Below are 57,671 nucleotides of genomic sequence, written 5' to 3'. Positions count from 1 at the left end.
CTGCGGCATGTAGTGGGTTTATCTTTGCTTTAGCAACCGCAGAAAAATTGATAAAGTCAGGCGCATACAAAAAAGGTTTAGTCATTGGTTCTGAAGTTCTTTCAAAAACTTTAGACTGGTCTGACCGTACAACAGCTGTCCTCTTTGGAGATGGTGCTGGCGGAGTCCTCTTGGAAGAAACTGAAGAAGAACATTTCTTCGGAGAATCTTTAAATACCGATGGTAGCAAGGGTGGTCTTGAGTCAGGAGCTTCTGCAGTTACCTCGCCTTATTCAGATGAGTCTGATCAGCCTAATCCCTATATGCAAATGGATGGGAAAGCAATCTTTGATTTTGCCGTTAAGACGGTTTCAAAGAGTATTAAGGCCTTGGTTGAAGAAAAAGGTGAGCCTGATTACTTCCTTCTTCATCAAGCTAATATTCGTATTTTGGATATTATGGCTAAGAAAATCGATGTCAGTCGTGATAAATTCTTGGCAAACATGATGTCTTATGGTAATACCAGTGCGGCAAGTATCCCAATTCTGCTTTCTGAAAACGTGGCGAATGGGACCTTAAAATTAGACAGCGGTCAAACAATTCTCTTATCAGGTTTTGGTGGGGGTTTGACATGGGGCAGTCTTATTGTTAAAATCTAGTTATATAAATTATGCACCAGCATAGATTATAAGAAATATATTTATCTTAAAGGAGAAATTAAAATGGCAGTATTTGAAAAAGTACAAGAAATCATCGTTGAAGAACTTGGGAAAGATGCAGAAGAAGTAAAAGTAGAAACTACTTTTGACGAACTTGACGCTGACTCACTTGACGTGTTCCAAGTTATCTCAGAAATCGAAGATGAGTTCGATATCCAAATCGAAACTGAAGAAGGTCTTAACACTGTTGGTGACCTTGTTGCTTACGTAGAAGAAAAAACTAAATAAGCAGGGCATAGAGAATATTCTTATTTGGGATATTCTCCTTTGTTTATACAATTACTTTGATTATTAAACTATTTATTTGATTAGAAAATCGAAAAAAGGTGCAAAATGAAATCTCGTATTACAGAACTGTTAGGAATTAAATATCCAATCTTCCAAGGTGGTATGGCCTGGGTTGCTGATGGCGACTTGGCAGGAGCCGTTTCAAATGCTGGTGGACTCGGAATAATTGGTGGTGGTAATGCCCCTAAAGAAGTGATAAAAGCTAATATTGATAGAGTAAAACAAATCACTGATAAACCATTCGGTGTTAATATCATGCTTTTGTCACCATTTGCAGATGACATCGTCGACCTCGTTATCGAAGAGGGCGTTAAGGTTGTTACAACAGGAGCCGGAAACCCAGGTAAATATATGGAACGTTTCCACGAAGCTGGAATTACAGTAATCCCAGTTATTCCATCGGTAGCACTTGCTAAACGTATGGAAAAACTTGGAGCAGATGCTGTTGTTGCAGAAGGTATGGAAGCTGGTGGTCACATCGGTAAATTGACAACTATGGCACTTGTTCGCCAAGTTGCTGATGCGGTATCTATCCCAGTTATTGGAGCTGGTGGTGTTGCTGATGGACGTGGTATGGCTGCTGTTCTTATGCTTGGAGCAGATGCTGTTCAGGTTGGTACGCGTTTCGCTGTTGCTAAAGAATCTAATGCACACCAAAATTTCAAAGATAAGATTTTGAAGGCTAAAGATATTGATACTGTTATTTCAGCCTCAGTTGTTGGACACCCTGTTCGTGCGATTAAGAATAAATTGGCTACTGAATATAACCAAGCTGAAAAAGATTTCTTGGCTGGTAAGAAGACTCAAGAGGAAATTGAAGAGCTTGGTGCAGGTGCCCTTCGTAACGCGGTTGTTGATGGAGATGTGGAATATGGTTCAGTTATGGCTGGACAAATTGCAGGTCTTGTTCGTAAAGAAGAAACATGTGCAGAAATCTTGGAAGACCTATACACAGGTGCTGCCAAGGTGATTAAAGAAGAAGCTGCTCGTTGGGCAGATGTAAACGTCTAAAAACGTCGAAAGGATTAGGATAGTGACAAAACGTGCGTTCTTATTTGCTGGTCAAGGGGCTCAGAAATTGGGCATGGCGAGCGATTTGTATGCGACTTATCCCGTTGTCAAAGAGACATTTGATACGGCAAGTCGTATTCTAGGTTATGATTTGCGTGAATTGATTGATTCTAACGAAGAAAAACTTAATCAGACACGCTATACTCAACCAGCTATTTTGACAACGTCAGTAGCCATTTATCGCCTTTTGGCAGAAAATGGTATCACTCCTGATATTGTTGCCGGTCTCTCTTTGGGTGAATATTCTGCCCTAGTTGCGGCTGGAGCACTCTCATTTGAGGATGCGGTAGCCTTGGTTGCTAAACGTGGAGAATTCATGGAAACAGCTGCTCCTGCTGGAAGTGGGAAAATGGTTGCTGTCATGAATACAGATCCAAGTTTGATTGAAGAAATCTGTCAAAAAGCATCTGAAAAGGGTGTAGTAACGCCTGCTAACTATAATACTCCAGCACAAATTGTTATTGGTGGTGAAGTTGAGGCTGTTGATTATGCTGTGGAATTGCTTAAAGAAGCTGGTGCTAAACGTCTGATTCCTCTTAATGTTTCAGGGCCGTTCCATACAGCTTTACTTGAATCAGCTAGTCAAAAATTGGCAGCAGAACTTGAGAAAGTGTCATTCAAGGACTTTACGCTTCCTTTAGTAGGTAATACTGAGGCTCAAATCATGAAGTCAGAAGACGTCAAAGCACTTTTGGCTCGTCAGGTGATGGAACCTGTACGTTTTTATGATTCGATTGCCACTATCCAAGAATTTGGTGTAGATGAAGTAATTGAGATTGGTCCAGGAAAAGTCTTGTCAGGCTTCTTGAAGAAAATTGATAAAACCTTACCAACTCATAATGTTGAAGATCAAGCTAGTCTTGATGCCCTTCTTAATGCTTAAAACGAGGTAAACATGGAACTTAAGAATAAAAATGTTTTTGTAACAGGTTCAACACGTGGAATTGGATTAGCTGTGGCACACAAATTTGCTAGTCTTGGTGCTAACGTTGTCCTAAATGGACGTTCTGAAATCTCTGAGGACTTGCTTGCACAGTTTGCAGATTATGGTGTAACTGTTGTAGGTATCTCAGGTGATATTTCTAACGGTGAAGATGCTAAACGTATGGTAGCTGAAGCTATTGAAAAGCTTGGTAGTATTGATGTTCTAGTTAATAATGCTGGAATCACTAACGATAAGTTGATGTTGAAGATGAGTGAAGAAGATTTTGAACGTGTCTTGAAAATCAACTTGACTGGTGCTTTCAATATGACACAGGCTGTCTTAAAACCAATGTCTAAGGGTCGTCAAGGTGCCATCATCAATATGTCATCTGTTGTAGGTCTCATGGGGAATATTGGTCAAGCTAACTATGCGGCTTCAAAAGCTGGTCTGATTGGTTTTACAAAATCAGTGGCGCGTGAAGTTGCGGCTCGTGGTGTCCGTGTCAATGCTATTGCTCCTGGTTTCATTGAATCAGATATGACTGACGCTATTCCAGAGAAAATGAAAGATGCTATGATTGCTCAAGTGCCAATGAAACGTATTGGTCAAGCAGAAGAAGTGGCTGAAGTTGCAGCATTCTTGGCTAGTCAAGAATATCTCACAGGTCAAACCATCGCTATTGATGGTGGTATGACCATGCAATAATTGAATATCAATATCAAAAAAATCATTTATTAGAATATCCATCCGACAAAAGGAGAATATATATGTCTACAAATCGTGTTGTTGTTACAGGTTACGGCGTAACCTCACCAATCGGTAATACACCAGAAGAATTTTGGAACAGTCTTCATGACGGTAAAATTGGTATCAAACCAATTACGAAGTTCGATGCTTCTGAAATTCCAGTCTTTAACGCTGGTGAAATCCAAGATTTCCCGTTCGATAAGTACTTTGTGAAAAAAGATACTAACCGTATGGACACTTACTCACTTTATGCGATTTATGCTGCTATGGAAGCTCTTGAAAATTCAGGACTTAACATGGAAGAAGAAGATCGTGATCGTGTTGGTGTCATCGTGTCATCTGGTATTGGTGGTCTTCAAGAACTTGAAGATCAAATCATTCGTATGCACGAACGTGGGATGAAACGTATCAAACCAATGTTTATCCCTAAAGCACTTTCAAACATGGGTGCTGGTAACATTGCTCTTAAAATTGGTGCTCAAGGGGTATGTAAATCAGTGACGACTGCTTGTGCCTCAGCCAATGATGCAATCGGTGAAGCCTTCCGTGAAATTAAATTCGGTTTGCATGATGTTGTCTTGGCTGGTGGTGCTGAGGCTTCAATCACTAAGATTGGTATTGGTGGTTTCAATGCTCTTACAGCACTTTCAACAACAGAGGATCCAGAACGTTCATCAATTCCATTTGATAAAGACCGTAATGGTTTTGTTATGGGTGAAGGTGCAGGGGTTCTCGTTATCGAAAGCTTGGAACATGCCCAAAAACGTGGTGCTAACATCTTGGCTGAGATTGTTGGTTACGGATCAAACTGTGATGCCTACCACATGACAACACCAACTCCAGACGGTTCAGGTGCTGCTAAAGCAATTAAATTGGCTATCAATGAAGCTGGTATCAAACCTGAAGATGTTGATTATGTCAATGCTCACGGAACATCAACACCTGCTAATGAAAAGGGTGAAAGTGGTGCCATTGTTTCTGTACTTGGTAAAGATGTTCCAGTTTCATCTACTAAATCATTTACAGGTCACTTGCTAGGTGCTGCTGGTGCAGTTGAGGCTATTGCAACAATTGAAGCTATTCGTCATAGCTATGTACCGAAAACTGCTGGTACAAAAGAATTGTCTGACTACATCGAAGCTAATGTTGTTTATGGTGAAGGTCAAGAAGCTGATATTGAGTACGCAATTTCAAATACCTTCGGTTTTGGTGGACACAATGCTGTTCTTGCCTTTAAACGTTGGGAGGCGTAATTCATGAATATTTCTGAAATCAAAGATTTATTGGCTCAATTTGATGCATCAACTTTACGTGAATTTTCATACAAAAATAACGGTGAAGAATTGAACTTGAGCAAAAATCAAACAAGTTCAGTAACAGCTGCCCCAGTAGCTCCTACAGTTGAAGTAGTTGCGCCAGCTCCTCAAGCTCCAGTAGCTCCAGTAGCAGCGCCTACCGCTGTTGAAACTCCAGCAACACCAGTTAAAGAAGCTTCTGCTCCTGCTCAAGCTGCTGAAGGTGAAGTGGTTGAAAGTCCACTTGTTGGTGTGGCTTACTTGTCTCCATCACCTGAAAAACCAGCCTTTGTTTCTGTTGGTGATACTGTTAAGAAAGGTCAAACGCTTCTTATTGTTGAAGCAATGAAGGTGATGAATGAAGTGCCAGCACCTAAAGATGGTGTTATTACTGAAATCTTGGTAGCGAATGAAGAAGTTGTTGACTACGGAAAAGGATTGGTACGCATCAAATGACAATTGATATTAATGCTATTCGTGAAGCTTTACCACACCGTTATCCAATGCTTTTGGTTGACCGTGTGCTAGAAGTTTCAGAAGACGAAATCACAGCTATTAAAAATGTAACGATCAATGAACCTTTCTTTAATGGACATTTTCCTCAATACCCAGTTATGCCTGGCGTTCTTATCATGGAAGCCCTGGCGCAAACAGCTGGTGTTCTTGAATTGTCTAAACCTGAAAACAAGGGCAAACTAGTCTTTTATGCAGGTATGGATAAGGTTAAATTTAAAAAACAAGTGGTTCCTGGTGACCAACTTGTTATGACAGCTAAGTTTGTTAAACGTCGTGGAACAATTGCTGTTGTTGAAGCTAAGGCTGAAGTCAATGGTAAACTTGCTGCATCAGGTACTTTGACTTTTGCTATTGGAAGCTAATGTTTTGTGAAAATCCTTCTGGCGACAGTCGGAAAGGATTTTTCTTTAGATATTGGTCTATCACATAGAAAGGAAATCAACACAGACTATCAAAAAATGTCTGATGTTATCTTGTTTTATGTTTAAAAAATTATTGATTGCCAATCGTGGTGAAATTGCAGTGCGTATTATCCGTGCAGCGCGTGAATTGGGTATCCAAACGGTTGCTATTTATTCTGAAGCGGATAAGGATTCTCTACATACTATGCTCGCTGATGAAGCTATTTGTATCGGGCCTGCAAAATCAACGGATTCTTATTTGAATATGAATCGTGTCCTATCAGCTGCTATTGTGACTGAGGCTCAAGCTATTCATCCAGGGTTTGGTTTCTTGAGTGAAAACTCTAAATTTGCCACTCTCTGTGAAGAAATGAACATCAAGTTTATTGGTCCTTCAGGCGAAGTCATGGACAAGATGGGTGATAAAATCAATGCCCGTGCTGAAATGATTAAGGCTAATGTCCCTGTAATTCCTGGTTCAGATGGTGAAGTCTTTACAGTTGAGGAGGCTTTAGAGGTTGCCAACCGTCTTGGTTACCCAGTAATGCTTAAGGCTTCTGCTGGTGGTGGCGGTAAGGGGATTCGTAAGGTTAACACTGAAGAAGAGTTAGCTCCTGCCTTCGAATCTGCGTCACAAGAAGCTAAAGCAGCCTTTGGTAATGGGGCGATGTATATTGAAAAAGTTATTTACCCAGCTCGTCATATCGAGGTTCAAATTTTGGGAGATAGCTATGGTAATATTGTTCACCTAGGTGAGCGTGATTGCTCTCTTCAACGTAATAACCAAAAGGTTTTGGAAGAATCACCGTCAGTTGCTATTGGTAAGACACTTCGTCACGAAATTGGTTCAGCGGCTGTCCGTGCCGCTAAGGCTGTTAATTATGAAAATGCGGGTACTATCGAGTTCCTTCTTGATGAGAAAACAGGTCAGTTCTACTTTATGGAAATGAACACCCGTGTTCAAGTTGAGCACCCAGTTACAGAATTTGTAAGTGGTGTGGATATTGTTAAAGAACAAATCCGTATTGCCGCAGGTGAAAAACTCTCTGTGACCCAAGATGATATTGAAATCAAGGGACATGCTATTGAGTGTCGTATCAATGCAGAAAATCCTAAGTTCAACTTTGCACCTAGTCCAGGGAAAATTAGCAATCTCTACCTACCTAGTGGAGGTGTTGGTCTCCGTGTAGACAGTGCAGTCTATCCTGGCTATACTATTCCACCTTACTATGATTCAATGATTGCCAAAATCATTGTTCATGGAGAAAATCGATTTGAGGCACTCATGAAGATGCAACGTGCTCTTTACGAGCTCGAAATCGATGGTGTTGTGACTAATGCTGACTTCCAGTTGGATTTGATTTCAGATCGTAGCGTTATCGCTGGGGATTATGACACTTCCTTCTTGATGGAGACCTTCCTACCAGCTTATCAGAATCGTGAGGAATAGAGTTTATGGGATTATTTGATCGAAAAGAAAAGTATATCCGTATCAATCCGAACCGTTCTGTACGTAATGGGATTGATCACCAAGTGCCAGAAGTTCCAGATGAACTTTTTGCAAAATGTCCTGGTTGTAAACAAGCTATTTATCAAAAGGACTTGGGACAAGCTAAAATTTGTCCAAATTGTTCTTATACCTTCCGTATTTCCGCTAAAGAACGTCTCGATTTAACAGTTGATGAGGGATCTTTCCAAGAACTGTTTACAGGGATTAAAACTGAAAATCCATTGAATTTTCCAGGTTATATGGAGAAACTAGCAGCGACTAAGGAAAAAACTGGTCTTGATGAAGCTGTCGTGACTGGTGTTGCAACTATCAAGGGGCAAAAAACAGCCTTGGCCATTATGGATTCTAACTTTATCATGGCTTCAATGGGCACTGTTGTTGGTGAGAAAATCACTAAACTCTTTGAACATGCGATTGAGGAAAAACTTCCAGTTGTTATTTTTACAGCATCTGGAGGGGCCCGTATGCAAGAAGGAATCATGAGTTTGATGCAAATGGCTAAGATTTCAGCTGCTGTAAAACGTCATTCGAATGCTGGCTTGTTGTATTTGACTGTATTGACAGATCCAACAACTGGTGGGGTTACAGCAAGTTTCGCCATGGAAGGTGATATCATCTTAGCTGAGCCACAAACCTTGATTGGTTTTGCAGGTCGTCGTGTCATTGAAAACACAGTTCGCGAAACTTTGCCAGATGATTTTCAAAAGGCTGAGTTCCTTCAAGAACATGGTTTTGTTGATGCCATTGTTAAACGTACAGAGTTGGCTGATACCATTGCCACACTCTTATCATTCCATGGAGGTGTTCAATGAGCGACGTAGCACGTATTTTAAAAGAAGCGCGTGACCAAGGCCGTTTAACTGCTTTGGACTTTGCCCAAGGAATCTTCGATGACTTTATCGAACTTCATGGCGATCGTAATTTCCGTGACGATGGTGCCATTATTGGTGGTATTGGTCGTTTAAATGGCCAAGCGGTTACTGTAGTGGGTATCCAAAAAGGTAGAAACCTACAAGATAACCTTAACCGTAACTTTGGGCAACCTCATCCAGAGGGTTATCGTAAGGCTCTTCGCCTCATGAAACAGGCTGAAAAGTTTGGTCGTCCAGTCGTTACCTTTATCAATACTGCAGGTGCTTATCCTGGTGTTGGGGCAGAGGAACGCGGACAAGGTGAGGCAATTGCACGTAACCTTGTGGAAATGAGCGACCTTAAGGTGCCAATTATTGCCATCATCATTGGTGAAGGTGGTTCGGGAGGAGCTCTTGCCTTGGCGGTAGCCGATAAGGTTTGGATGCTTGAAAATACCATCTACTCTATCTTGAGTCCGGAAGGGTTTGCGACTATTCTCTGGAAAGATGGCTCACGTTCAGAAGAGGCAGCAGAGTTGATGAAGATTACATCAGGTGAGTTGCTTAACATGGGAATCGTTGATAAGGTGATCCCAGAACGTGGTTACTTTACAAGTGAAATTATTGAAGCAATTAAGACAGCAATTGTAGATGAGTTGGCAGAATTAAGCCAATTATCAACAGAGGACTTGCTTGAAGCGCGTTATCAACGTTTTAGAAAATACTAAAAAAACATTGGGATATATCCCAATGTTTTTTAAACGGTATGGCGTTCGAAGGCTTGGTCTGAGATACCTTGTTCAAGGATAAGTTTAGCCCATTCCTTAGCTGAATGAAGACTGTGATCCTTGTAGTTACCACAAGATTCAATGGTAGTTCCTGGAACATCTTCCCATGTAATCTCGTTAGCAATAGCTTCAAGACTAGATTTGATAACTTTAGCAATTTCTGTAGGATCTTGTTTACCCCACATAATCATATGGAAGCCTGTACGGCAACCAAATGGTGAGCAATCAATAAGTCCATCGATACGTTGACGGATCAGTTTAGCGAGTAGGTGTTCGATAGTGTGAAGACCACCTGTGTCAATACTATTTTCATTAGGTTGAATCAAACGGATATCAAAGTTTGTAATGATATCTCCTTTAGGTCCAACTTCCTCAGAAATAAGACGGACATAAGGTGCTTTTACAATGGTGTGATCAAGTTCAAAACTTTCAACAGTAACGTCTTTTGGCATGGTAATACCTCCCTATTCTAATAGAGTTATGATACCATAAAATCAGTTTAAAGTTCTAGTATATATTTGAGAAATCGCTATAAATATGATACACTAGAAGACGGTTTTCTTTAGGGAAACCTTAGAAAAGTTGAGGTAAAGACATGATAAACATGATAATTTTAGTTGTCTTTGCACTCATTGGTTTAGTCGTTGGATATTTAGCAATTTCTATTAAACTTAGCAAAGCTAAGGAACAAGCAGAAACTACCTTGCTAAAGGCAGAACAAGACGCTGTGAACCTTCGTAGTCAGGCAGAGCATGATGCAGATCATCTGCGTGTGACTGCTGAACGTGAGAGTAAGGCTCAACGTAAAGAGTTCTTGTTAGAAGCAAAAGAGGAAGCTAGAAAATATCGAGAAGATATTGAAAAAGAATTCAAATCTGAACGTCAAGAGCTTAAACAGATGGAAAATCGTTTGACAGAACGTGCCACTAGCCTTGATCGTAAGGATGAAAATCTATCAAGTAAAGAACTTGCCCTCGAGAAGAAAGAGCAGAGTCTTGCTGACAAATCTAAACATCTTAATGAGCGTGAAGAGAATGTGACTCAGTTGGAGGCTGAGAAGCAGGCTGAACTTGAACGTGTTGGTCAAATGACCATTGCAGAAGCGCGTGAGGTAATCTTAACAGAAACTGAGAATAACTTGACTCATGAGATTGCAACACGTATCAAAGATGCAGAAGCACAGGTTAAAGATACTGTTGATAAGAAAGCCAAAAATTTGTTGGCGCAAGCTATGCAACGCTTGGCTGGAGATTATGTTACTGAACAAACAGTAACGACTGTCCACCTTCCAGATGACAATATGAAAGGTCGTATCATTGGGCGTGAGGGGCGTAACATCCGTACGCTTGAAAGTCTAACAGGTATTGACGTTATTATTGACGATACTCCAGAAGTAGTTGTCCTTTCTGGTTTCGATCCCGTTCGTCGTGAAATTGCACGTATGACTCTCGAAGCCTTGATTAAGGATGGACGCATCCATCCAGCTCGTATTGAAGAGTTGGTTGAGAAGAGCCGTCAGGAAATGGATAACCGTATCCGTGAATATGGTGAAGAGGCAGCCTACGAAATTGGCGCTATGAATCTTCACCCTGATTTGATCAAGATTATGGGACGCTTGCAGTTCCGTACGTCGTATGGTCAAAACGTACTTCGTCACTCAGTTGAAGTTGGTAAACTAGCAGGTATCATGGCTGGTGAATTGGGTGAGAATGTTGCCCTCGCTCGTCGTGCTGGTTTCCTTCACGATATGGGGAAAGCCATTGACAAAGAAGTCGAAGGTAGCCACGTAGAGATTGGTGCTGAGTTTGCACGTAAGTACAAAGAACATCCAGTTGTGGTTAACGCTATTGCCAGCCACCATGGCGATGTAGAACCTGAGAGCGTCATTGCAGTTATTGTAGCAGCAGCAGATGCTTTGAGTTCGGCTCGTCCAGGGGCTCGTAATGAATCTGTTGAGAATTATGTCAAACGACTTCGTGATTTGGAAGAAATTGCATCAAGCTTTGACGGTGTTCAAACAAGCTTCGCCCTTCAAGCTGGTCGTGAAATTCGTATTATGGTTCATCCAAACAAAATCTCGGATGATGAAGTTACGATCTTGTCTCACAAGGTACGTGAACAAATTGAGAAGAATTTGGATTACCCAGGAAATATTAAGGTTACAGTCATTCGTGAATTCCGTGCGGTTGACTATGCCAAATAAGATAAGAGAGCCGAAAGGCTTTTTTATTTTGCTCTTCATACTGAAAGGGGTATTCTTTTTGAAAATGTAAGAACTTTCTTATCGAATTGCGTCATTTTGGTAGATAAGTATTTTATAATGAAATATTTTGATTTTTTTTGACTGTTTCTAGTTGACAGTTATTAAAAATTTAGTATAATAGATTTTGTAAACGATTACAGAAGGAGAGATTATGCTAAAGTCTGAACGTAAGCAGATTATCTTGTCTCAGTTGAAACAAGATGGTTTTGTCACTTTGGAAAACCTAACTGTTTTGTTAAGTGATACTTCCGAGTCGACGATTCGTCGTGACTTGGACGAGTTAGCGGCAGATGGCCAACTTAAACGTGTTCATGGTGGTGCTGAAAGCATTCATGGTCTAAAGGAAGAAATTGCCAATAGTCAAAAAGCTATTAGAAACGTTCAAGAAAAGGCTCAGTTAGCTGGTTATGCTGCCGATTTGATTAAGGAAGGTGATGTCGTCTTTCTTGAGGCTAGTACAACAAATGAACTTTTGATTCCACATTTGGCCAATCGTCAGGTAACGGTTGTGACTAATTCTATCCATCATGCGGTTAAGCTGGTAGATCTCGGTGTTAGCACTAGGATTGTTGGAGGAAAGGTTAAACATTCAACGGATGCGTCTATTGGAAGTACTGCTCAAGAGCAAATTAGACAACTGAATTTTGATTGTGCTTTCATTGGTGCTAATGGCGTTGATGCTAATTATTTCACCACACCAGACATGGAAGAGGCAGTTATCAAACGGACGGTTATAGCCAATGCGCAAAAAGCCTATGTTCTAGCTGATGCCTCTAAACTTGGTCAGATTACCTATGCTAAGGTAGCCGAGGTCGAGAAAGTAACCATAATTACAAATGCTTCGGAAGAAGAGCTCCTAAAAGAATTAAAAGAGAAAACGAGGGTTATTGAAGTATGATTTATACTGTAACGCTGAATCCATCAATCGACTTCATTGTTCGTATCGACAAAGTAGAGATTGGTGAAGTTAACCGCATGGAGAGTGATGATAAGTTCGCTGGCGGTAAGGGGATTAATGTTAGTCGTATTTTGCAACGTTTAGGTGTTGATAATACTGCAACGGGCTTCATCGGTGGTTTTACAGGACGTTTTGTGACAGATGGTTTGGATGCAGAAGGTATTAAAACCAAGTTTGTAGCTGTGGATCAAGACACACGTATTAATGTTAAAATCAAGGCTGACCAAGAAACTGAAATTAACGGTGCAGGACCTGTCATTAATGAGTATCAATTGGCTGAATTGGAAGCAGTTCTTTCAAGTGTAAGTGCTGATGATGTGGTTGTTTTTGCTGGATCAGCACCAAGCAATCTTGGAAACAAGGTCTATAACAAATTGATTCCACTAGTGCGTGAAACTGGTGCACAGGTTGTCTGTGACTTTGAAGGTCAAACCTTGCTTGATTCCTTGGCTTACCAACCACTCTTGGTAAAACCAAATAACCATGAGTTAGAAGCTATTTTCAATGTCAAACTTAATGGTTTGGCTGATGTTGAAAAATATGCGCGTGAAATCCTTGCTAAGGGTGCACAGAACGTTATCATCTCAATGGCAGGTGATGGGGCTCTGCTTGTCACACCAGAGGCTGCTTACTTTGCCAAACCAATTAAGGGGACAGTTAAAAACTCTGTTGGTGCGGGTGACTCAATGGTTGCTGGTTTCACTGGTGAGTTTGTTAAATCAGGGGATCCAATTGAGGCTCTCAAGTGGGGAGTGGCGTGTGGAACATCTACAGCTTTCTCAGATGACTTAGCGACAATTGAATTTATTAAAGAAACATACAATAAAGTAGAGGTAGAAAAACTATGAAAATTCAGGACTTACTGAACAAAAAAGTCATGTTGCTTGACCTTCAAGCAACTACAAAAGAAGCTGCTATCGATGAAATGATTAACAGCCTGGTTGACAATGGTGTTGTGACTGACTTTGATGTTTTCAAAGCAGGTATTATGGCTCGTGAAGCACAAACATCAACTGGTTTGGGTGATGGAATCGCTATGCCACACAGTAAAAATGCTGCAGTAAAAGAAGCGACAGTACTTTTTGCTAAATCTAATAAAGGTGTAGATTACGAATCACTTGATGGTCAACCTACCGACCTCTTCTTTATGATTGCAGCTCCAGAGGGAGCAAATGACACTCACTTAGCAGCTCTTGCTGAATTGTCAAAATACCTCATGCAAGATGGTTTTGCAGATCGTTTGCGTAAGGTGACTTCTCCAGATGAAGTGATTGCTGCTTTTAATACTGGCGAAGAAGAAGCACAAGCTGAGGAAGCTAAGAAAGCACAAGCTGTTAAAGAAGCAGCTTCAAGCGATAAACCACTTATCGTGGCTGTAACAGCTTGTACAACTGGTATTGCTCACACTTACATGGCTGAAGAATCACTGATTAAAACAGGTGAAGAAATGGGAGTCAATGTTCGTGTTGAAACTAACGGTGCTTCAGGTGTCGGAACACCATTGACTGCTGAAGAAATCAGTAAGGCTGTAGGTGTTATCGTAGCGGCAGACAAGGCAGTTGAAACAGCACGTTTTGATGGTAAAAAATTGCTTTCTAAACCAGTCGCTGCAGGTATTCGTCAACCTCAAGAATTAATCCAAAATATCTTGGATGGTAAGGCTGAAGTCTTCCATGCCGAAAATGCTGGAGCTGCTCAAGAATCAAGTGAGAAATTGAGCCTCGGTGGTGCCTTCTATAAACACTTGATGAGTGGGGTATCACAAATGCTCCCATTCGTTATCGGTGGTGGTATCATGATTGCGCTTGCCTTCTTGCTTGACCAAATCATGGGTGTTCCTAAAGATCAATTGTCACAACTTGGTTCTTACCATGAAATTGCTGCTCAATTCAAAGCAATTGGTGGTGCGGCCTTTGGTTTCATGCTTCCAGTACTTGCAGGTTACATTGCTTACTCTATCGCTGAAAAACCAGGTTTGGTTTCAGGTTTTGTAGCTGGTGCTATCGCATCAAGTGGTGCAGCCTTTGGTGGTGTTCCATTTGGTTCAGGTGGTAAAGCAACCCTTGCCCTTGCTGGTGTATCTTCAGGTTTCCTTGGAGCTCTTGTTGGTGGTTTCCTTGCAGGTGGTGTTATCCTCGTTCTTCGTAAACTCTTGGCAGGTATCCCACGTGCTCTTGAAGGAATCCGTTCTATCTTGCTCTTGCCACTTCTAGGTGTATTTGCTACAGGTTTCTTGATGTTGGCAGTGAATATCCCAATGGCAGCAATCAATACAGGTCTTAATAACTTCTTGTCAAGCTTGTCAGGAAGCTCAGCCGTATTACTTGGTCTCCTCGTTGGTGGTATGATGGCAGTGGATATGGGTGGACCAGTCAACAAAGCAGCTTATGTCTTTGGTACAGGTACTCTCGCAGCAACAGTAACTTCAGGTGGTTCAGTTGTTATGGCAGCAGTTATGGCAGCTGGTATGGTTCCTCCATTGGCAGTCTTTGTAGCGACACTCTTATTTAAAGATAAATTCACCGAAGAAGAACGCAACTCTGGTTTGACAAACATCGTTATGGGACTCTCATTCATCACTGAAGGTGCGATCCCATTTGGTGCAGCTGACCCAGCACGCGCTATCCCAAGCTTTATCGTCGGTTCAGCTCTTACAGGTGCTCTCGTAGGTATGGCAGGAATCAAATTGATGGCACCACACGGAGGTATCTTCGTTATTGCCCTCACTTCAAATGCCCTTCTCTACCTTATCTTCATCTTGATTGGTGCTGTGGTATCAGGTATCCTTTTCGGATTCCTCCGCAAACCACTTGATAAATAAGATATGATAAAACAATCTCGTTGAGTTCGGGGTTGTTTTTTTGTGTCGTAGCAGATTTTTGTCAGGGTACCTATTTTATGATAAAGTATAGGCAGAAATGGCTTATCTAGTAGCTAATACGCTGTATAAAGAAACATAAGAGGTAAAATATGGTAAAAGAATACGATTATATTGTCATTGGTGGTGGTTCTGGCGGGATTGCTAGTGCCAATCGTGCTGCCATGCATGGTGCTAAGGTTATTCTCTTTGAAGGAAAAGAGGTCGGTGGTACCTGTGTCAATGTAGGTTGTGTGCCTAAAAAGGTCATGTGGTATGGTGCTCAGGTTGCTGAAACCCTTCACCGTTATGCAGGCGAGTATGGTTTTGATGTGACGGTTAATAAGTTTGATTTTGCAAGGCTTAAGGCCAATCGTCAGGCTTATATCGACCGTATCCATGGCTCTTATGAGCGTGGTTTTGATAGCAATGGCGTTGAACGTGTCTACGAGTATGCAAGATTTGTTGATCCTCATACGGTTGAAGTAGCGGGGGAGCTTTATACAGCACCCCATATCCTTATTGCAACAGGTGGTCATGCTCTTTATCCAAATATTCCAGGTAGTGAATATGGGATTACTTCAGATGGTTTCTTTGAGTTAGATGAAGTACCAAAATGTACAGCTGTTATTGGTGCTGGCTACATCGCCGTTGAGGTTGCTGGTGTTCTCAATGCTCTTGGTAGTGACACGCATCTCTTTGTTCGTAAGGATCGCCCATTACGTACCTTTGACAAGGATACTATCGATGTCTTAGTCGATGAGATGGCTAAATCAGGTCCGACCCTTCACACGCATGCTAATGCTACAGAAGTAGTGAAAAATGCTGACGATTCTTTGACCATTAGCTTTGACAATGGAGAAACGATTACTGTTGATTGCCTCATTTGGGCTATTGGTCGTGCAGCCAATACCTCTGGCTTTGGTCTTGAAAAGACGGGCGTTGAGTTGACTGAACGAGGTAACATTTATTCAGACGCCTTTGAAAATACATCAGTTCCTGGTATCTACGCCCTTGGTGATGTGACTGGAAAACTAGATTTGACGCCAGTTGCAATCAAGGCGGGACGTCAATTGTCAGAGCGACTCTTCAACAATAAAGCCGATGCTAAGCTTGATTACACTGATGTAGCTACTGTGGTCTTTAGCCACCCAGTCATTGGTTCTGTTGGTTTGACTGAGGAAAAAGCAATTGCTAAATATGGTGCGGAGAATATCAAGGTCTATAAATCTAGTTTCACTCCAATGTATACAGCTCTTGCAAACAATCGTCAGCCGTCAACTATGAAATTAGTAACACTTGGTGAGGATGAAAAAATTATCGGTCTTCATGGCATTGGCTACGGTGTCGATGAGATGATTCAAGGCTTCTCTGTGGCTATTAAGATGGGAGCAACTAAGGCTGATTTTGATAATACGGTTGCCATTCATCCAACCGGTTCAGAAGAATTTGTAACGATGAGATAAAAAGGTGAAGTCTGTCTACCTAAATGGATAGACTTTTCTTTATGTCTGAATGGCCTCAATTGAAAGTGATCGCAAGGAAGTCCCTTGCGAATTTCCATAGCCTTTTTGGCTATGGAAACCATTCATCCAACCGGTTCAGAAGAATTTGTAACGATGAGATAAAAAGGTGAAGTCTGTCTAGCTAAATAGATAGACTTTTCTTTGTGTTCAAATAACAACCTATATTTTGTGTGTAACTGTAGATTGTCTAAATAAAAAAGACCTTTAGGCCTTTCTTTCGTTTAATAAGTAGTTTCTTACTTCTGAGATAAAGTAAAGGGATCCTGTGACAACAAATAGGTCATCAGAATCTGCTGATTCAGCTTTTGCTAGCCATTCTCTATAGTCGGCCACACATTTGAAGTTTTGAGGATAGTCATCCAAGGGCAGTGCTTCAAAAAAGTCAAAGCTGGTTACCGTAATATCATAATCTTTCAGTTCTTCTAGTAAGTTTGCTAAAGGTTTTCGTCTCAGTCCTGCAAAGAGGATGTGGATTTTACGATTGGTAAAGTTATCTTTTAGTACCTGTTTTAAGCTGGCAATTCCTTGAGGGTTATGGGCACCGTCTAGATAAATGTTATTTCCTATCCACTCACTACGACCAGGCCAATGCGTCTCTTCGATTCCTTCTTGGATGCTCTTATCGGTAATCTTAGAAAATGTTTGAGCTAAGAGATGGGCAGCAGTGACAGCTAACCCAGCATTGTTTTCTTGATGTCGTCCTAGCATCGGTAGCTTAAGATCTGGACTTTCCCAATGGTCATAAGAAACTTGGATCGTTTGGTTGTCTTTCGGAAGCAGCTGAATTTCCCTATCAATGACGGCTAAAGGAGCTTGTAGATCATGTGATTTTTGCTTGAAGAAATGTTCAACTTCTGCAGAGACACGACCAAGTAAGATAGGTGTGTTTTCTCGCATGACGCCTGCTTTATGATTGGAGATGTCTAAAAGGCTATTGCCCAAGGTTTCAGTGTGATCAAAGCCAATTGAAGTACAGATGACAAGCTCTGGTGAAAGGACATTGGTCGAATCAAGGCGTCCACCAATACCTGCTTCAATGATAGCCATATCAACCTGTTTAAGGTCGAAGTAGAGGAACATGAGTAAGGTGACCAACTCGAATTCCGTTGGTCGGTCAAAAGCAGTGTGCTCTTCTAAATCGTCAAGAAGAACCTGAGCTTTCTCGACAAGGCTAATCAAATCCTTATCAGGGATTTCTGTGCCGTTTATACTAATACGTTCGTTGAAACGAGTAATATAAGGGGAGGTGAAGGTCCCGACCTGATAGCCTGACTTTGTTAGGATATTTTGTAGGTAGCTTGTTGTTGATCCCTTACCGTTGGTCCCGACAATATGCACCGTTGGAAAGTGAGTCTGAGGGTTTCCGGCTTGTTTCAAAAGCCAACGCATACGTTCGAGTTGAGGGCGACGGCCATTGCCCTTGAAAGAATGGATAAAATTTAGAGTTTCTGTATAGTTCATAGGATTATAGAAAAAAGGCAGGGTTTCCTAGCCTTTTACATGTCTTAGTTAGAAGCGGCGTCACCAGTTGTTACGCCACCAGTAGTCGCATTGCCAGATGTTGTGTCTGCAGTAGCTGCTGATGAAGAGGTAGTCGTATTGCCACCCGTTGTTGTGTCTGCAGATGACGAATAGGTGTTAGTTCCTGCTTGGCTACTTGTTTGTGTTTCTGAATCAGTCGCATTACCATAACTAGATGAAGCGGCGCTTGATTCTTGAGTCTTATTATTGCCTTCTTTGATGACTACAGTTGATTGATTGGCTGATGAATCAGAAGTGTCCTTATTTTTAGAGGCTGTGAAATTCATGATGGTGATTGAAGCCACGATGATTGACAAAATTGTCCCGACGGCAGTAAGGACTTTTTGGAAGGCAGTGAAGCCTTTTGTAACGTGTTCAGTCACCTTTGGGGCAGATTTTTTTTCTTCTTTTGATGAATGATTACGGCGTGAGTAATTTTCAGACATGATGCTCTCCTTAAAAATATTTCGTACTTTCTATTATATGATTTTCTCGCAAAAATTGCTAAAAAAATTATGCTATAATAAATAGTAAATAAAAATCGAGGAAAAATCATGATTTATTTTGATAATTCAGCCACTACGGTGCCTTATCCAGAGGCACTTAGAACCTATCAAGAAGTGGCTACTAAAATTTTTGGGAACCCATCCAGCCTGCACCAATTAGGAACATCTGCGACACGTATTTTGGAGGCTTCTCGTAAGCAAGTTGCGGACCTCATTGGAAAATCAGCCGATGAGATTTTCTTTACGTCTGGAGGAACCGAAGGCGACAACTGGGTCATCAAAGGTGTAGCTTTCGAAAAAGAGCCTTACGGCAAACACATCATTGTTTCTGATATTGAGCACCCTGCGGTAAAAGAGTCTGCCAAATGGCTTTCAGAGCATGGTTTCGAAGTGTCCTATGCACCAGTTAATGAGCAAGGATTTGTGGATGTTGAAGCTCTTGCTGGATTATTACGCTCCGACACGATCTTGGTTTCGGTTATGGCCGTTAATAACGAAATCGGATCAATCCAACCTATTCAAGCTATCTCGGATATATTGGCTGATGAGCCGACGATATCTTTCCATGTGGATGCTGTTCAGGCTATTGGGAAGATTCCTGTATCAGCTTATTTAACAGACCGTGTTGACTTTGCAACTTTTTCTGGTCACAAGTTCCATGCTGTTCGAGGTGTCGGTTTTGTCTACAAAAAGGCAGGGAAAAAGATTACGCCGCTCTTAACAGGTGGTGGTCAAGAAAAAGACTTTCGTTCAACGACTGAGAATGTTGCTGGCATTGCGAGTATGGCTAAGGCCTTGCGCTTAGTTACTGACAAAGAGGCGTTTTCTCTTCCGAAAATTGCCAAGATGAAAAAAATTATCTTTGACGAATTGGCTAAGTATGAGGACATTACTATTTTCTCAGGTGAGGGTGAAGACTTTGCGCCCAATATTTTGACCTTTGGAATCAAGGGTGTTCGTGGTGAAGTTATTGTCCATGCTTTTGAAGAGCATCAAATCTATATTTCAACGACATCTGCATGTTCATCTAAGGCGGGAAAACCAGCAGGGACTCTCATTTCTATGGGTGTTCCGACTAAATTAGCTCAAACGGCTGTACGTATCAGCCTTGATGATGACAATGATATGGGACAGGTAGAACAGTTTCTCACGATTTTCAAGCAGGTCTACGCCAAGACACAAAAAGTGAGATAGCAAGATTTAAGCAATTAAACAAAAAAACTAAATTCAAATTTAAAAGGAAAAGGAATGACACTAACATATTCAGAAATTATGGTTCGCTATGGTGAATTGTCTACCAAGGGCAAAAACCGTATGCGCTTTATCAATAAACTTAGAAATAACATCAAGGATGTTCTATCTATCTATCCAGATGTTAAAGTGACTTTTGACCGAGACCGTGGTCACATCTACCTCAACGGTACAGACTATGAGCCAGTAGCAGAGTCTTTGAAGCAAATTTTTGGTATTCAAGCCTTTAGTCCTGTTTACAAGTTTGAAAAAGATGTCGAGGTCTTGAAAAAGGCTGTTCAAGACATTATGACTGGGCTCTATCGTGACGGTCTTACCTTTAAAGTGACTGCTAAACGTAGTGACCATGATTTTGTTCTCGATAGTCGTGAGCTCAATCTTACTTTAGGAAATGCAGTTTTTGATGTATTGCCTGACATTAAGGCTCAGATGAAGGGCCCAGATGTCAACCTTAAGGTAGAAATTCGTGCTGAGGCAGCTTATATTTCTCACAAGGAAATCAAAGGAGCAGGTGGACTACCTGTAGGGACTGCCGGTAAAGGAATGCTCATGCTTTCAGGTGGGATTGATTCGCCAGTGGCAGGTTATCTTGCACTTAAACGTGGTGTAGATATTGAAGCTGTCCACTTTGCAAGCCCTCCTTATACCAGTCCTGGTGCACTGAAAAAGGCTCAAGATTTGACCCGTAAGTTGACCAAGTTTGGTGGTAATATCCAGTTCATCGAAGTACCATTTACTGAAATCCAAGAGGAAATCAAAGAAAAAGCGCCTGAGGCTTATTTGATGACCTTGACGCGTCGTTTTATGATGCGTATTACTGACCGCATTCGAGAAGAACGTCGAGGTCTTGTGATTATCAATGGTGAGAGTCTTGGTCAGGTTGCTAGTCAGACTATGGAGTCTATGCAGGCGATTAATGCTGTTACATGTACGCCAGTGATTCGTCCAGTTGTCACTATGGACAAGTTGGAAATCATTGATTTGGCACAAAAAATTGATACCTTTGACATTTCCATCCAACCTTTTGAGGATTGCTGTACTATCTTTGCACCTGACCGTCCAAAGACTAATCCAAAAATCAAAAACGTTGAACAATATGAACGTCGTATGGATGTTGAAGCCTTGGTTGAACGTGCGGTTGCGGGAATCATGGTGACTGAAATCACACCTATTGAAGAAGCGCAAGACGAAGTGGATACACTTATTGAAGACTTGCTCTAGTCTAGGAGGATATAGTACTAACATAGTAGTATTTAGGTGCTACTAGAGTTAGGTATGTCCAAAAAGAAATGTCGATGTTGAGCTTTTACCCAGAAAGGAAAATACATGACTGTTTATAACATCAATTTAGGAATCGGTTGGGCATCAAGTGGTGTTGAGTACGCCCAGGCCTATCGTTCTACAATTTTCAAAAACACAGGTATTAAGGCCAAATTTGTCTTTATGGATATGTTCCTGCAGGACAATCTTTCTGATTTGACCCGTAACATGGGGTTTGAAGATGAAGACGTCATCTGGCTATACAGCTATTTTACAGACCTGAAAATTGCTCCAACGACCTATACTGTCAAGGATTTGGAAAAGGAAATCCCTTATGACATCACGCGTCGTGAGATTAATAGCAAGGTGGTTAAGCTCTTTTGTGCCAAGGAAGATATTTTTTATGCAGCCTACTTGCGTAAAGAGGGTGAAGATATCGTTCACCGTGTGGAAAAAGTATCGCGTGGTTGTTTAATTCGTAAAGACTTTTACTCTTACACTAAGATGTTCACGGAGTACTACACCCCTGTAGATAACAAGGCACACCTCTATCAACGTCGTTTCTTCAATGAAGATGGTAGTGTTGCCTATGATGAAATTGTTGATGGTAAGGATAGTGTCTTCCGTTTCCCAGATAAGATTTTGTCTTCTAAGCATGAGTTTATTGCCTACTTTATGTCGCAACTTGGTCTAACTGATCAAGATATCGTTATCTTGGACCGTGCCACTGGCACAGGGCAGGCTGTTTTCCGTAATACCAAACCTGCTAAGCTTGGGGTTGTGGTCCATGCAGAGCACTTTAGTGAAAATGCTGTGACAGACAAGACTATTCTTTGGAATAACTTCTACGAGTATCAATTCAGTAATGCAGATAAGGTTGATTTCTTCATCACAGCGACAGAGCGTCAACGCAGCATTATGCTAGACCAGTTCAACAAATACACACCATTTACACCTAATATCGTAACGATTCCTGTGGGAAGTTTGGATAAACTGAGAGAGCCTGAGGGAGAGCGCAAACCATTCTCAATCATCACAGCTTCACGTTTGGCCAATGAAAAGCACGTAGACTGGTTGGCTAAGGCTGTTGTTAAGGCTAAAGAAAGTCTGCCACAAGTGAACTTTGATATCTTTGGTACAGGTGCTGAAGAAGCTAAGCTTAAGGCAATTATCGAGGAAAATCACGCTCAGGATTACATCCACCTCAAGGGTCACCAAGATTTAACAGAAGTCTACAAGGATTACGAACTTTACCTATCAGGTTCTAAGAGTGAAGGGTTCGGCTTGACACTTCTAGAAGCTGTTGGATCGGGCCTTGGTATGATTGGTTTTGATGTCCGTTATGGGAACCAAACTTTTATCAAGGATAATGAAAATGGTTACTTAATCCCTCGATTTGAAAAAGATGACGAGCTTGCTATTGTGGCTGCCTTGGCAGAGAAAATTGTAGCTTTCTTCAATCGTTCAGATTTAGATCATGTTCATCAAGTCTCTTATGATATCGCAAAAGGCTTTTTGACAGAGGAAATCGAGCAGAAGTGGCTTAACTTAGTAAAGGAGATGACTAATCATGATTAATTTATTTGAGAACTATAGTCAAGGTAGTTGGGATCTCCATTACTCGCTGATTGTTGCTGGCTATGTAAATACAACAGTTTGTCTTTCAGATGATGGCTTTCTGCCTAGTGATGTGACCTCACCTTACCTTTATTTCACTGGTTTTGACAAGGTTCAAGGTTCTGCACTTTACTTTAATCAGGTTCCTGTGCCTGACTACTGGGAAATTTTAGGAACAAATAGCAACGCGGAAATCTTCCGTTTTGATAAGAAACGTGGTCATATTCACTATGCGCATCCTGCTCATCAGCGTCTAGTTAAAGCTGTGGATTGGTATGATGAGTCAGGTCGCCTGCGTGTGACTGATCGCTACAATAATAAGGGGTACCGTTTCTCACAAACAACTTACAATGTTAAGCAAGAAGCGACCATTACTAGTTATTTCACTCCAGACAACAAGGAAGTTATCGTCATTAACCATTTGACCAAAGACGTTATCTTGAATTGGAAAGACAAGGTCTACATTTTCAAAAACAAATCGGAGTTTGTAGTCTTTTATCTTAAAGAAGCTGGTTATGATTTGCGACGTATCCTTTATAACTCCTTGTCAACACCTTTCTTGACAGCTATGAATCTTCCGAATTCTGGTCAAGATGTCCTCTTCTGGCAAGAGCCTATCACTGATTCAGTCCCTGGGAATATGCGCCTCCTTCTTGATAGCAATCACCGTCAAACTAAGATTGTAGTGCAAGAATACACAGCATATACGAATCTTCTAAAGTTGGTTAGTCCAGAGCAGGCTTCTCGCGTGGCCTTTCTCGGATTCATGTATCCATTTGCTCGTCAGAATAATTTCCAAAATCAAGCACTGATCTTGACCAACTCAGATCAGATTGAACACTTGGAAAACATTGTTAGTGAAGTGCCTACCATGCACTACCATATTGGTGCAATCACTGAAATGTCAAGTCGTTTGATGGATTTAGCTAAATATAGTAATGTTAGCCTTTATCCGAATATTACAACAGAACAGGTTAAGCGTCTCTATCAAGAGGCTGATTTCTATTTAGATATTAACCACCAAAATGAAATCCTGTCAGCGACACGTGCTGCCTTTGAAAATAACCTGCTTATCCTGGCTTTCACGAACACAAGCCATGGTCCAGATTATACTGCACCAAGCAATATTTTCTCAGCTATGAATGCTGGGCAATTTAAACAAACCCTTAAAGAAGCCTTGAGCAACCGTGACTTCCTTAGTCACTTGCTTGATCGTCAACGTGAGCATGCTCATGTGGCGACACCAGAAGATTATAAGAAGGTTATTGGTTAGGGAAATGACACTAGAGGTTCGTAATATTTATCCTCTGACACCAACATTCAAGATGGTCGCTTCGCTTTATGAAGCGGCTTTTCCTGTGGAGGAGAGACTCCCACTTTGGCAATTGTCTTGGAACAGTTTGAAAAATGGACAATCTTTCTTGGCTTATTTTGATCAGGGAGTTTTTATTGGTTTTACCTATGCAATCTGTACTGATAACCTGGTCTACCTACTCTTTCTCGCGGTTAAAGAAAGTAAACAGTCTCAGGGATATGGCAGTCAGAATTTGGCACAAGTTAAGAAAAAAGCAGGGGTACGACCGTGTGTGCTTACGATTGAACCTATGGATGAGGAGCAAGTCTCTAATCGGGCTCAACGTTTAAAACGTTTAGCATTTTATGAACGAAATGGCTATCAGGCATTGAATCACTTCTATTTTGAAGGAAGTGAACGCTATCAAATTTTGACAACGGATAAGAGCCTTTCCTTAGTTGGTCTGGAGCGGGCTCTAGCTAAGACTTTCCTAGGAAGATATGGAATAAGAGTTGATTAGGGTAATCGTTACTTTGATAAATTTCAATGAGCAGAATAAGAATAATCAAAATAATTTTTTCTCTTGTCATTAGAGGGAAAAAATGATAGAATTGTAACGTTGACTAAATGCACGTCCTGTGCAACCGCACGACTACTGTTTACAAGTGGGTTCGGCCCCGCAGTACTAGGCGAGTCTTCACAGAGGGAAACCTCAGACACATTAAAAATTTTAATAGGAGGTGCATCATGAGCACATACGCAATCATCAAAACTGGTGGAAAACAAGTTAAAGTTGAAGTAGGTCAAGCGATCTACGTTGAAAAAATCAACGCTGAAGCTGGATCAGAAGTAACTTTTAACGAAGTTGTTCTTGTCGGTGGTGATAAAACTGTAGTAGGTACTCCAGTTGTTGAGGGAGCTACTGTTGTCGGAACTATCGAAAAACAAGGTAAACAAAAGAAAGTTGTTACTTTCAAATACAAACCTAAAAAAGGTAGCCACCGTAAACAAGGTCACCGTCAACCTTATACAAAAGTTGTTATCAACGCTATCAACGCGTAAGTTAGCGACTAATCACTAAGAAAGGACACAATCTTATGTTGAAAACTCTTGAAAACTTGCAACTTTTCGCCCACAAAAAAGGTGGGGGTTCTACTTCCAATGGTCGTGATTCACAAGCTAAACGTCTTGGTGCTAAAGCAGCTGATGGACAAACTGTATCAGGTGGATCAATCCTTTACCGTCAACGCGGTACACACATCTACCCAGGCGTAAACGTAGGCCGTGGTGGTGACGATACACTCTTCGCTAAAGTTGAAGGTGTTGTACGTTTCGAACGTAAAGGTCGCGACAAAAAACAAGTATCTGTATACCCAGTTGCTAAATAATTAAGCTAAAGTCTGCACTTTTGTGTAGGCTTTTCTTTATGAAAAAAGGAGAATCCTATGCCTTTAAATCACTACCAACAAGAAGTAGGGCCAAGTCTAGTAGATGCCAGTCCAGGTAAAATGCCAGATGTTGCTCTATTAGAAGGTCGTTATTGTAGCGTTGAACATTTGACAGTGGCAGAGCATTATGAGGACATTTTAGACTTTTACTTTACTAATCAGATTCTTTCGGATTGGACCTATATGTATGCGGACCCTTTTGAATCTGAAGAAGCTGTACGTCAGTGTTTAGAGGATTATGAGCAATCCCAGAATCCTTATTTCTTTGCCATCAGAGATAAGGCTTCAGGTAAGGTTCTAGGAACCTTTTCACTCATGGCTATTACACCGAAAAATCGCAGTGTTGAGATGGGGCGAGTGATTTTAGCACCTGCCTTACAAAAGACTCGAGCAGCTACAGAAGCTCAATACCTGCTTATGAAATATGTCTTTGAAGATCTTAACTATCGTCGTTATGAGTGGAAATGTGATAGTCTCAACCGCCCTTCTGCCAATGCAGCCATGCGTTTAGGGTTCACCTATGAGGGGCGTTTTCGTAACCATGCTATCTATAAGGGACGTAGCCGTGATACGGACTGGTTCTCGATTATTGACAGTGAGTGGCCAGTACTTAAGAAACGATTTGAGAATTGGTTGTCCCCTGAGAATTTTGATGAACAGGGACAGCAGAAACGTTCTTTGAGGGAATTTTGAGAGACTATGAAAGAATTTATTTGACAGATTTTTAAATTAACTATAGAATGAAATTGTTGTCGTACTTCTTAATTTTTTGCTAGAAAAGAATATTCTAGCTAGAAGGAGAACAGCATGAAAATGGATGCTACAAAAATAACTCTAGCTCTTATTGAGCTTGCGACAACTGCTATTTTGGCTTGGAGAGACATGAAAATTGCTGAGTGCAATAGTCTTAATAAGCGAGTGGAATAGTGATGGAACGTATAGCTTTAAGTTATACGTTTTTTTATTTGGAGGGTGTTATGAATGATTATAAGGCAATTATAGATAAAGCTGTTGATATTTTCTATAATTTTATGATAAAGGAAAGGTTTTACATCTCTGATTCTTTTAAAGATCAAAGAAACATATATAAGGAATTTAATTTACTAACTGAGGAAGAGTTGAACTATAGTATTTTTTATGAGAAGCTTGTATCAGAAATAGAAAGTACGTTAGTACTATATATTATTAATGATTTATTAAAAATGAAAGGAAACAATATTCTTTTATTAGAGAATCAGTCTTTGGCAGACCATGATGTCTATTATTCAAAATTAGGTTTAAATTTACCTTATCGAGATGGTGATGAAAAAGGACGTCTCAATTATGAAGATAATAGAGAAATTTGGAGTATTATTTTTGAGAATAAAGAGAAAGAAATAGTTGCCTTGAAAATATCAACTCAAAACTTAGAAAGATTTAAAGAAGATGATTTGCTAGGAAAACATGGAATATCTCGGGTTCAATTAATAAGTTTAAGAGACACTAATCTTTTTTTAAAAAAATCTGCAATATCAAAGTTTGAGAGTTGTAGTGATGGAGAACTTCTAGAAATATATGAATTGGAGAACTATTTTACAGATATGTTTGGTTCAGAGGTTTGGGAATATTATATCTTGCAAGTGAAGGGAATTATACAGCGAGTGAAACAAGAGGTGGGTTTCACGGTGAATGGAGAATTAAATTCCAAAAATCTTTCTTACCTAAAGTCAACGCTAAAAGAAATTTTCAGGGAGAATGAAGAGATAAAATTATTGGACTTCTTTTTTAATAAGAAGATATATTCAGCTTTATGTGGAGATGAAGATTTTGCAAAATCATTTTTAACTGCTGAGCATCTTTACAGACAAGCAAATGCTAATTCTACTATAGATTATTCAATAATACTAACTGGTTATCTGAAATCTCTAGAGCAACTTTTGTATTTACTTGTAAAAAAAACTATGGAAATTTCAAGAGAAGATTTATGGATAACTTGTTCGAATTCAACTAATCTAAATAAAGGTAATGGGAATTTTCGAAAGAAAAATCGAATAATAAATCGTAAAAGTAAAGGTAGATGGCAGGTTAAACTTATTCCAGAGTGTGAGCGATATTTTGAGGTATCAATGGGTTCATTAGTTTATTGTCTAACAGATAATGCTAAAGCGTGGAGAGTTTCTCAAAGTAATATTGAAAAAATCAGAGAGAGACTTTTAAACTATGCGAAAAAGAGAAGGAATAAGTACTTTCATAAAGAGAATCTATACGACTTGTCTGAAGTTAAAGAGATTCGAAATGAAACTATTAAACTGTTGGTTTTGATATTAGGAAGCTATAGTATTTCAGATTCAATTGAGGGTGACTTGAAACTATTAGGTGCACGAGATTTCGGTTTTGTTGAATTTTACAATAAATTTATTGCTTCTAGTGGTAATCTAAATTATAAATTAGTATTTCGGGACGGTAAAGAACAGACTGTTCTATTATCTTCATCAATTAGTAATAGAGAAGAACGTGTATATGATAAGAATGGGATGTTATTGTCGAAGTTAACATTTATTAAAACTAAGGGTTTTGTTAGTTCTATAAATTTCGGGTATCAGAATTTTGAGGAAAAAGCAATTCAGCAGGATTTCATAACTATTGACAAAGATAACTACCCACTAGAGGTTTATCAGTACGACATCTGTGCTAAGGATTGGAAAAGGATAGTCTAAATACTCATTTTTCTGTCAATAATATTCCCATAATAAAGCATATTTATGCTATAATAAAGAGTAATTGTATCAAGGAGAATATGACTAATGGATTTAATTCGCGAAAAAGTATTTGTTAACCGTTACCACTATGATGTTCGTAACCATGAGTGGGAAAAAGAGAATGGTGTGCCTAAAACAAATGTTGAAGTAACTTTCCAGTTGCACAATAAAGATGAAGAAGCTAACAATACGTCTGTTGTAGCTGTTTTGCAATTTATGATTGTCCGTGATGAGTTTGTTATCTCAGGGATTGTTTCTCAAATGGACCATATTCAAAACCGTATCGTCAATGAACCAAAAGACTTCTCACAAGAAGAAGCAGAAGCCTTGGCTGCACCGCTCTTGGATACGCTTCAACGTTTGACTTATGAAGTAACTGAAATTGCCTTGGATCGCCCAGGTATCAACTTGGAGTTCTAAGATGTCTCTTGCAGTTATTACGGATTCATCGGTTAATCTTCCTGCTGAGATTCAGGGCCATGCTGATGTTTATGTTTTAGATATTCCGGTTATTATTGAGGGGCAGCCTTTTGTTGAAGGAAAAAACTTGGATGTCAATCAGTTTTATGAACAAATGGCAAACTCTGAGGAACTGCTCAAGACGTCACAACCAAATCTAGCTGACTTGGATAACTTGCTTATGGAGTTGGAGGCGGAAGGTTATACCCATGTCATTGGGCTTTTCCTTTCTTCAGGAATCTCTGGTTTTTGGGCCAATAGTCAGTTTTTGATTGAGGACCATGCCAAGTTGAAGATTGCTTTTCCTGATACAAAAATCACAGCAGCTCCTATGGGAGCTATGGTGAGAAACGTTTTGCATTGGTCAGCCCAAGGAATGTCTTTTGAGAACATTTTGAAGAAGCTTGAGGAGCAAGTTGACCAAACGACGGCCTATATTCTTGTGGATGATCTTAATCATCTGGTTAAGGGTGGTCGTTTATCGAATGGTTCGGCGATTTTAGGAAATCTTTTGTCTATCAAACCTATTTTGAATTTTAATGACGAAGGAAAAATCGTTGTTTTTGAAAAGGTGCGTACAGAGAAGAAAGCTGTGAAACGTTTGGTTGCCCTAGCTGAGGAAAATCGTGAAATGGAGCTTAGTATCCTTCACACTAATGCTCCTGAAAAAGCTGAGGAATTTAAAAGACAGCTAGAAGCACAGGGAATTAGCGTTTCAACAGTGGTATCCTTATGTGCCGTAATTGCGACACACTTGGGTGAAGGAGCACTAGTGTTAGGTCTAACACCTAAATTTACCAAATAAGTACTATCCATGTGGGATGGAGCTTGTCTATGATTAAGATCAATAGAGAGGAAAAATGACATGTCTATTAAAGTTATTGTTGCTGGATTTAAAGGAAGAATGGGTTCAACTGCGGTTGAGATGGTCAAGGGAGATGACGAATTGACTTTGGCTGCCTTGCTTGACCCATTTGCGACAGAAAAAGAAGTGGACGGTATTCCTGTCTTCACAGATAAAGCGGATTTGGTTGGCTTTGATGCAGATGTCTGGGTGGATTTCACTATGCCTGCTGTTGCCTATGAAAATACTCGTTTTGCTTTGGAGAATGGTTTTGCACCAGTTGTGGGTACAACAGGATTTACTGAAGTACAAATTCAGGAATTAACAGACCTTTCTAAAGACAAGTCTATTGGTGGTTTGATTGCTCCTAACTTTGCTATTGGTGCTATCCTTCTTATGAAGTTTGCGGCAGAAGCTAGCAAATATTTCCCAGATCTTGAAATTATTGAGCTTCACCATGACAAGAAAAAAGATGCGCCATCAGGTACAGCAGTGAAAACGGCTGAACTTATTCGTGAGGTTCGCGAGACTAAACGTCAGGGAGCTGAGGATGAGGTGGAAACACTTGCTGGGGCACGTGGTGCGGAGTTTGATGGTTTCCGTATTCACAGTGTGCGTTTGCCAGGTCTTGTGGCTCACCAAGAGGTTATCTTTGGTGCCCAAGGAGAAGGATTGACCTTGCGTCACGACTCTTACGACCGCATTTCCTTTATGGGTGGTGTCAATCTTGGGATTAAAGAAGTTGTTAAACGTAATCAGCTTGTTTATGGTTTGGAACATTTACTATGAGATTAAGTTATTTGCCTTCTGAATTTCAGAAGGCTTTACCAATATTAGAGAAAATTAAGGTTGCAGGGTTTGAGGCTTACTTTGTTGGTGGATCGGTCCGCGATGCCCTTCTCAACCGTCCCATTCACGATGTTGATATTGCTTCGTCTTCTTATCCTGAGGAGACTAAACAGATTTTTGAGCGTACGGTAGACATTGGTATTGAACATGGGACCGTTTTGGTCTTGGAAAATGGCGGTGAGTATGAGGTGACGACCTTCCGAACAGAGGACGTCTATGTGGATTACCGTCGTCCGTCTAGCGTGTCCTTTGTGCGTTCATTGGAAGAAGATCTTAAGCGTCGTGATTTTACAGTCAATGCTTTTGCTCTTAATGAAAATGCTGAGATTATTGATAAGTTCAATGGTCTTACTGATTTGGACAACCGTGTCTTAAGGGCTGTTGGTAAGGCTGAGGAACGCTTTAACGAGGATGCTCTTCGTATCATGCGGGGACTACGTTTTGCAGCGAGCTTAGATTTCGATATTGAAGAAAAGACTTTTGAGGCTATGACCAGCCATGCTCCTCTTTTGGAAAAGATTTCGATTGAGCGAAGTTTCATCGAGTTCGATAAGTTGCTTTTGGCACCACATTGGAAAAAAGGGGTTAAGGCACTTCTAGCGACTAAGGCTTATCAGTATCTTCCAGATTTTCAAGAGACAGCAGAGAAATGGCAGTCTTTTGTATCAGATTATGCTGATGACTTTAGATTTACAAGTTCTGAGCAGGCCTGGGCGGCAACTCTTTTGGCTCTCAAGCACGATAATCCACGCTCTTTTCTTAAAAAATGGAAGACATCTGTTAATTTCCAAAAGACAGTTCAGTCCCTGGTTGACATTTTCAATTTCCGTTTGGAGAGAGCTGTGACTAAGCAAGATGTTTATCAGTATGGTAAGGAACTCTTAGAGGAGTCTGAAACCTTGAGACGGGCTCAGGGCTTGGACGTAGATTATGAGCGTATTGCTGAGTTGGATGGTCAGTTGCTCATCCATGATAAGCACGAAATCGTTGTGAATGGTGGCACACTGATGAAGGAGCTAGGATTCAAACCTGGTCCGGACCTTGGTCGTGCACTTAAGGCTATCGAAAATGCCATCGTTGATGGTCAACTAGCTAATGCCGAGGAAGCCATCATGGCCTTTGTTCAAGCTATGAAATAAGTCTAGAGACGTGATAAAAATGACACACCGCTACAGAGCATGCGTAGGATCCGTAGCGGTGTTATTTGTAAGAAGGAAGTAAGATGTCAGATTTTATTGTTGAAAAATTAACCAAGTCCGTTGGAGATAAGACGGTTTTTAAAGAGATTTCATTCATTATCCATGATTTGGATCGTATTGGGATTATTGGTGTCAATGGGACAGGTAAGACAACCTTGCTAGATGTTGTGTCTGAGCGTATTGGTTTTGATGGTGATGTGTCACCTTTCACCAAGGCTAATGGTTATAAGATTGCTTATTTGACTCAGGAGCCAGAATTTGATGATAGCAAGACGGTTCTTGAAACTGTCTTGTCATCAGACCTTCGTGAGATGGCTTTGATTCGAGAATATGAAACCCTTATGGCAGAATATTCTGAGGAGAATCAGGCTCGCTTGGAGAAGGTTATGGCAGAGATGGATAGTCTAGATGCTTGGTCCATTGAGAGCGAGGTTAAGACAGTCTTGTCTAAGTTGGGATTGTCAGACCTCTCGCAAAAGGTCGGGGACCTCTCAGGTGGTCTTCGTCGCCGTGTGCAGTTGGCTCAGGTTCTCTTGAATGATGCAGATCTCTTGCTCTTGGATGAGCCAACTAACCATTTGGATATTGATACTATTGCTTGGTTGACTAATTTTCTCAAGTCTTCTAAAAAAACGGTCCTCTTTATTACCCACGACCGTTATTTCTTGGACAATGTGGCCACACGTATCTTTGAGCTAGACCAGGCTAATCTGATTGAATACCAGGGAAATTATCAAGACTATGTGCGTCTAAAGGCTGAACAAGATGAACGAGATGCAGCAGCTCTTCACAAGAAAAAGCAACTCTATAAGCAGGAGTTGGCATGGATGCGAACGCAACCACAGGCACGTGCGACCAAGCAACAAGCTCGTATCAATCGTTTTAAGGAGCTTAAGGGTGAGGTTCACCAAACGGTTAATAATGACGATCTTGAAATTAACTTTGAGACTAGCCGTATTGGTAAGAAAGTAGTGAACTTCGAGCATGTTGATTTTGCTTATGAAGATGGCAAGCAAATTCTCAGTGATTTCAATCTTATCATGCAAAATCGTGATCGTATCGGTATTGTTGGGGATAATGGTGTCGGGAAATCGACCTTGCTCAATCTGATTAATGGTGACCTTGTGCCTACAGCTGGTGTTCTGGATATTGGTGAGACGGTACGTATTGGTTATTTCTCGCAGCAAATTAAGGACATGGATGAGAGCAAGCGTGTCATTAACTACTTGCAAGAAGTTGCAGATGAGGTTAAGACAACGGTTGGAACAACTAGTATCACAGAGCTCTTAGAGCAATTCCTTTTCCCTCGTTCTACTCATGGGACACAGATTTCTAAGCTCTCTGGTGGGGAAAAGAAACGTCTTTATCTACTTAAGATTCTGATTGAAAAGCCTAATATTCTGCTCTTGGATGAGCCGACAAATGATTTGGACATTGCAACTTTGACGGTTTTGGAAAACTTCCTTAATGGTTTTGGTGGCCCTGTCATTACCGTAAGTCACGACCGCTATTTCTTGGACAAGGTGGCTAACAAGATTCTAGCCTTTGAAGAGGGTGGTGTGCGAGAGTTCTTTGGTAACTACACTGACTACCTTGATGAAAAAGCCTTCTTCCAAGAGCAAGCAGCCCTCTTAGAGAAGGAAAAAGAGCAAGCTAGCGTTAAAGTTGAGAAAGTCAAAGAAGACAAAAAACGCATGAGCTACTTTGAAAAACAAGAGTGGGCGACCATAGAGGATGAGATTGCTGACCTTGAAGCCAAAATCGAAGAGATTGAAGCAGCCATGCTTGAAAATGCTAGCGATTATGGACAGTTAGCCTCCCTCCAACGAGACTTGGATGCTGCTAACGAAACCTTGCTTGAAAAGTATGAACGCTATGAGTATTTGAGTGAGCTAGAAGGATAAGCTCTTTAGTAATCAAAGTATGACAAAAGCCCTGCAGATGTGAACTGCAAGGCTTTTTATGTTTATGTAGTGACTGCTTTCTTCCTACCACAAGCGGAACGAAAAGGAGAGGACAGAGACCCCCGCGAAGATAATTAAGGAAGCTACCAAGCGCCCAATAAGAAAGGCTGAGAAAAACGGAGCACTAAAGAGCAGGAGTCCAAAGACTAGACAAATCAAGGTGATTGATAGGGCAGGTTGACCTGAGAAGCCGAATTGACGTTGGCGATAAGCTTGAAAGCCTTGCGTAAATGCTGAGACAAGAAGCCACCAAGCGATAATGGTTACAGCTACGCCCGAGAGTACCCATGCTGATGTTGATAGCAGGATAATACCAAAAACGATGGAAATGATACTCTGAAGCAGTTGGAAGAAGGAGCGGTTTTCGTTATCTCGTTTAAAATAAACCATGAGACTTGAAACACCAGATACCAGCATCACTAGGGCAAATAGCCAACCAACGATGGCAAGAAGATTTGTAGGATTAGCGAAGAAAAAGACACCCAAGAGTGTAATGAGAATTCCACTAATCAATGTAAAACTTTTCATAGGATACCTCTTATTAATTTTCTTAATACTACTATGTAAGTATCAAATTGTCAAACAAAGACCTTACTTTAGAGTGGCTTGATATGATATGTGTAGGTGGCAGCCTTTCTGGTTCTAGTAGCTACCTGACGACCTGTTTTTTGGAAGAGGTGTTTAAAGCGACGCAAGAAATTTGTGGAATCCATCTTGAGGTAGTCTTCATTGAAGGTACCAAAAAGTTGGCGGTAGGTGGTCAAGGTGTTTTCCTCGGGCATAATGGAAAGGATAGTTGGATAGTATTCGAGTCGTCCCTTGATACGTTCCATAGCTGTTAAGAGAATTTCCCAATGGTCAAAGGCAAGGTCATCATGTGACAGCGTCTTATCACCATCAACAAGTTGCAGTTGACCGTCTATCATGGCAATGTCTAACCAATGCGTAGACGCTGCATCGTCGGCAGCCTTTTCCACTTGAATGTCATTGAAGGTCATGAAGCAGAGGTAAGCCACTGTAATGGTCCACATTCGAGGATCCCGATATGGTGTTCCCACAGTAATGAGTTGCTCAATATGATCAGGATTGAGTGTAATGGATGTTTCCTCCTGTACTTCGCGACAGACAGCTAGATTGAGATCTTCTTGCTCCTGAACGAAGCCACCACTGAAGGCGTATTTCCCCATGAAGGGATGGTTTTTTCGCTTGATAAGTAAGGTTTGGACTCTTCCTTCATAATAGCGGAAGATGACCGAGTCAACGGTCACTGAGGGCTTAACGTACTTATCCATTTCCTCTCGCTGATAGATGTCCAAAAATTCCTTTTCGCTACCAGAGTTTTCGAAGGTTCTAGTCATATGTTTCCTCCATGTTTGTATTGTAAGTTTTAAGTGATGATTACGTTGGATTGGTCTTTTAAATCTCGATGTGTAGACGTTCTTTGATTGCTTTTTTGGCATTGTGGTAGTTGTCCGCAAAGAAGCTGTCACTATTACTATTTTTCCCTAAAATAATGATTTTATCCTTGAATGGTGATAGGAGGTCTAAGAGATGCTTGGTAAACCAGTCACGTGTTTGGCTATCAGCCATAGTCATGTCACGGAAGCCATCATCCACATAGTTTGATTTTGGCAGAATTACAAAAATCAAATCCCATTTTTCACGAGCTTGAGTTACCTGATAGAGCCGATCCAGCATATCAAATTCTTCTTTAGAAATATTTTCTTTCAAATAGTAGTCGATATAAACTTTTGTGACTGTTGAGTTGGTATCGGCAAAGATAAGTCCTGAGTGCTGCCCTTTATCAATGATATCAGAGGTCTGGGCATATTGATCTGTCAGGAGGTGAATATAATCGTTAGTATCTAACTCGTCATCTCGTACATTATACTTTTCTTGATACTCCCTAGCATATTCAAGAGAGCAGGGAGCGTTGTAAGTTCGAGCCAAATCTTTAACAAGAGTAGTTTTTCCACCGCTAGCAGAGCCCACGACAAGGACCTTACGAGTAAAGTGACGACGGAAAGGCTTGGTGATAAAACGCCAATTTTCCATAGGATTGTCGCGAATCTCGGTGGCAGAGATGTTGATAATAGAGCGTTCGATGAGTTCTACCTGAGCTTGAGGATAATAGCGATTGAGCTCGGTCACGTACTCTGGCTCTCCAACATAGAAGGTAATCTTTTCAGGATTATCCGTATTTTTAGAGATAAGCTCTTTGACACGATTAACCCAAGGTACCCATCCCTCGGGATAGGCTGGCATCCCAGCCTCATCCAGTTTATCCACAACGACTAATTCATCATCATAGAAAACTTCTCGAACATAACGGAAACGGCGGTTGAGTGATAGGCCTGCGCGTGTCCCCCGATCTTCTTGTGTGTTGCTGCCACTTACGATGACGAGCACATTGTCATTAGCGCGTTTTGCCTTGGTAATAAGGTCAACGTGCCCAACATGCATTGGAGCGAAAGTTCCAAAAACAATGCCGATGTGCTTTCCTGATAATTGCTTTCTTTTCATAAAAAATGATCCTTTTCAAGATTTAGTAAAATTACTAAATTCATAATAACATAGTTGGAGATCTTTGTAAATGTAAAAATAGTAAATTTACTAAATTGTTTTTAGAATATTTTAGCTTTAAAGTTGAAAAAAAGTTTAAAAAATTTTGGAGAAAAACTAGAAAAATAGAATCCGTTTACATTGTTGAATTGACAACTTTTTAGGAGTAGCTTAAAAAAGATAGATTACTTGTTATGTCATAAAACCTAACATAAAAATCAAAAAAATAGCAGAAAATACTTGACAAGAAGATTCTGAAAATTTATACTATTCATGTAATTAAATTACTAAGGTAATTATTTGAAAGGAAACATTGATATGACAACAGGTAAAGAGTACGTTGCTAGCGTTTTTGAAAAAGTGAAAGCTCAAAATGGCCATGAGGCTGAGTTCCTTCAAGCAGTTGAAGAAGTTTTCGATTCACTTGTTCCTGTCTTCGATAAATATCCTAAATATATTGAAGAAAACCTTTTGGAACGTTTGGTTGAACCAGAACGTATCGTTTCATTCCGTGTGCCATGGGTTGACGATAAAGGACAAGTACAAGTAAACCGTGGTTTCCGTGTACAATTCTCATCAGCTATTGGTCCTTACAAAGGTGGTCTTCGTTTCCACCCATCAGTAAACCAATCAATCATTAAATTCCTTGGTTTTGAACAAATCTTTAAAAACTCATTGACTGGTCAACCAATCGGTGGTGGTAAAGGTGGATCAAACTTCGATCCTAAAGGTAAATCAGATAACGAAATCATGCGTTTCTGCCAAAGCTTCATGACTGAATTGAGCAAACACATTGGTGCAGATACAGACGTACCTGCAGGTGATATCGGTGTTGGTGGACGTGAAATTGGTTACCTCTATGGCCAATACAAACGTCTTCGTAATGAGTACACAGGTGTTCTTACTGGTAAAGGTTTGAACTGGGGTGGATCACTTGCTCGTACAGAAGCAACTGGTTACGGTGCTGTTTACTTTGCAGAACAAATGCTTAATGCACGTGGTGAAAACTTTAACGGTAAAACAGCAGTTGTTTCAGGTGCTGGTAACGTTGCCATCTACGCTATCGAAAAATTGCAAAGCCTTGGTGCTAAAGCTGTAACATGTTCTGACTCATCTGGTTTTGTTTATGATCCAGATGGAATCGACGTTGACTTGTTGAAAGAAATCAAAGAAGTTAAACGTGAACGTATCGTTAAATATGCAGAAGCTCGTCCAAATGCAACCTTCACACCTGCTGGTGGTGAAAAGACAGTTTGGTCAGTTAAAGCTGACTTGGCATTCCCATGTGCAACTCAAAATGAATTGGATGAAACAGATGCAGAAACACTTGTAGCAAATGGTGTATTGGCTGTTTCAGAAGGTGCTAACATGCCTTCAACTTTGGGAGCTATTGATGTCTTCCTTAAAGCTGGTGTATCATTTGGTCCTGCCAAGGCTGCTAACGCCGGTGGTGTTGCTGTATCAGCTCTTGAAATGGCACAAAACAGCGGACGTACACAATGGACATTCGAAGAAGTTGATGCTAAACTTTACGATATCATGAAAGGTATCTACGAAAATGCTGCAGCAGCTGCTAAAGAATTTGGTCATGAAGGTAACCTTGTTGTGGGTGCCAACATCGCTGGATTCCTTAAAGTTGCAGACGCTATGTCAGCTCAAGGTATTGTTTAATTAACAGCCTTGCCCTGATTAATAAGCCTCTCGATAAAATAAGAAAAGAAGCCTTCGGGTTTCTTTTTTTGTTTAGACAGACTTAGGAGGAAGGGGAGTTTCGTACTTTTTTGGTATAATGACCTTGTAAGAAATCTCTTTCTAGAGCAGATTTTTATGAATTAGAATACGAGAGGAATAATTTTGAGTGTTGGAAAGGGTCCCTGTGGGGTAAAAAAGAAGAAGTATACTAATCAGACAATTTTTCTAATAAGTTTCTTAATCAGTATGGTGTCAATACTGCCTATGTTCTTTTTTAGGGACAAGCTTTATGGTGATGATATTGTCTTTCACATTAACCGACTGTTATCTTTGGATACTGTCTGGAAGAGTCCTATCAATTTTACGACTAATGGAGGGACCGGACAATTAATCAATACCTTTTATCCCTGGTTAACTTATTATCCTATTTTCATAATCTATAAGCTGACTCAGTCGGTCTTTGTAGCCTGGATGAGTTTTCAGTTTCTTGTTCGCTTTGTAACTTGTTTGCTTAGTTTTTACGGATTACGTTTATTGAAATATTCTGATAAACAGGTGATGATATTTTCTACCTTTTATCTCTTTTCGGGGTATTTCTTGCACAATTCTTATTACCGGGCAGCCGTTGGCGAAACGTTAGCGATGATTTTTCTACCTCTAGTTTTCGTTGGCGTTCGTTTGATAACTTTTGGAGATTACAAGAAATGGTGGATCTTGACTCTTGGGATGCTTGGTTTAGTTTATTCCCATGTCTTATCGGTCCTTTTGGCTTCTGTTGGGATTTTCTTTGCGGTGGTAACTAGTTTTTGGATTTGGGATAATAAAAAAGAACGTGTCCTAGGATTTCTTAAGGCTACCCTTGTCACTCTTAGTATGTCTCTAGCTTTCTTTGTTCCTATGATAGAGCAATTCAAGTATGTCACTCTACGAACGACTTTTAAACCGCTCCTATCAAAGACTGCTTTAAGTCTGGCAGACAACTGGGAGTTGATTCTAAAAAGTGATTTAAGGACTCCATCAGTTAATCTTCTCTACCTCCTGGGCCTAGTGCTAAGCCTGATTTTTACTAAGCGTTTTGTTAAGGTTAGGGAAGCTAGAATTTACCTTTTTATTTCTCTTATTTTAGCTTTTTTAACCTTGAAAAGTTTTCCTTGGCAGTTCTTACAGTCAAGTCCAGTGTCCAACCTTCAATTTCCTTGGAGATTATGGAGTTTTGCTCTGCTTTTCTTCAGTTTAGCTTTGGCGAATATCTTAGAAAATATTTCTATAAAGGCATCGACAATACTTGTCTTGTTAGGTCTTTGTCTAAATATGTTTCAGATTGTTACTGTTCAAGATAAGATGACTAAAGCAAAGAATATATTGCCAAGTCATACAAAAGTCACGAGAGAAATGCTGGCCAAGGGAACTTATAAAAATATAAATGGGGATTATACCAATAAAGAAGTGCCTTTTGGCTTTGTCTTTGACAAACACCTTTTCTTGGATAATCAGGAAATCAAGCCATTCATCAGCCGTTCTCCCAACGAGCTAGTACTTACGGTGACCAACGAGTCTAAAGAATCTAAGGTCTTGTCGTTGCCAGTTTTCTACTACAAAGGACAAGAAGCAAGGATTGATGGGAAGCGAGTAACCACTTACTTAGCTAAGGAAAAGAATCCAACTAATCTAGTCTTACCAACAGGTAAACATGGTGTTGTTTTGACCTATAGCTATACTACAGTTGCTAAAATGGCAATGAGTGTTTCAACTATTAGTCTTTTGGTTTTTATTGGTTATTTGTATAGAGTGAAGAAAGATAACTAAAAAGGAGCCTGCGGGTTTCTTTTTTTTTGTCTGTTTTACTAGAGGGTGGGCCTTTTGATATAATAGGTCAAGGTGATTTATTTGGAATGAAGACCTTTGGTTCCGATAAAAGAAGGATATATCATTTCATAGTTTAGATAAGAAAAGGGAGTAAATAGATGATAAAAACTATCGTAAAGGATGTCTTTTTCCTTGGACAAAAATCGACAGAAGCGACTAAAGAAGACCTCTATTTGGCTAAAGATTTGCGTGATACATTGGAGTTCCATAAGGATGCCTGTGTGGGTATGGCTGCCAATATGATTGGAGTTAAAAAGCGTGTCATTATCGTCAATATCGGTTTTGTTAATCTAGTCATGTTTAATCCTGTTTTAGTCAGCAAGTCCTCACCTTATCAAACAGAGGAGTCTTGTTTGTCTTTAGAGGGCAGTCGTCCAACCAGACGTTATGAGTCGATTGAGGTAGCTTATTTAGATGAACAATGGATGCCTAAACAGCTAAGTTTTTCTGGCATGCCAGCCCAAATTATTCAACATGAATTGGATCATTTGGAGGGGATTATCATTTAGATAGCCTAGCTCAAGCGTTGTTAGGTTTTAGAGTCTAAAGCCTTAATAATCACGGTTACGGGAGTGAGAGTGGAAAGCAATATTCTTTTTCACTCTTTTTTAGTTCTTATAAGAACTTTTCTTCTTGACAATAGTTCTCATAAGAACTAAAATAGTTTCCATGAGAATTATTTAAGGAGGAACTTGCGATGCATGGAAAAGATCCTTTTAATGAAATCAAAAAATTCATCAATACCATGGAATCTAGAGTGCAAGAGCTAGGCAAAGCTTACGGCGTTGAGCATTTAGCTGGTCCACAAGGGTTTGCCGTCAGGTACTTGTTTGAGAACCAAGATAAAGAAATCTTTATCAAAGATATCGAGAAAAGGCTATCTATATCTAAATCAGTGGCTAGTAATTTGGTCAAACGTATGGAGAAAAACGGTTTCGTTGAATTGGTGACATCGGACAAGGACAAACGCTACAAGTATGTTCATCTGACAGACTTGGGTAAAAAGAAGGCCCAAGATGTTGGACATTTCCGAGAGGCTATCCATGAACAGTTATTAGAAGGCATTTCGAAAGAGGATGCTGAAACAGCTTTTCGGGTCTTTCACCAAATTCATAAGAATTTAGAAAAAAATAAGGAGTAACTTATGTTTAAAATTTTTAAACGTTTGACGACAAAAGAGTTAAGCATGATTATCTTAGCTGTGATATTTGTTTGTTTGAACGTCTATCTAAACTTGAAAATTCCAGACTATATGTCTGATATTACGACACTCTTATCAACTAAGGGAACTAAGGCGTCGGATATTTTTGCCTGGAATACAGATGCCCCAGGGATGCGAATGCTTTTAATGTCATTTGCAGGCTTTATGGCCTCTGTAGTGGTTGGTTTCTTAGCTGCTAGAACAGCGGCAAGTTTTACCACCCGTCTTCGTGATGATATCTTCCATCAGGTTCTAGGTTTTTCGGATGCAGAGATTAAGAAATTCTCAATTCCTAGTCTTTTGACCCGTACGACAAATGATATTACCCAATTGCAGATGGTACTTACCATGGGATTGCAGGTCATTACACAGGGGCCTATCATGGCCATTTGGGCGATTACAAAGATTGCCGATAAAAATGGAAATTGGCTCCTTGCCTTGCTTGTCGCTGTGGCAGTGATTGCCATTCTCATGCTCTTCCTCTTGATTATGGTTATGCCTAAGCAACGCTTGATTCAAACTCTGACCGATAAACTGAACAGCGTAACGCGTGAATCTCTTACAGGAATTCGTGTGGTGCGTGCCTATAACGCTGAAAGTTATCAAGAGGATAAATTTGAAAAGGCCAATACTGATTTGACCCAAAACAACCTCTTTATCGGTCGTTCTTTTGCTTTACTGACACCGGTAATGACTGCTGTATCCAGCGGTTTGACACTGGCTATTTATTGGATTGGTGCGCATCTGATTGAAGATGTTAAGATTCCAACTAATCCAACGAAAATTGCTGGTGCCATGGAAGACAAGGTCCATCTCTTCTCAGATATGGTGGTTTATTCGTCTTATGCCATGCAGGTTGTTATGGGATTCATGATGATGATTGTCGTTTTCTTCCTTCTTCCACGTGCCGTTGTAGCAGCTGGCCGTATCAATGAAGTTCTAGATACCCAATCTTCAGTCTCTTACCCTGAAAATAGTTCTGAAAAACCTAAAGACGTGGGCACTGTCGAATTCGATGATGTTTCTTTCCGTTATTCTGAAACTTCAGAGCCTGTTTTGGAGCATGTTAGCTTCAAAGCTAAAAAGGGTGACACGGTTGCCTTTATTGGTTCGACTGGATCTGGTAAATCAACGCTTGTCAACCTTATCCCACGATTTTATGATGCCACGCAAGGAACTATCAAGGTTGACGGTGTGGATGTACGACATTTTGACCACGAAACCTTGCACAATATAGTCGGTTATATTCCACAAAAGGCTGTGCTTTTCTCAGGTAATATCACGTCAAATATGACAATGGGAACGAGCAATAATAGTCCTCTAGATGACGCTAAGATTTGGGAAGCTCTTGAATTGGCTCAAGGAAAAGACTTTGTTGAAAATAAAGAAGGTCAACTTAAGGCAGAGGTTGCTCAAGCTGGGTCTAACTTCTCAGGTGGCCAGAAGCAACGTTTGGCTATTGCGCGTGCACTTGCCCGTAAGCCTGAAATCTTGATTTTTGACGATTCCTTCTCAGCTTTGGACTATAAGACCGATCGTAAACTGCGTCAAGAATTGTCTGAAAAAACACAAGATATGACCAAGTTGATTGTTGCTCAACGTATCTCTACTATTATGAATGCTGATCAAATCTTGGTACTTGATCAAGGTAAGGTTGTTGGGCAAGGAACCCACAGGGAACTCTTGGCTAACAATGAGGTTTACCAAGAAATTGCTTATTCACAATTGTCTAAGGAGGAGTTAGAAAATGGAAAATAAGCCAAAAACATCGTCCTATAAACGCTTAAAACCCTATATTAAAGGTTTCCCAATTCCCTTTGTCCTTGCGATTGTTGGAGCAATTATTTCAGCAGTCATTACAGTTATTGGACCAGATAAGCTTAAAGAAATTACCAATACTATTACTGAAGGGATTACACCTACCAAAATGGGGACGATTCCAGGTATTGATTTGGATAAGGTGGCAAGTATTGCTATGACCTTGGCTGTTCTCTATGCCATTTCAGCGATTGTGGGTTACTTACAAAGCTTTACGGTTGCGACGGTTACACAACGCTTTTCACAACGTTTCCGTACAGCTATCCAAAAGAAAATCAACAGTGTCCCTCTTAATTATTTCGACAGTCATTCTCAAGGGGACACCCTCTCTCGTGTGACCAATGACGTTGACCTTTTGGGACAATCGCTTAGCCAAGGCTTAGGTACCTTGATTACTTCAAGTGTTCTCTTGGTGGCAGCCATTATTATGATGTTCTACTCAAATGTCACTATGGCTTTCACTGCGATTGGTTCTGTCTTGATAGGGTTTGTTCTAGTAGCCTTCATCATGGGCTTCTCACAACCCCTTTTCAAACGCCAACAAGAAAATTTGGCTAATATTAATGGTTATATTGAAGAAATCTACACAGGTCAAGCAGTTGTAACGAGTTACAATGCCGCTCAAGAAAGCAGTCAAGCTTTCAAGGGGCTTAATGATAAACTCTATAAATCGATGTGGCAATCACAATTTATCTCAGGTATTATGATGCCACTCATGATTTTCATTGGGAACTTTGGTTACGTCATGGTCTGCTTGGTAGGTGCGGTTAAGGTAATCGACGGTAGCTTGACTATCGGTGATGTGGTAGCCTTTATGACCTATGTTCGCATCTTCTCACAACCTCTTTCTCAAATTGCACAAGGGATTACACAACTCCAATCAGCAACTGCAGCCATTGGTCGTATCTTTGAATTTTTGGAAGAAAAAGATATGGACGACGAGTCAGCTAAGACAGCTGAATTGACAGATACTAAAGGTCAAGTTGTCTTTGATCATGTTTCCTTTGGTTATACTCCTGAAAAGACTATTATTCATGATTTTTCAGCTCTTGCTAAGCCAGGTCAAAAGATTGCGATTGTTGGTCCAACAGGTGCTGGTAAGACGACTATTGTTAACTTGCTTATGAAGTTTTATAACATCAATCAAGGCCATATCACCATTGACGGTGTGGATACTGGCGACATGAAACGTGAAACTGTCCATGACCAATTCTCTATGGTGCTTCAGGACACTTGGCTCTTTGAAGGTACTATTCGTGATAATTTAATTTACAACCAAGAAAATATCTCTGACGAGCAAGTTATTGCTGCTGCCAAGGCTGTCGGTGTTCACCACTTTATCACCACACTTCCAAAAGGTTATGACACTTATTTGGATGACTCTGTGACATTATCAGTTGGTCAGAAACAGCTCTTGACCATTGCACGTGCCCTTCTGAAGGATGCCCCTCTTCTTATCTTGGATGAAGCGACATCATCTGTTGACACCAGAACAGAAGAATTGATTCAAAAAGCCATGGACAAACTTATGGAAGGTCGGACTTCCTTTGTCATTGCTCACCGCTTATCAACCATTCGAAATGCTGATCTAATCCTTGTGATGAAAGATGGGAATATTATTGAACAAGGAAATCATGATGAGCTCATGGCAGCAGATGGTTTCTATGCTGATCTTTATAATAGTCAATTTACAGAAGAAGTTGCCTAAACTTTTCTTATAAAATTATAAGATTTTACAAAAAACCATAGAACGTATGACTGTCAGTCATGCGTTTTGTGTTATACTGAAAAAAACAGACAGATTAGGAGATTAAGATGCAATATCGCAAAGCAAGACTAGACGAAGTTCAGGAAGTGGCACAAGTATGTGCAGATGCCTTTGAAGATTATCCCTATCTTTCAATGATTGCCACTAATTTAAAGAATCCTGAACAGTATGAGGAATTTGTCTTAGCCTTGCAGGAAATGTTGGTGCGTTTAGCTATAAAGATGGATTCGTGTTTGGTGGCTGAAAAGGATGGTCGCATTGTTGCGGCAGCTATTTTACAGCATCAGACGATTTCTATGCTTAACTATCTCCAGAACGGAGCGACCAAGCTTTTCCGTTTCATAAGCATCACTAAGTTGTTTAAGTACTTTAATTTTGTTGAAGAGTCTGAAAGACATCTGGAGGATTCTGCAGAATACGATTGGTACCTGATGATGTTAGCAGTAACTCCAGATTATCAAAGAAAAGGTATAGGAAGTCGTTTCTTGCTTGAAGGGGTTGAACCTTTTGTACGTAGTACAGGAGGTCGTAGTCTTGGCTTGATTACCAATCGCGATTACAATGTGCCTTTCTATGAGAAAAATGGCTACAAGCAATGTGGTTACAAGGTCTTGACCTATGAAACACACAAACTAGGCAACTGGCCTTTTGTCAAACCACTTGATGCATAGCCTTGTGTTAATTGAACTTAGATAAGCAAATTGAATCTGGCTTCGGCTGGATTTTTTCTTATTCTTTAAGAGACTCTCATAGCTGGCTCATTCCTTATTTTTAAGCCTATCTATGCTATAATTAAGAAACGCTATTAGAGGAGGTTTATATGTCAACTCCAAGTATTTATGGGGAATATGCACAGTATCTTCCCAAGATTTTACAAGAAATAACAGACCCAATTATTGCGGCTAATATTACTAGCAAAAAAGAAACAGGCTTCAAACTCTATGAGCATTTCATTTCACGAATCAAAGAGAGCGATTCTATGCGTGAAAAGTGTCGTCGGAAAAATTTACCTGAAACCAGCCAGTCTGCACTCAAGGAAATCCGTGACAGTATAGGGATTCGAATTGTTTGTGGCTTTGTCGATGATATTTACAAGACTATCGATGTCATTAAGGCTATCCCTGGCGTTTCTATCTACAACGAGAAAGATTACATTTTAAATGCTAAGCCTAATGGTTATCGTTCATACCATCTCATTTTGGAAGTAGAAACCGAGTTTCCAGATGTCTTAGGAAATGAGAGAGGAACCTATTTTGTTGAGGTTCAGCTTCGGACCATCGCTCAGGATTCGTGGGCCAGTTTGGAGCATCAGATGAAGTACAAGCATGATATCAAGAATCCAGAAATGATTACCCGTGAGCTTAAGCGCTGTGCGGATGAATTAGCTTCATGCGATTTGACCATGCAGACCATCCGTAACTTAATTCAAGAAGGAGGGGACTAGAATGGCTTTGAAAATTCTACTAGCTGAGGATGAGGAAGCTCTTTCTCGAGTTTACAAGGCGGCTCTTGAGCATCAAGGCTATGAGGTGGATCAGGCCTTTAACGGTCAAGAGGCAGTTGACCTAGCCGCACAGAATGCCTATCAAGTAATGATTATGGATATCATGATGCCCATTAAAACAGGCATTGAGGCCCTGAAAGAGATTCGCTCCTTTGGGAATACGACGCATGTCATTATGTTGACGGCCATGGCTGAAGTTGATGATCGTGTGACAGGACTTGACGCTGGGGCAGACGATTACTTGACCAAGCCGATTTCTCTTAAAGAACTTTTGGCTCGTTTGCGCTCGCTAGAGCGTCGTGTTAGTGAGACCTTTACTGCCAAAATTTTGACACTTGGTTCTGTTCGTTTGGACCAAGAGGAGCAGGAGTTAGTAGCTGGGAACGCCATTCGACTTTCAAGCAGAGAGACCAAGTTAATGGCCCACTTCATGCTCAATCCTGCCAAGAAATTAACGACTGAGCACCTTTTTAAGACCATCTGGGATGATGAGGAAGATGTGGACGAATCGATTGTCTGGGTCTATATTTCCTATTTGCGTCAGAAATTGCAAGCCATCCAGGCTGATATCAGCATTCTTGGTGAAAAGGGTGGTGACTTTTGCCTTCTTGCCAATTAGAGAGGAGTAGTGCATGTTTAGACGTTTACGACTTCAATTTATTACGATTGCTTCCTTGGCTATTCTCTTTATCTTGGTTTTTACAGTGGGAATCATCAATACTGTGAGGTCCTTTCAGACAGAACAGGAAATTAGTAAGGTTCTCAACACGCTTACAGAAAATAATGGTAGTTTCGGAAAAACTAAAAAAATTGAGACCGATCAAGGGCATGAAATTCCATTGGATAGTTTTCGTTTTTTCAGTGTGACCTTATCTGGTGATAAAGTGGTCAGTCAGGATACCAGCCATACTTCTTTAATAGATGATGAAGAAGCTGTTAGCTATGCACTTGCAGCTAGCCGTATGACGAATACTCTTGGAACAATTAGAGAAAAAAATATCAATCTGAGTTATCAGGTTAGCAAAGTCAGCAAAAATAAGATTCTTGTGGTCTTCCTGGACACGACCTCTTATTACAATTCTTCCCAAGCCTTGCTCAGTCTTTCTATCCTTTTATCACTGTTTGGGTTTATCTTTTTTGTCGTCATTGTCAGTGCCTTATCAGGAATCGTCATTCGTCCCTTCATTCGAAACTACGAAAAGCAACGACGTTTTATCACCAATGCTGGTCATGAATTGAAAACCCCATTAGCTATTATTTCTGCTAATACGGAGTTACAGGAACTCATGACAGGGGAGAATGAATGGACCAAGTCAACTAATGACCAGGTGGCACGTTTGACCAATCTAATCAATTCTCTTGTGGCTCTATCTCGTCTGGAAGAGCAGCCGGACATTGTTCTTCAAGATGTGGATTTTTCCTATATTACAGAGGATGCAGCCGAGGACTTTAAGGGACCTGTCGTCCGAGATGGCAAATCCTTCGTTATGGATATCGCCCCAGATATCCATGTAAAGGCTGAGGAGAAGTCTCTCTTTGAACTTGTAACTCTCCTTGTGGATAATGCTAACAAGTATTGTGATCCAGAAGGGACAGTTACGGTAAGACTTCGTCAGATTGGAAGAACGCGAAAACGGGCTCGTTTAGAAGTGTCAAACACCTATAAAGAAGGTAAGGCTGTTGACTATAGCAAGTTTTTTGAGCGTTTTTATCGTATTGAAGAATCCCATAATAACAAAGAACACAAAGGTTTTGGCATTGGCCTTTCCATGGCTCAAAGTATGGTCAAATTATTTAAGGGGCGTATCTTTGCCTCTTATAAAAATGACACCATTACCTTTACAGTTATCTTGTAAGGATATTTTTTAAATATTTGACTAGGTGAAAACCCTAATTTATGATAAAATAGTAAGGATGAAGATTTAGTGTTTTCTTTGCAAAAAAAGAGAACATTTTCCTATCCTAATCATAAAAAGGAGTTGCTTGAATAAGCCCCTTAACCACCTTAAAAGGATGGTAATTGACGACTTAGGAAAGATGAATCTCAGCTAAGAATTAAATCATAAAACAAAATAGTTAATAGGGAGAAATCATGGCAGAACCAAAATACAAACGTGTCCTCATTAAGCTTTCAGGTGAAGCTCTAGCTGGTGAACGAGGTGTTGGGATTGATCTTCCAACTGTCCAAGCTATGGCTAAAGAAATTGCTGAGGTAGCGGATTCAGGTATTCAAATTGCTCTAGTTATCGGTGGTGGTAACCTTTGGCGTGGGGAACCTGCAGCTGAAGCAGGAATGGATCGTGTTCAAGCAGACTATACTGGTATGCTTGGAACAACTATGAATGCCCTTGTTATGGCAGATAGTTTGAAACAACTCGGTGTTGATACACGTGTTCAGACAGCGATTGATATGAAATCTGTGGCAGAGCCTTATATTCGTGGTCGTGCCCTTCGTCACCTTGAAAAAGGTCGTATTGTTATCTTTGCAGCAGGTATTGGTTCACCGTACTTCTCAACAGATACAACAGCGGCTCTTCGTGCAGCTGAAATTGAAGCTGATGCTATTCTTATGGCTAAAAACGGCGTTGATGGTGTCTACAATGACGACCCTCGTAAAAACGCTGATGCTGTCAAATTTGATGAATTGACACACGTGGAAGTTATCAAACGTGGTTTGAAAATTATGGATGCCACAGCTTCTACCCTTTCAATGGATAATGACATTGACCTTGTTGTCTTCAACATGAACGAACCAGGAAACATCAAACGTGTTATCTTTGGTGAGCAAATTGGGACAACTGTATCTAACAAAGCAGAATCACACAAGTAAGAAAGAGAGAATTTATGACAAACGCAATTATTGAAAAAGCAAAAGAACGTTTCACCCACTCACACGAGTCATTGGCCCGTGAATTTGGCTCTATCCGTGCAGGTCGTGCCAATGCCTCACTTCTTGACCGCATCACTGTAGAATACTACGGTGCTCCAACACCACTTAACCAATTGGCTTCAATCACGGTCCCTGAAGCACGTGTCCTTTTGATTTCACCATTTGATAAAGGTTCAATTGCTGATATCGAACGTGCTATCAATGAATCTGACCTTGGAATCAACCCAGCTAATGATGGTTCTGTTGTGCGCTTGGTTATCCCAGCACTTACAGAAGAAACACGTAAAGAGTTGGCTAAAGAAGTGAAAAAAGTCGGCGAAAATGCTAAAATCGCTATCCGTAACATCCGCCGTGATGCTATGGATGAAGCTAAGAAGCAAGAAAAAGACAAAGAAATCACCGAAGATCAATTGAAAGCTTTGGAAAAAGATATCCAAAAAGCAACTGATGACGCTGTTAAGAAGATTGACAGCATGACAGCAGAAAAGGAAAAAGAACTCCTTACTGTTTAATCAATAGAAAAATAAGGAGAGTGGGACAGAAGCAAAAGAGCATGGACTATGTTAGCTTCCTTGTCCGACTCTCTTTTTAGAGGAAAAAGATGAATACATTACTTGGAACGATCATTACTGCCCTAGTAACTGATGAAAATGATAAATTTTACTTTGTACAAAAGGACGGTGTGACTTTTGCCTTGTCTAAAGAAGAAGGGAAATACGCCATTGGTGACATGGTGACAGGCTTCGCCTATACAGATAGCAAGCAAAAATCACGTCTGACTCAAAAGGAAATCAAGGCAACTCGCGATTCCTATGGTTGGGGAGAGGTCACTGAAGTTCGTAAGGATTTGGGTGTCTTTGTAGACGTAGGAATTCCAGATAAGGAGATTGTTGTCTCTCTCGATGTTTTGCCAGAACTCAAAGAGCTTTGGCCTAAGAAGGGGGATAAACTCTACATCAAACTCGATGTTGACAAAAAAGACCGTATTTGGGGACTTCCTGCTGAACCTGAGGTCTTTCAACGTATGGCTGGACCTGCTTACGATAATATGCAAAACCAAAAATGGCCAGCCATTGCCTACCGTCTCAAATTGTCAGGAACTTTTGTTTATTTGCCAGAGAATAACATGCTTGGTTTCATCCATCCATCAGAACGTTATTCGGAGCCACGTTTAGGTCAGGTCCTTGAAGCACGTGTGATTGGGTTCAGAGAAGTTGACCGGACCCTTAATCTTTCTCTTAAGCCACGTTCTTTTGAAATGCTCGAAAATGATGCTCAGATGATTTTGACCTATTTAGAGAGCAATGGTGGTTTTATGACACTTAATGACAAGTCATCACCAGCAGATATCAAGGCTACCTTCGGTATTTCTAAGGGTCAATTTAAGAAGGCTCTAGGTGGTCTGATGAAGGCCAAAAAAATCAAACAAGATCAGTTTGGAACAGAATTAATCGGTTAGGAGAAGGCATGAGAAAATCCTTTTATACTTGGCTGATGGCCCAGCGTAATCCCAAATCCAATGAACCAGTAGCAATCTTGGCTGATTTGGCTTTTGAAGATTCAACCTTCCCGAAGCATACCGATGACTTTGAAGAAGTCAGTCGTTACTTGGAAGATCAAGCTAGCTTTTCCTTTAATCTAGGGCAGTTTGACCAGATTTGGGAAGATTATCTAGCCCATTAATAGTGACTAAGTTTACGATAAGCATAATGACTTTTAGCATTTTCTTTAAAAAGTAATTACCATTTGAAACGGGATGAATTGTTACAATTTTTTACAAATATATCAGCTTTTTTTCAATAAATTAGGCTTGTTACAACTAGTTGGTAATTGCTTTAAAGTGCAGTAAATCACCTCTCTTTTGACAAAAAGTGTGGTATTATTGTAGAAGTTAAAATTGTTAAAAAGGAATGAATTATACATGTTATCAAAATCTAAAACAACAAAGGCTCTTCTTTACTCGACCGCAGCACTTTCACTTTTTGCTGCAAGTCACGTACATGCCGATGAAACTTCAAACTGGGCAGCACGTTCAGTAGACCAAATCAAAGCAGATATCGCTGTAAGTGATAACCAACAAACTTATACAGTTCAATACGGTGATACTTTGGGAAGTATCGCTGAAGCAATGGGTATCGATGTGAACGTTTTGGCTAACATCAATCAAATTACAAACATTGATTTGATTTACCCTGGAACAGTCTTGACAGCAACTTACAATTCTGATAATCAAGCAGTCTCTGTTAGAGTTGAAACTCCAGCTTCAGAAACATCAACTACACCTGTAGTTGCAGAAGCTAATTTGACAACTAACGAAGTGACTGTAAATGGTCAATCTGTAGTTGCAGCGGACTTGACAGCTCCAGTTGAAACAGTAAGCACAACAGCTACTCAAGCACCTGCTACAGAAGAATCAACTCAAGCTGTTTCAGAAGTAACAGAAGCTATCGCATCAGCATCAGAAGCACCAGCATACGCAGAAACTGAACAACCAGTTGCTGATGCTATTGATCATGTAACTGCGTCAGCAGAAGCTACACCTGAAGCAGAAACTACTCCAGCTGCTGAAACACCAGCACAACCTGAAGTAAAAGAAGAAGCACCAGCAGCAACGTCAGAAGCGTCTTCAGAAGCACCAGCAACTTCAGAGGCACCAGCAGAACGACCAGCTGCAGAGCCAGCAGCAACATCAGAAGCTGCCTCAGAAGCACCAGCAGCATCAGAGGCGCCAGCAGAACAGCCAGCGGTAGAACCAGCAGCAACATCAGAAGTAGCATCAGAGGCACCAGCGGCTTCAGAGGCACCAGCAGCACAACCTGCATCAACAAATACACTTCCAACGGATCCACACCTTCAACCACAAGCTGAAGCTTTCCGTCAAGATGTAGCAGCACAATTCGGTCTTACTGATATCGGTGGTTACCGTGAAGGTGATCCACAAGACCATGGTCAAGGACTTGCCGTTGACGTTATGGTACCAGTTGGTTCAGAAGTTGGTAATCAAGTTGCTCAATATGCAGTAGACAATATCTCAAATGCAGGTATCTCATATGTCATCTACAGACAACAATTCTACGCACCAGTAGATAATATCTACGGACCAGCCAACACTTGGAACCAAATGCCTGACCGTGGTAGCGTTACTGAAAACCACTATGACCACGTTCACGTGTCATTCAACGCATAATTAAGAATTACAAAAAGTCACGCTTGGCGTGATTTTTTTGATATAATGGATAAAAATACTTAAGAAAGAGGAACTCTATTTGCAAGAGTATTCTGTTGAAATTACCCTAAATCACCCAGATGATGTCTTATCACTTTTTGGAACCAATGAGCGCCATCTAAAACTTATCGAAGAAAACCTAAATGTTATCATTCATGCTCGAACAGAGCGTGTGCAGATTCTTGGAGATGACGAGGAAAGTGTTGAATTGGCTCGCTTGACCATTCAAGCCCTCCTTGTTTTAGTGGAGCGTGGAATGCTAGTCAACACATCAGATGTTGTCGCAGCCTTGACTATGGCTCAAGATGGTTCAATTGATAAGTTTGTTGCTTTATATGAAGAAGAGATTATCAAGGACAATAGTGGTAAGCCTATCCGAGTGAAGACTTTAGGACAAAAGGTCTATGTTGATAGCATTAAAAATCATGATGTGGTCTTTGGGATTGGTCCAGCCGGTACAGGGAAGACCTTTTTAGCGGTTACCCTTGCAGTTACAGCTCTTAAACGTGGTCAAGTTAAACGTATAGTTCTGACACGTCCAGCAGTTGAGGCAGGTGAAAGTCTTGGCTTTTTGCCTGGCGATCTCAAGGAAAAGGTAGATCCTTACCTTCGTCCAGTATATGATGCCCTCTATCAAATTCTTGGCAAAGAGCAAACGACTCGCCTAATGGAACGTGAAATTATTGAGATTGCCCCTCTTGCTTATATGCGTGGTCGTACCCTCGAAGATGCCTTTGTTATCCTTGATGAAGCGCAAAATACAACCATCATGCAGATGAAGATGTTCTTGACTCGTCTTGGGTTTAATTCTAAGATGATTGTCAATGGGGATATGAGTCAGATTGACCTTCCACGTCGTGTTAAATCTGGTCTTGTCGATGCCATGGAGAAATTGAAGGGAATCAAGGCTATTGATTTTGTTCACTTCTCTGCTAGCGATGTCGTACGTCACCCAGTTGTAGCCGATATCATTAATGCTTATGAAAAAGATGCACCTAAGTTTGATCTTGAGAAAAAATCAGAAGAATCAGACCAGGCTAAAGAAGTAGTATCAGGATTGACCGAATACCCAGTCATTGGTGCTGAGGATCTTAAAAAGTAAATAGATGAAAAGAGGTTTGAGAGTATGAGTTCTCAACCTCTTTTTCTTTGGTAGTCAAGTCACAGATTTCCTCTCTATTTTTGGTAAAATAGTATTAAAAAGTAGGCTAATATGAAGGGGAGAGGTATGACTAAGGCAAAAAAATGGAAGATTGGGATTATTGTTTTTCTAGGACTTGTTGCGACAGTTTTGATTGCCATAGGAGAGGGAAGATTTTGGAAGTATCAACAGAACTATATTCCAGATGGTACCTATCAGATGGTAAAATATGAGGCTAAATCGGCATATTCCAATGAATTGATAAATTGGACTGAGCGAGGAGAGAATAATGATAGCTTATATGAGGATTTTATAGTTGTTGAGAATATGAAATCTCAATTTTATTATGTTTTTGTGGGGGATGGGGAACCTTTTGTCTCACCATTTGAGCACGATGAAAAGCTTCCACAGACTTTTGACCCACATACTGGGACTTTGAAACAGGATCTAACAGTCTCTGAATATAAAGCTCTAGTGATTTCTCATATTGATAAGATTTCTAAAAAGGGAGAAGAGTATTCAAAAGTAAAGGAAGTATCTGTCCAAAGGTGTGTAGACGATTATAAAAAAATGTTGAAGCAAAAAAGAACTTATGAAAAGCGACCTAATGGTCTTGTTCTGACTGTTTATGCTGATGATGGACATATTGAGTCGCGTAGAACTTTTAAACGATTGAGCTCAGAGGAAGCCAAAGAGGTCAAAAGTGGTTATGATTGGGATTATGAGTATTCCTTGAAGTATTATAATTATTCAAGGCATGATGGGGATTATCTCATCTGGCGTTGAACTACTTACCGACCAAGTACCTTTTTACTATCGAGAATCATAGCCAAATGTTTTATTAAAAAACCTTACAGTCTTTATGATAATTGTCAAATACTATTTCACCATTTATTTTGGTACAATAGAACAGTAGACCAATAAAAAAGGAGATTATTATGAACCAGCAAGAGTGGATTGAGTACTTTGAATTAGTCAACGGTCGTAAACCAACTCCCGCAGAGTTATCTCAAGCTCAAGCAGCAGGCGAGTTTATCCTTGAACGACCTAATGTCTTTGGAGCAACTGGACAGGCTAATGAGCCAAGAAATATTAAACCAGCTGAACCTGTTATTTCTATGACGCAACAGCCTCAGTTTGCCCAAACAACAGCAACCTTCCAACAAGCCATGCCAGTGAAAAAAGGAATGTCAAAAAAAGCCAAGATTATTCTAGCATCAGTCTTGGGTGCTGTGGCAGTGATTTTACTTTCTGTTGGTGGCTATTCATTATGGCGTTATCAGTCAGGTAAGATTGCGGATGGAACATATGAGGTAGTGGCCTATTCTTATCGTGATGAAGATAAAGATAAGATGGTAAATGCTTTCGATGAATTTGATGATGTCTACTCCTTTGTAGAAGTAAAAAATAATAGATCTAGATACTATTCTTATCTCGAGGACAATAAATCACCTTATGTTAGCTTGTTAGAGTATGAACATGAAATCCCTCAGCAGTTCGATCCATGGAATAAAACTCAGACAGAAGTTTTAACAGTTGAAGAGCTTGAATCTACAGTCAAAGACTTCATGAAAGATATGTCTAAGGATTATTCTTTTTACACTAAAGACGCTACAAAAGAAGCCGTTAAAGAATCTGTAAAATCTTACAAGAAATCTCTCAAAGAAAAACGAACTTACGTCAAAAAAGGTGACGAGTATACGCTATCTACTTATGACAAGGATGGAGAACTTCAATCCCGTGTTACTTATAAGCGTATGAGTAAGGGGGATGCTGAAGAGCGTTGGGATGATTATAAGGATGCAATTAAAGATTATAAGAAAGAATTGAAGACTTATAGTGATCAGTACGACGAGTATAAGGATTACTTTAATTATGGTTATGGAGGTGACTACGGTTATGGTTACAGCGATGACTATGGTAGTGGTTCTAAATCAGGCTCTGACGATAGTAAAAGCAGCAAAAGAGGCATTGATAAAATTTAATCAGCCAATGATGTAAATGAGCAAAGTGGTACAAGAAGGAGAGCTAAAACTCCATCTTGGTACCGCTTTTCTTTTTATGAAAATAGTCAAATAGCTTTGGAGTCTTTTTTCTGGTAGAATGGAAATATCAATGAAAAAGGGGACTTTTATGAACGAAAAAGAGTGGTTAGATTATTTCGAAACAATCAATAATCGTAAGCCGACAGAGGAAGAAATCCAACAAGCAAAAGCTAATGGGGAATTTATTTCTCAAGAGTCTAAGGACGAGGGTGTTAATCCTCAACAATCTCAGTTGAGTGATCAAGTGACACAAGCCGTTTCACAAGTTGCTCCTGCTAAGACAGGCTTGTCTAAGAAAGCTAAAATTATTATTGCTTCTGTGGTGGGAGCGATTGTCCTAGTGGCACTTTCATTTGGTGGCTATGCGTTTATGCACCTGCAAGGTGGTAAAATACCTGAAGGAACCTATCTACTTGAAACTTATCGCTTTTACCATAAAGATAAGAAGAAAATGGTTGATGGTATGGAATCTTTCAAGGAAAGTGGCCTAGAGGCTCATGATTTTGTTAAAGTCAAAGGGAATAATGTTAAATTTTATTTTTATACCTTAGCTGGCGGGAACAATCTGGTTGACTTTACAGACTATGATACTGACGAAGCATACCGTCCAGATGCTTGGTCTAGAACGCTTAAACCAAACATGTCACTATCTGAATATACGAAAGTCATTGACCAGGCAGTAGATAATCAATACAAAATAAGTGAATATCGAACTAAGGCTGATAACGATGAAAGTAAAAAGATTTACGTTAAATCCTACAAAGAATCTCTCGAAGAAACCGTTCGATACAAGGTTAAGGGTGATAAATTAATCGTCACAACTTATAATAAGAAAGGTAAACTTACAGAAGAAAGAAGCTTCAAATGCCTATCAGAGGATGACGTGAAGAAATTAGATTATGACTATGAACGTGATGTTAGAGCTGATAAAAAGCTCTTTCAAAACTAGTAATGTTTAAAACCAGCCTAGCTGGTTTTTTTAGTGTCCAAAACGTGCTATAATAAGATGGTATATCATCAGTGTTAGCCCATTTGTTAACACATGAAAGGAAATTAAAATGACAAAAACATTCTACATCACAACACCTATCTATTACCCATCTGGTAAATTACATATTGGTTCTGCTTATACAACTATTGCTTGTGACGTCTTGGCACGTTACAAACGTATGATGAACTACGATGTCTTCTATCTTACTGGGCTTGATGAACACGGCCAAAAGATTCAACAAAAGGCTGAAGAAGCAGGCATCACACCACAAGAGTATGTGGATGGTATGGCTGTTGGTGTTAAGGACCTCTGGCAACTTTTGGATATCTCATACGATAAATTCATCCGTACGACTGATGATTACCATGAAAAAGTTGTTGCTCAAGTTTTCGAGCGTCTCTTGGAACAAGGAGATATCTACCTTGGTGAATATTCAGGTTGGTACTCAGTGTCAGATGAAGAATTTTTCACCGAAAGTCAGTTGGCAGAAGTTTACCGTGATGAGCAAGGTAATGTCATTGGTGGGGTAGCCCCATCAGGGCATGAAGTGGAGCTAGTTTCTGAAGAATCCTATTTCTTTAAACTCAGCAATTACGCAGACCGTTTGACTGCCTTCTTTAAAGAACACCCAGAATTTATCCAACCTGATGGTCGTATGAATGAAATGCTTAAAAACTTCATCGAGCCAGGCTTGGAAGATTTGGCTGTGTCACGTACAACCTTCACTTGGGGAGTAAAAGTACCGTCAGATCCAAAACACGTGGTTTATGTGTGGATTGATGCTCTTATTAACTATATTACTGCCCTTGGTTATGGTCAGGATGAGCATGGTAACTTTGATTTGTTCTGGCAAAATGATGAAAACCACGAAATTATCCACATGATTGGTAAGGATATTCTTCGTTTCCACTCAATCTACTGGCCAATCATCCTTATGGCTCTTGATTTGCCATTGCCTACACGTCTTGTTGCCCACGGTTGGTTTGTCATGAAAGACGGTAAGATGTCTAAGTCTAAAGGAAACGTGATCTATCCAGAAATGTTGGTAGAGCGTTTTGGTCTTGATCCACTCCGTTACTACCTTATGCGTAGTCTTCCTGTCGGTTCAGATGGTACCTTCACACCAGAAGACTATGTGGCTCGTATCAACTACGAGTTGGCTAATGACCTTGGGAACCTCCTCAACCGTACAGTTGCCATGATTAACAAGTATTTCGGTGGTCAAGTGCCTGCCTATGTTGAGAACGTTACAGACTTTGATGCTGATTTGGCTAAGGTTGTGGCTGAAAATATTGAAGAATTCCACAAACAAATGAAAGCTGT

56 protein-coding genes and 1 other annotated feature (2 of these 57 running past the window's edge) are annotated in these 57,671 nt (G+C 40.3%); of the genes, 50 read left to right on the top strand and 6 right to left on the bottom strand.

Annotation, left to right across the window (positions count from 1 at the left end; translation table 11 throughout):
- From LG375_RS05105 to LG375_RS05055, 11 genes are all read left to right on the top strand, one after another.
- A protein-coding gene (locus LG375_RS05105; protein ID WP_225745435.1) for a beta-ketoacyl-ACP synthase III crosses the window boundary here: on the top strand, positions 1–638 show its 3' portion. It extends 325 nt beyond the left edge of the window; 638 of the gene's 963 nt are visible here — the last part of the coding sequence; its start codon lies beyond the left edge, outside the window; its stop codon occupies positions 636–638.
- A 63-nt stretch (positions 639–701) separates the two neighbouring features.
- Complete coding sequence (locus tag LG375_RS05100) at positions 702–926, top strand: acyl carrier protein (protein WP_002885495.1); 225 nt, start codon at positions 702–704, stop codon at positions 924–926.
- A 105-nt stretch (positions 927–1,031) separates the two neighbouring features.
- On the top strand, positions 1,032–1,997 hold the full coding sequence (gene fabK, locus LG375_RS05095) for an enoyl-[acyl-carrier-protein] reductase FabK (protein ID WP_225745434.1): 966 nt from the start codon (positions 1,032–1,034) through the stop codon (positions 1,995–1,997).
- A 22-nt stretch (positions 1,998–2,019) separates the two neighbouring features.
- Positions 2,020–2,940 carry an ACP S-malonyltransferase gene (gene fabD / locus LG375_RS05090; RefSeq protein ID WP_002886655.1) on the top strand — a complete coding sequence of 307 codons (921 nt, stop codon included), beginning with the start codon at positions 2,020–2,022 and terminating at the stop codon, positions 2,938–2,940.
- Between the two features lie 12 nt (positions 2,941–2,952).
- Positions 2,953–3,687, top strand: a complete 735-nt coding sequence (fabG, locus tag LG375_RS05085; protein ID WP_225745433.1) for a 3-oxoacyl-[acyl-carrier-protein] reductase — start codon at positions 2,953–2,955, stop codon at positions 3,685–3,687.
- Between the two features lie 62 nt (positions 3,688–3,749).
- Positions 3,750–4,982, top strand: coding sequence for a beta-ketoacyl-ACP synthase II (gene fabF / locus LG375_RS05080; protein ID WP_002885574.1), 1,233 nt, complete (start codon positions 3,750–3,752; stop codon positions 4,980–4,982).
- A 3-nt stretch (positions 4,983–4,985) separates the two neighbouring features.
- Positions 4,986–5,480, top strand: a complete 495-nt coding sequence (gene accB / locus LG375_RS05075) for an acetyl-CoA carboxylase biotin carboxyl carrier protein (protein ID WP_225745432.1) — start codon at positions 4,986–4,988, stop codon at positions 5,478–5,480.
- Positions 5,477–5,902 (top strand): 3-hydroxyacyl-ACP dehydratase FabZ, encoded by a 426-nt coding sequence (fabZ, locus tag LG375_RS05070; protein WP_070654761.1) that lies wholly within the window; start codon positions 5,477–5,479, stop codon positions 5,900–5,902. The genes accB and fabZ overlap by 4 nt, the downstream gene beginning before the upstream one ends.
- Before the next feature lie 118 nt (positions 5,903–6,020).
- A complete protein-coding gene (locus LG375_RS05065) occupies positions 6,021–7,391 on the top strand; it encodes an acetyl-CoA carboxylase biotin carboxylase subunit (protein ID WP_156246377.1) in 1,371 nt (456 codons plus the stop codon).
- Positions 7,392–7,396: 5 nt separating this feature from the next.
- Positions 7,397–8,263: an acetyl-CoA carboxylase, carboxyltransferase subunit beta gene (gene accD, locus LG375_RS05060; RefSeq protein WP_002886660.1), complete on the top strand. Its 867-nt coding sequence runs from the start codon at positions 7,397–7,399 to the stop codon at positions 8,261–8,263.
- On the top strand, positions 8,260–9,030 hold the full coding sequence (locus LG375_RS05055; protein WP_225745431.1) for an acetyl-CoA carboxylase carboxyl transferase subunit alpha: 771 nt from the start codon (positions 8,260–8,262) through the stop codon (positions 9,028–9,030). The genes accD and LG375_RS05055 overlap by 4 nt, the downstream gene beginning before the upstream one ends.
- Positions 9,031–9,059: 29 nt before the next feature.
- Here LG375_RS05055 and LG375_RS05050 read toward each other — a convergent pair whose 3' ends face one another.
- The gene (locus LG375_RS05050) at positions 9,060–9,542 is read right to left on the bottom strand and encodes an S-ribosylhomocysteine lyase (protein ID WP_002885585.1); all 483 of its coding nucleotides are present in this window, start codon (positions 9,540–9,542) and stop codon (positions 9,060–9,062) included.
- Positions 9,543–9,685: 143 nt separating this feature from the next.
- On the opposite strand from LG375_RS05050, the gene LG375_RS05045 reads away from it, so the two are divergent.
- From LG375_RS05045 to gorA, 5 genes are all read left to right on the top strand, one after another.
- Positions 9,686–11,293: a ribonuclease Y gene (locus LG375_RS05045; protein WP_045001922.1), complete on the top strand. Its 1,608-nt coding sequence runs from the start codon at positions 9,686–9,688 to the stop codon at positions 11,291–11,293.
- 211 nt (positions 11,294–11,504) lie between these two features.
- Positions 11,505–12,251 carry a DeoR/GlpR family DNA-binding transcription regulator gene (locus LG375_RS05040; protein WP_002890068.1) on the top strand — a complete coding sequence of 249 codons (747 nt, stop codon included), beginning with the start codon at positions 11,505–11,507 and terminating at the stop codon, positions 12,249–12,251.
- The gene (pfkB, locus tag LG375_RS05035; RefSeq protein WP_002885581.1) at positions 12,248–13,159 is read left to right on the top strand and encodes a 1-phosphofructokinase; all 912 of its coding nucleotides are present in this window, start codon (positions 12,248–12,250) and stop codon (positions 13,157–13,159) included. Before LG375_RS05040 ends, pfkB begins: the two co-directional genes overlap by 4 nt.
- A complete protein-coding gene (locus LG375_RS05030) occupies positions 13,156–15,132 on the top strand; it encodes a fructose-specific PTS transporter subunit EIIC (protein ID WP_225745430.1) in 1,977 nt (658 codons plus the stop codon). The genes pfkB and LG375_RS05030 overlap by 4 nt, the downstream gene beginning before the upstream one ends.
- Before the next feature lie 149 nt (positions 15,133–15,281).
- The gene (gorA, locus tag LG375_RS05025; protein WP_225745429.1) at positions 15,282–16,634 is read left to right on the top strand and encodes a glutathione-disulfide reductase; all 1,353 of its coding nucleotides are present in this window, start codon (positions 15,282–15,284) and stop codon (positions 16,632–16,634) included.
- A gap of 264 nt (positions 16,635–16,898) precedes the next feature.
- Here gorA and LG375_RS05020 read toward each other — a convergent pair whose 3' ends face one another.
- Both LG375_RS05020 and LG375_RS05015 read right to left on the bottom strand, forming a co-directional pair.
- Positions 16,899–18,155 (bottom strand): bifunctional folylpolyglutamate synthase/dihydrofolate synthase, encoded by a 1,257-nt coding sequence (locus LG375_RS05020; RefSeq protein WP_225745428.1) that lies wholly within the window; start codon positions 18,153–18,155, stop codon positions 16,899–16,901.
- A 44-nt stretch (positions 18,156–18,199) separates the two neighbouring features.
- Positions 18,200–18,661, bottom strand: a complete 462-nt coding sequence (locus tag LG375_RS05015) for a DUF6556 family protein (RefSeq protein WP_048676374.1) — start codon at positions 18,659–18,661, stop codon at positions 18,200–18,202.
- Between the two features lie 108 nt (positions 18,662–18,769).
- On the opposite strand from LG375_RS05015, the gene LG375_RS05010 reads away from it, so the two are divergent.
- From LG375_RS05010 to LG375_RS04945, 14 genes are all read left to right on the top strand, one after another.
- On the top strand, positions 18,770–19,915 hold the full coding sequence (locus LG375_RS05010) for a cysteine desulfurase family protein (protein ID WP_225745427.1): 1,146 nt from the start codon (positions 18,770–18,772) through the stop codon (positions 19,913–19,915).
- Positions 19,916–19,969: 54 nt separating this feature from the next.
- On the top strand, positions 19,970–21,193 hold the full coding sequence (thiI, locus tag LG375_RS05005; protein WP_225745426.1) for a tRNA uracil 4-sulfurtransferase ThiI: 1,224 nt from the start codon (positions 19,970–19,972) through the stop codon (positions 21,191–21,193).
- 105 nt (positions 21,194–21,298) lie between these two features.
- On the top strand, positions 21,299–22,810 hold the full coding sequence (gtfA, locus tag LG375_RS05000; RefSeq protein WP_225745425.1) for an accessory Sec system glycosyltransferase GtfA: 1,512 nt from the start codon (positions 21,299–21,301) through the stop codon (positions 22,808–22,810).
- Complete coding sequence (gene gtfB / locus LG375_RS04995; protein WP_225745424.1) at positions 22,803–24,122, top strand: accessory Sec system glycosylation chaperone GtfB; 1,320 nt, start codon at positions 22,803–22,805, stop codon at positions 24,120–24,122. The genes gtfA and gtfB overlap by 8 nt, the downstream gene beginning before the upstream one ends.
- 4 nt (positions 24,123–24,126) lie before the next feature.
- Positions 24,127–24,663 carry a GNAT family N-acetyltransferase gene (locus LG375_RS04990; RefSeq protein WP_225745423.1) on the top strand — a complete coding sequence of 179 codons (537 nt, stop codon included), beginning with the start codon at positions 24,127–24,129 and terminating at the stop codon, positions 24,661–24,663.
- Between the two features lie 112 nt (positions 24,664–24,775).
- Positions 24,776–24,850 (top strand) — a sequence feature (ribosomal protein L21 leader region).
- A 40-nt stretch (positions 24,851–24,890) separates the two neighbouring features.
- Entirely contained in the window at positions 24,891–25,205 is a 315-nt protein-coding gene (gene rplU, locus LG375_RS04985) for a 50S ribosomal protein L21 (RefSeq protein ID WP_002885597.1), read from the top strand.
- A 35-nt stretch (positions 25,206–25,240) separates the two neighbouring features.
- Entirely contained in the window at positions 25,241–25,531 is a 291-nt protein-coding gene (gene rpmA, locus LG375_RS04980; protein WP_002885483.1) for a 50S ribosomal protein L27, read from the top strand.
- Positions 25,532–25,588: 57 nt separating this feature from the next.
- On the top strand, positions 25,589–26,284 hold the full coding sequence (locus LG375_RS04975) for a GNAT family N-acetyltransferase (protein WP_225745422.1): 696 nt from the start codon (positions 25,589–25,591) through the stop codon (positions 26,282–26,284).
- A 284-nt stretch (positions 26,285–26,568) separates the two neighbouring features.
- Complete coding sequence (locus tag LG375_RS04970; RefSeq protein WP_225745421.1) at positions 26,569–28,287, top strand: hypothetical protein; 1,719 nt, start codon at positions 26,569–26,571, stop codon at positions 28,285–28,287.
- A gap of 87 nt (positions 28,288–28,374) precedes the next feature.
- Positions 28,375–28,749 carry a DUF1149 family protein gene (locus tag LG375_RS04965; protein ID WP_002885550.1) on the top strand — a complete coding sequence of 125 codons (375 nt, stop codon included), beginning with the start codon at positions 28,375–28,377 and terminating at the stop codon, positions 28,747–28,749.
- Between the two features lies 1 nt (position 28,750).
- Positions 28,751–29,593 (top strand): DegV family protein, encoded by an 843-nt coding sequence (locus tag LG375_RS04960; protein ID WP_021144637.1) that lies wholly within the window; start codon positions 28,751–28,753, stop codon positions 29,591–29,593.
- Positions 29,594–29,653: 60 nt separating this feature from the next.
- Complete coding sequence (gene dapB / locus LG375_RS04955) at positions 29,654–30,421, top strand: 4-hydroxy-tetrahydrodipicolinate reductase (protein ID WP_021144636.1); 768 nt, start codon at positions 29,654–29,656, stop codon at positions 30,419–30,421.
- Positions 30,418–31,620, top strand: a complete 1,203-nt coding sequence (locus LG375_RS04950) for a CCA tRNA nucleotidyltransferase (RefSeq protein WP_002890093.1) — start codon at positions 30,418–30,420, stop codon at positions 31,618–31,620. Before dapB ends, LG375_RS04950 begins: the two co-directional genes overlap by 4 nt.
- A gap of 83 nt (positions 31,621–31,703) precedes the next feature.
- Positions 31,704–33,584 carry an ABC-F family ATP-binding cassette domain-containing protein gene (locus LG375_RS04945; RefSeq protein ID WP_225745420.1) on the top strand — a complete coding sequence of 627 codons (1,881 nt, stop codon included), beginning with the start codon at positions 31,704–31,706 and terminating at the stop codon, positions 33,582–33,584.
- Between the two features lie 84 nt (positions 33,585–33,668).
- Here the strand turns inward: LG375_RS04945 and LG375_RS04940 are convergent, their stop codons facing one another.
- From LG375_RS04940 to LG375_RS04930, 3 genes are all read right to left on the bottom strand, one after another.
- Positions 33,669–34,172, bottom strand: a complete 504-nt coding sequence (locus LG375_RS04940; RefSeq protein ID WP_037599580.1) for an HdeD family acid-resistance protein — start codon at positions 34,170–34,172, stop codon at positions 33,669–33,671.
- Positions 34,173–34,240: 68 nt separating this feature from the next.
- Complete coding sequence (locus tag LG375_RS04935) at positions 34,241–35,002, bottom strand: NUDIX domain-containing protein (protein WP_002886684.1); 762 nt, start codon at positions 35,000–35,002, stop codon at positions 34,241–34,243.
- A 58-nt stretch (positions 35,003–35,060) separates the two neighbouring features.
- Complete coding sequence (locus LG375_RS04930; protein WP_037599578.1) at positions 35,061–36,167, bottom strand: AAA family ATPase; 1,107 nt, start codon at positions 36,165–36,167, stop codon at positions 35,061–35,063.
- A 357-nt stretch (positions 36,168–36,524) separates the two neighbouring features.
- Here LG375_RS04930 and gdhA point away from each other — a divergent pair, with 357 nt between their 5' ends.
- The 20 genes from gdhA to metG form a co-directional block, all read left to right on the top strand.
- Complete coding sequence (gdhA, locus tag LG375_RS04925; RefSeq protein ID WP_002885547.1) at positions 36,525–37,877, top strand: NADP-specific glutamate dehydrogenase; 1,353 nt, start codon at positions 36,525–36,527, stop codon at positions 37,875–37,877.
- A 579-nt stretch (positions 37,878–38,456) separates the two neighbouring features.
- Positions 38,457–39,704, top strand: a complete 1,248-nt coding sequence (locus LG375_RS04920) for a YfhO family protein (RefSeq protein ID WP_225745419.1) — start codon at positions 38,457–38,459, stop codon at positions 39,702–39,704.
- Between the two features lie 158 nt (positions 39,705–39,862).
- A complete protein-coding gene (locus tag LG375_RS04915; RefSeq protein WP_070576564.1) occupies positions 39,863–40,273 on the top strand; it encodes a peptide deformylase in 411 nt (136 codons plus the stop codon).
- 188 nt (positions 40,274–40,461) lie between these two features.
- The gene (locus tag LG375_RS04910; RefSeq protein WP_070576561.1) at positions 40,462–40,905 is read left to right on the top strand and encodes a MarR family winged helix-turn-helix transcriptional regulator; all 444 of its coding nucleotides are present in this window, start codon (positions 40,462–40,464) and stop codon (positions 40,903–40,905) included.
- Positions 40,906–40,908: 3 nt separating this feature from the next.
- Positions 40,909–42,723: an ABC transporter ATP-binding protein gene (locus LG375_RS04905; protein WP_037601871.1), complete on the top strand. Its 1,815-nt coding sequence runs from the start codon at positions 40,909–40,911 to the stop codon at positions 42,721–42,723.
- Positions 42,713–44,491, top strand: coding sequence for an ABC transporter ATP-binding protein (locus LG375_RS04900; protein ID WP_037601873.1), 1,779 nt, complete (start codon positions 42,713–42,715; stop codon positions 44,489–44,491). Before LG375_RS04905 ends, LG375_RS04900 begins: the two co-directional genes overlap by 11 nt.
- A gap of 107 nt (positions 44,492–44,598) precedes the next feature.
- Positions 44,599–45,222, top strand: a complete 624-nt coding sequence (locus tag LG375_RS04895) for a GNAT family N-acetyltransferase (protein WP_037601875.1) — start codon at positions 44,599–44,601, stop codon at positions 45,220–45,222.
- 149 nt (positions 45,223–45,371) lie between these two features.
- A complete protein-coding gene (locus tag LG375_RS04890) occupies positions 45,372–45,995 on the top strand; it encodes a GTP pyrophosphokinase family protein (protein ID WP_002890107.1) in 624 nt (207 codons plus the stop codon).
- Between the two features lies 1 nt (position 45,996).
- Positions 45,997–46,674: a response regulator transcription factor gene (locus LG375_RS04885; protein WP_048676333.1), complete on the top strand. Its 678-nt coding sequence runs from the start codon at positions 45,997–45,999 to the stop codon at positions 46,672–46,674.
- A gap of 13 nt (positions 46,675–46,687) precedes the next feature.
- A complete protein-coding gene (locus tag LG375_RS04880) occupies positions 46,688–47,911 on the top strand; it encodes a sensor histidine kinase (protein WP_048676331.1) in 1,224 nt (407 codons plus the stop codon).
- A gap of 236 nt (positions 47,912–48,147) precedes the next feature.
- Positions 48,148–48,885 carry a UMP kinase gene (gene pyrH / locus LG375_RS04875; protein WP_002885551.1) on the top strand — a complete coding sequence of 246 codons (738 nt, stop codon included), beginning with the start codon at positions 48,148–48,150 and terminating at the stop codon, positions 48,883–48,885.
- 14 nt (positions 48,886–48,899) lie between these two features.
- Positions 48,900–49,457 carry a ribosome recycling factor gene (gene frr / locus LG375_RS04870; RefSeq protein ID WP_002886708.1) on the top strand — a complete coding sequence of 186 codons (558 nt, stop codon included), beginning with the start codon at positions 48,900–48,902 and terminating at the stop codon, positions 49,455–49,457.
- Between the two features lie 89 nt (positions 49,458–49,546).
- A complete protein-coding gene (gene cvfB, locus LG375_RS04865) occupies positions 49,547–50,404 on the top strand; it encodes an RNA-binding virulence regulatory protein CvfB (protein ID WP_073685637.1) in 858 nt (285 codons plus the stop codon).
- Between the two features lie 8 nt (positions 50,405–50,412).
- Entirely contained in the window at positions 50,413–50,628 is a 216-nt protein-coding gene (locus tag LG375_RS04860; RefSeq protein ID WP_002885591.1) for a YozE family protein, read from the top strand.
- Between the two features lie 238 nt (positions 50,629–50,866).
- Positions 50,867–52,132, top strand: a complete 1,266-nt coding sequence (locus LG375_RS04855) for a LysM peptidoglycan-binding domain-containing protein (protein ID WP_225745418.1) — start codon at positions 50,867–50,869, stop codon at positions 52,130–52,132.
- 79 nt (positions 52,133–52,211) lie between these two features.
- A complete protein-coding gene (locus tag LG375_RS04850) occupies positions 52,212–53,273 on the top strand; it encodes a PhoH family protein (protein ID WP_118185730.1) in 1,062 nt (353 codons plus the stop codon).
- A gap of 126 nt (positions 53,274–53,399) precedes the next feature.
- Complete coding sequence (locus LG375_RS04845) at positions 53,400–54,098, top strand: hypothetical protein (RefSeq protein ID WP_225745417.1); 699 nt, start codon at positions 53,400–53,402, stop codon at positions 54,096–54,098.
- 152 nt (positions 54,099–54,250) lie between these two features.
- Positions 54,251–55,297 carry a hypothetical protein gene (locus tag LG375_RS04840; protein ID WP_225745416.1) on the top strand — a complete coding sequence of 349 codons (1,047 nt, stop codon included), beginning with the start codon at positions 54,251–54,253 and terminating at the stop codon, positions 55,295–55,297.
- Positions 55,298–55,427: 130 nt separating this feature from the next.
- The gene (locus tag LG375_RS04835) at positions 55,428–56,306 is read left to right on the top strand and encodes a hypothetical protein (RefSeq protein ID WP_225745415.1); all 879 of its coding nucleotides are present in this window, start codon (positions 55,428–55,430) and stop codon (positions 56,304–56,306) included.
- A 109-nt stretch (positions 56,307–56,415) separates the two neighbouring features.
- Positions 56,416–57,671: the 5' portion of a methionine--tRNA ligase gene (gene metG / locus LG375_RS04830; RefSeq protein ID WP_225745414.1), read on the top strand. The gene runs 748 nt beyond the window's last position; 1,256 of the gene's 2,004 nt are visible here — the first part of the coding sequence; its start codon is at positions 56,416–56,418; its stop codon lies beyond the right edge, outside the window.

Source organism: Streptococcus sp. Marseille-Q3604 (assembly GCF_916619785.1).
In the GTDB taxonomy this organism is placed as follows: domain Bacteria; phylum Bacillota; class Bacilli; order Lactobacillales; family Streptococcaceae; genus Streptococcus.
Note: the sequence above shows the minus strand (reverse complement) of the source record. Positions and strands in the feature narration are given on the sequence as shown.

Coding starts and splice junctions, on each gene's coding strand:
- rplU (WP_002885597.1), top strand. CDS start 24,891: ATGAGCACATACGCAATCATCAAAACTGGTGGAAAACAAGTTAAAGTT.
- LG375_RS05030 (WP_225745430.1), top strand. CDS start 13,156: ATGAAAATTCAGGACTTACTGAACAAAAAAGTCATGTTGCTTGACCTT.
- LG375_RS04885 (WP_048676333.1), top strand. CDS start 45,997: ATGGCTTTGAAAATTCTACTAGCTGAGGATGAGGAAGCTCTTTCTCGA.
- LG375_RS05100 (WP_002885495.1), top strand. CDS start 702: ATGGCAGTATTTGAAAAAGTACAAGAAATCATCGTTGAAGAACTTGGG.
- LG375_RS04990 (WP_225745423.1), top strand. CDS start 24,127: ATGACACTAGAGGTTCGTAATATTTATCCTCTGACACCAACATTCAAG.
- LG375_RS04975 (WP_225745422.1), top strand. CDS start 25,589: ATGCCTTTAAATCACTACCAACAAGAAGTAGGGCCAAGTCTAGTAGAT.
- LG375_RS05045 (WP_045001922.1), top strand. CDS start 9,686: ATGATAAACATGATAATTTTAGTTGTCTTTGCACTCATTGGTTTAGTC.
- dapB (WP_021144636.1), top strand. CDS start 29,654: ATGTCTATTAAAGTTATTGTTGCTGGATTTAAAGGAAGAATGGGTTCA.
- LG375_RS05055 (WP_225745431.1), top strand. CDS start 8,260: ATGAGCGACGTAGCACGTATTTTAAAAGAAGCGCGTGACCAAGGCCGT.
- LG375_RS04840 (WP_225745416.1), top strand. CDS start 54,251: ATGAACCAGCAAGAGTGGATTGAGTACTTTGAATTAGTCAACGGTCGT.
- LG375_RS04930 (WP_037599578.1), bottom strand. CDS start 36,167: ATGAAAAGAAAGCAATTATCAGGAAAGCACATCGGCATTGTTTTTGGA.
- LG375_RS04950 (WP_002890093.1), top strand. CDS start 30,418: ATGAGATTAAGTTATTTGCCTTCTGAATTTCAGAAGGCTTTACCAATA.
- LG375_RS04900 (WP_037601873.1), top strand. CDS start 42,713: ATGGAAAATAAGCCAAAAACATCGTCCTATAAACGCTTAAAACCCTAT.
- LG375_RS04845 (WP_225745417.1), top strand. CDS start 53,400: ATGACTAAGGCAAAAAAATGGAAGATTGGGATTATTGTTTTTCTAGGA.
- thiI (WP_225745426.1), top strand. CDS start 19,970: ATGACACTAACATATTCAGAAATTATGGTTCGCTATGGTGAATTGTCT.
- fabK (WP_225745434.1), top strand. CDS start 1,032: ATGAAATCTCGTATTACAGAACTGTTAGGAATTAAATATCCAATCTTC.
- LG375_RS04880 (WP_048676331.1), top strand. CDS start 46,688: ATGTTTAGACGTTTACGACTTCAATTTATTACGATTGCTTCCTTGGCT.
- LG375_RS05010 (WP_225745427.1), top strand. CDS start 18,770: ATGATTTATTTTGATAATTCAGCCACTACGGTGCCTTATCCAGAGGCA.
- LG375_RS04920 (WP_225745419.1), top strand. CDS start 38,457: ATGATATTTTCTACCTTTTATCTCTTTTCGGGGTATTTCTTGCACAAT.
- pfkB (WP_002885581.1), top strand. CDS start 12,248: ATGATTTATACTGTAACGCTGAATCCATCAATCGACTTCATTGTTCGT.
- LG375_RS05065 (WP_156246377.1), top strand. CDS start 6,021: ATGTTTAAAAAATTATTGATTGCCAATCGTGGTGAAATTGCAGTGCGT.
- LG375_RS04935 (WP_002886684.1), bottom strand. CDS start 35,002: ATGACTAGAACCTTCGAAAACTCTGGTAGCGAAAAGGAATTTTTGGAC.
- LG375_RS04860 (WP_002885591.1), top strand. CDS start 50,413: ATGAGAAAATCCTTTTATACTTGGCTGATGGCCCAGCGTAATCCCAAA.
- frr (WP_002886708.1), top strand. CDS start 48,900: ATGACAAACGCAATTATTGAAAAAGCAAAAGAACGTTTCACCCACTCA.
- pyrH (WP_002885551.1), top strand. CDS start 48,148: ATGGCAGAACCAAAATACAAACGTGTCCTCATTAAGCTTTCAGGTGAA.
- LG375_RS04940 (WP_037599580.1), bottom strand. CDS start 34,172: ATGAAAAGTTTTACATTGATTAGTGGAATTCTCATTACACTCTTGGGT.
- accD (WP_002886660.1), top strand. CDS start 7,397: ATGGGATTATTTGATCGAAAAGAAAAGTATATCCGTATCAATCCGAAC.
- gtfA (WP_225745425.1), top strand. CDS start 21,299: ATGACTGTTTATAACATCAATTTAGGAATCGGTTGGGCATCAAGTGGT.
- accB (WP_225745432.1), top strand. CDS start 4,986: ATGAATATTTCTGAAATCAAAGATTTATTGGCTCAATTTGATGCATCA.
- LG375_RS04915 (WP_070576564.1), top strand. CDS start 39,863: ATGATAAAAACTATCGTAAAGGATGTCTTTTTCCTTGGACAAAAATCG.
- LG375_RS04970 (WP_225745421.1), top strand. CDS start 26,569: ATGAATGATTATAAGGCAATTATAGATAAAGCTGTTGATATTTTCTAT.
- LG375_RS04945 (WP_225745420.1), top strand. CDS start 31,704: ATGTCAGATTTTATTGTTGAAAAATTAACCAAGTCCGTTGGAGATAAG.
- LG375_RS04905 (WP_037601871.1), top strand. CDS start 40,909: ATGTTTAAAATTTTTAAACGTTTGACGACAAAAGAGTTAAGCATGATT.
- LG375_RS04965 (WP_002885550.1), top strand. CDS start 28,375: ATGGATTTAATTCGCGAAAAAGTATTTGTTAACCGTTACCACTATGAT.
- LG375_RS05050 (WP_002885585.1), bottom strand. CDS start 9,542: ATGCCAAAAGACGTTACTGTTGAAAGTTTTGAACTTGATCACACCATT.
- fabG (WP_225745433.1), top strand. CDS start 2,953: ATGGAACTTAAGAATAAAAATGTTTTTGTAACAGGTTCAACACGTGGA.
- cvfB (WP_073685637.1), top strand. CDS start 49,547: ATGAATACATTACTTGGAACGATCATTACTGCCCTAGTAACTGATGAA.
- LG375_RS04910 (WP_070576561.1), top strand. CDS start 40,462: ATGCATGGAAAAGATCCTTTTAATGAAATCAAAAAATTCATCAATACC.
- LG375_RS04855 (WP_225745418.1), top strand. CDS start 50,867: ATGTTATCAAAATCTAAAACAACAAAGGCTCTTCTTTACTCGACCGCA.
- gorA (WP_225745429.1), top strand. CDS start 15,282: ATGGTAAAAGAATACGATTATATTGTCATTGGTGGTGGTTCTGGCGGG.
- LG375_RS04895 (WP_037601875.1), top strand. CDS start 44,599: ATGCAATATCGCAAAGCAAGACTAGACGAAGTTCAGGAAGTGGCACAA.
- fabZ (WP_070654761.1), top strand. CDS start 5,477: ATGACAATTGATATTAATGCTATTCGTGAAGCTTTACCACACCGTTAT.
- rpmA (WP_002885483.1), top strand. CDS start 25,241: ATGTTGAAAACTCTTGAAAACTTGCAACTTTTCGCCCACAAAAAAGGT.
- LG375_RS04960 (WP_021144637.1), top strand. CDS start 28,751: ATGTCTCTTGCAGTTATTACGGATTCATCGGTTAATCTTCCTGCTGAG.
- fabF (WP_002885574.1), top strand. CDS start 3,750: ATGTCTACAAATCGTGTTGTTGTTACAGGTTACGGCGTAACCTCACCA.
- gdhA (WP_002885547.1), top strand. CDS start 36,525: ATGACAACAGGTAAAGAGTACGTTGCTAGCGTTTTTGAAAAAGTGAAA.
- LG375_RS05020 (WP_225745428.1), bottom strand. CDS start 18,155: ATGAACTATACAGAAACTCTAAATTTTATCCATTCTTTCAAGGGCAAT.
- gtfB (WP_225745424.1), top strand. CDS start 22,803: ATGATTAATTTATTTGAGAACTATAGTCAAGGTAGTTGGGATCTCCAT.
- LG375_RS05015 (WP_048676374.1), bottom strand. CDS start 18,661: ATGTCTGAAAATTACTCACGCCGTAATCATTCATCAAAAGAAGAAAAA.
- LG375_RS04835 (WP_225745415.1), top strand. CDS start 55,428: ATGAAAAAGGGGACTTTTATGAACGAAAAAGAGTGGTTAGATTATTTC.
- LG375_RS04890 (WP_002890107.1), top strand. CDS start 45,372: ATGTCAACTCCAAGTATTTATGGGGAATATGCACAGTATCTTCCCAAG.
- LG375_RS05040 (WP_002890068.1), top strand. CDS start 11,505: ATGCTAAAGTCTGAACGTAAGCAGATTATCTTGTCTCAGTTGAAACAA.